Annotated in this window: 56 protein-coding genes, 1 tRNA gene and 1 riboswitch (2 of these 58 cut by a window edge); of the genes, 28 read left to right on the top strand and 29 right to left on the bottom strand. The window is 68.7% G+C overall.

Annotated elements, in window-relative coordinates:
- Nucleotides 1–1213, bottom strand: the 5' portion of a protein-coding gene (locus ACSQ2F_RS02655; RefSeq protein ID WP_436019492.1) for a S41 family peptidase. It extends 110 nt beyond the left edge of the window; only the first 1213 of its 1323 coding nucleotides appear in the window; the start codon lies at nt 1211–1213; its stop codon lies off the left edge, out of view.
- 107 nt (nt 1214–1320) lie between these two features.
- Between ACSQ2F_RS02655 and ACSQ2F_RS02650 the strand changes: the two genes are divergently transcribed.
- Complete coding sequence (locus tag ACSQ2F_RS02650; RefSeq protein WP_436019490.1) at nt 1321–4131, top strand: valine--tRNA ligase; 2811 nt, start codon at nt 1321–1323, stop codon at nt 4129–4131.
- Here the strand turns inward: ACSQ2F_RS02650 and ACSQ2F_RS02645 are convergent.
- Nucleotides 4073–5050: an NAD(P)-dependent oxidoreductase gene (locus tag ACSQ2F_RS02645; protein ID WP_436019488.1), complete on the bottom strand. Its 978-nt coding sequence runs from the start codon at nt 5048–5050 to the stop codon at nt 4073–4075. The two genes, ACSQ2F_RS02650 and ACSQ2F_RS02645, sit on opposite strands and share 59 nt — an antisense overlap.
- Nucleotides 5051–5221: 171 nt before the next feature.
- Here ACSQ2F_RS02645 and galU point away from each other — a divergent pair, with 171 nt between their 5' ends.
- Nucleotides 5222–6091 carry a UTP--glucose-1-phosphate uridylyltransferase GalU gene (galU, locus tag ACSQ2F_RS02640; protein ID WP_436019486.1) on the top strand — a complete coding sequence of 290 codons (870 nt, stop codon included), beginning with the start codon at nt 5222–5224 and terminating at the stop codon, nt 6089–6091.
- Nucleotides 6092–6118: 27 nt separating this feature from the next.
- On the opposite strand, the gene ACSQ2F_RS02635 is transcribed toward galU, so the two are convergent.
- The 4 genes from ACSQ2F_RS02635 to ACSQ2F_RS02620 all read right to left on the bottom strand — a co-directional run bounded on the left by ACSQ2F_RS02635 (nt 6119) and on the right by ACSQ2F_RS02620 (nt 9861).
- Complete coding sequence (locus tag ACSQ2F_RS02635; RefSeq protein ID WP_436019484.1) at nt 6119–6355, bottom strand: sulfurtransferase TusA family protein; 237 nt, start codon at nt 6353–6355, stop codon at nt 6119–6121.
- Between the two features lie 12 nt (nt 6356–6367).
- On the bottom strand, nt 6368–6931 hold the full coding sequence (locus ACSQ2F_RS02630) for an NUDIX domain-containing protein (RefSeq protein ID WP_436019482.1): 564 nt from the start codon (nt 6929–6931) through the stop codon (nt 6368–6370).
- 14 nt (nt 6932–6945) lie between these two features.
- On the bottom strand, nt 6946–7851 hold the full coding sequence (gene cysM, locus ACSQ2F_RS02625; protein ID WP_436019480.1) for a cysteine synthase CysM: 906 nt from the start codon (nt 7849–7851) through the stop codon (nt 6946–6948).
- A gap of 84 nt (nt 7852–7935) precedes the next feature.
- Nucleotides 7936–9861: a PAS domain-containing hybrid sensor histidine kinase/response regulator gene (locus ACSQ2F_RS02620; RefSeq protein ID WP_436019478.1), complete on the bottom strand. Its 1926-nt coding sequence runs from the start codon at nt 9859–9861 to the stop codon at nt 7936–7938.
- Between the two features lie 193 nt (nt 9862–10054).
- Between ACSQ2F_RS02620 and ACSQ2F_RS02615 the strand changes: the two genes are divergently transcribed.
- The 4 genes from ACSQ2F_RS02615 (at nt 10055) to ACSQ2F_RS02600 (ending at nt 11925) form a co-directional block, all read left to right on the top strand.
- Nucleotides 10055–10261 carry a hypothetical protein gene (locus ACSQ2F_RS02615; protein WP_436019476.1) on the top strand — a complete coding sequence of 69 codons (207 nt, stop codon included), beginning with the start codon at nt 10055–10057 and terminating at the stop codon, nt 10259–10261.
- Between the two features lie 212 nt (nt 10262–10473).
- Nucleotides 10474–10944 (top strand): ImmA/IrrE family metallo-endopeptidase, encoded by a 471-nt coding sequence (locus tag ACSQ2F_RS02610; RefSeq protein ID WP_436019474.1) that lies wholly within the window; start codon nt 10474–10476, stop codon nt 10942–10944.
- Nucleotides 10937–11368 carry a hypothetical protein gene (locus tag ACSQ2F_RS02605; RefSeq protein ID WP_436019472.1) on the top strand — a complete coding sequence of 144 codons (432 nt, stop codon included), beginning with the start codon at nt 10937–10939 and terminating at the stop codon, nt 11366–11368. The genes ACSQ2F_RS02610 and ACSQ2F_RS02605 overlap by 8 nt, the downstream gene beginning before the upstream one ends.
- 158 nt (nt 11369–11526) lie before the next feature.
- Nucleotides 11527–11925, top strand: coding sequence for a hypothetical protein (locus ACSQ2F_RS02600; RefSeq protein ID WP_436019470.1), 399 nt, complete (start codon nt 11527–11529; stop codon nt 11923–11925).
- A gap of 104 nt (nt 11926–12029) precedes the next feature.
- On the opposite strand, the gene ACSQ2F_RS02595 is transcribed toward ACSQ2F_RS02600, so the two are convergent.
- Nucleotides 12030–12114 (bottom strand) — tRNA-Leu (locus ACSQ2F_RS02595).
- A 141-nt stretch (nt 12115–12255) separates the two neighbouring features.
- Here ACSQ2F_RS02595 and ACSQ2F_RS02590 point away from each other — a divergent pair.
- Complete coding sequence (locus tag ACSQ2F_RS02590; protein WP_436019468.1) at nt 12256–12849, top strand: rhomboid family intramembrane serine protease; 594 nt, start codon at nt 12256–12258, stop codon at nt 12847–12849.
- Between the two features lie 16 nt (nt 12850–12865).
- On the opposite strand, the gene ACSQ2F_RS02585 is transcribed toward ACSQ2F_RS02590, so the two are convergent.
- Nucleotides 12866–13768 (bottom strand): SDR family oxidoreductase, encoded by a 903-nt coding sequence (locus ACSQ2F_RS02585; protein WP_436019466.1) that lies wholly within the window; start codon nt 13766–13768, stop codon nt 12866–12868.
- A 56-nt stretch (nt 13769–13824) separates the two neighbouring features.
- Here ACSQ2F_RS02585 and ACSQ2F_RS02580 point away from each other — a divergent pair, with 56 nt between their 5' ends.
- Nucleotides 13825–14856 (top strand): CDP-6-deoxy-delta-3,4-glucoseen reductase, encoded by a 1032-nt coding sequence (locus tag ACSQ2F_RS02580; RefSeq protein WP_436019464.1) that lies wholly within the window; start codon nt 13825–13827, stop codon nt 14854–14856.
- 545 nt (nt 14857–15401) lie between these two features.
- Here ACSQ2F_RS02580 and ACSQ2F_RS02575 read toward each other — a convergent pair.
- Genes ACSQ2F_RS02575 through ACSQ2F_RS02560 form a run of 4 tightly spaced genes read right to left on the bottom strand, consistent with a single transcriptional unit; the run spans nt 15402 to nt 18934 of the window.
- Nucleotides 15402–16115 (bottom strand): ABC transporter ATP-binding protein, encoded by a 714-nt coding sequence (locus tag ACSQ2F_RS02575; RefSeq protein ID WP_436019462.1) that lies wholly within the window; start codon nt 16113–16115, stop codon nt 15402–15404.
- Nucleotides 16112–16900 carry an ABC transporter ATP-binding protein gene (locus ACSQ2F_RS02570; protein ID WP_436019460.1) on the bottom strand — a complete coding sequence of 263 codons (789 nt, stop codon included), beginning with the start codon at nt 16898–16900 and terminating at the stop codon, nt 16112–16114. Before ACSQ2F_RS02570 ends, ACSQ2F_RS02575 begins: the two co-directional genes overlap by 4 nt.
- Nucleotides 16897–17991, bottom strand: coding sequence for a branched-chain amino acid ABC transporter permease (locus ACSQ2F_RS02565; RefSeq protein ID WP_436019458.1), 1095 nt, complete (start codon nt 17989–17991; stop codon nt 16897–16899). Before ACSQ2F_RS02565 ends, ACSQ2F_RS02570 begins: the two co-directional genes overlap by 4 nt.
- 19 nt (nt 17992–18010) lie before the next feature.
- Nucleotides 18011–18934 carry a branched-chain amino acid ABC transporter permease gene (locus ACSQ2F_RS02560; protein ID WP_436019456.1) on the bottom strand — a complete coding sequence of 308 codons (924 nt, stop codon included), beginning with the start codon at nt 18932–18934 and terminating at the stop codon, nt 18011–18013.
- 356 nt (nt 18935–19290) lie between these two features.
- Here ACSQ2F_RS02560 and ACSQ2F_RS02555 point away from each other — a divergent pair, with 356 nt between their 5' ends.
- From ACSQ2F_RS02555 to ACSQ2F_RS02530, 6 genes are read left to right on the top strand one after another with little or no spacing between them, the layout of a single operon-like run.
- A complete protein-coding gene (locus tag ACSQ2F_RS02555) occupies nt 19291–19896 on the top strand; it encodes a CDP-alcohol phosphatidyltransferase family protein (protein WP_436019454.1) in 606 nt (201 codons plus the stop codon).
- A complete protein-coding gene (locus ACSQ2F_RS02550; RefSeq protein WP_436019452.1) occupies nt 19893–21665 on the top strand; it encodes a bifunctional alpha/beta hydrolase/class I SAM-dependent methyltransferase in 1773 nt (590 codons plus the stop codon). Before ACSQ2F_RS02555 ends, ACSQ2F_RS02550 begins: the two co-directional genes overlap by 4 nt.
- 10 nt (nt 21666–21675) lie before the next feature.
- The gene (locus ACSQ2F_RS02545; protein ID WP_436019450.1) at nt 21676–22980 is read left to right on the top strand and encodes a phosphatase PAP2/dual specificity phosphatase family protein; all 1305 of its coding nucleotides are present in this window, start codon (nt 21676–21678) and stop codon (nt 22978–22980) included.
- Nucleotides 22977–23408: a hypothetical protein gene (locus ACSQ2F_RS02540; RefSeq protein WP_436019448.1), complete on the top strand. Its 432-nt coding sequence runs from the start codon at nt 22977–22979 to the stop codon at nt 23406–23408. The genes ACSQ2F_RS02545 and ACSQ2F_RS02540 overlap by 4 nt, the downstream gene beginning before the upstream one ends.
- Before the next feature lie 16 nt (nt 23409–23424).
- A complete protein-coding gene (locus ACSQ2F_RS02535; protein ID WP_436019446.1) occupies nt 23425–24078 on the top strand; it encodes a lysophospholipid acyltransferase family protein in 654 nt (217 codons plus the stop codon).
- The gene (locus ACSQ2F_RS02530) at nt 24075–25043 is read left to right on the top strand and encodes a phosphatidate cytidylyltransferase (protein ID WP_436019444.1); all 969 of its coding nucleotides are present in this window, start codon (nt 24075–24077) and stop codon (nt 25041–25043) included. Before ACSQ2F_RS02535 ends, ACSQ2F_RS02530 begins: the two co-directional genes overlap by 4 nt.
- 30 nt (nt 25044–25073) lie before the next feature.
- On the opposite strand, the gene ACSQ2F_RS02525 is transcribed toward ACSQ2F_RS02530, so the two are convergent.
- The 5 genes from ACSQ2F_RS02525 to ACSQ2F_RS02505 form a co-directional block, all read right to left on the bottom strand.
- Nucleotides 25074–25535 carry an N-acetyltransferase family protein gene (locus ACSQ2F_RS02525; RefSeq protein ID WP_436019442.1) on the bottom strand — a complete coding sequence of 154 codons (462 nt, stop codon included), beginning with the start codon at nt 25533–25535 and terminating at the stop codon, nt 25074–25076.
- Nucleotides 25536–25602: 67 nt separating this feature from the next.
- Entirely contained in the window at nt 25603–26913 is a 1311-nt protein-coding gene (locus ACSQ2F_RS02520; protein WP_436019440.1) for a replication-associated recombination protein A, read from the bottom strand.
- Nucleotides 26914–26920: 7 nt separating this feature from the next.
- Entirely contained in the window at nt 26921–27541 is a 621-nt protein-coding gene (lolA, locus tag ACSQ2F_RS02515) for an outer membrane lipoprotein chaperone LolA (protein ID WP_436019438.1), read from the bottom strand.
- A gap of 19 nt (nt 27542–27560) precedes the next feature.
- A complete protein-coding gene (locus ACSQ2F_RS02510; protein WP_436019436.1) occupies nt 27561–29951 on the bottom strand; it encodes a DNA translocase FtsK in 2391 nt (796 codons plus the stop codon).
- Between the two features lie 91 nt (nt 29952–30042).
- Nucleotides 30043–30708 (bottom strand): Crp/Fnr family transcriptional regulator, encoded by a 666-nt coding sequence (locus tag ACSQ2F_RS02505; protein ID WP_436019434.1) that lies wholly within the window; start codon nt 30706–30708, stop codon nt 30043–30045.
- 178 nt (nt 30709–30886) lie between these two features.
- On the opposite strand from ACSQ2F_RS02505, the gene trxB reads away from it, so the two are divergent.
- From trxB to ACSQ2F_RS02485, 4 genes are all read left to right on the top strand, one after another.
- Nucleotides 30887–31849, top strand: coding sequence for a thioredoxin-disulfide reductase (trxB, locus tag ACSQ2F_RS02500; protein WP_436019432.1), 963 nt, complete (start codon nt 30887–30889; stop codon nt 31847–31849).
- A gap of 234 nt (nt 31850–32083) precedes the next feature.
- Nucleotides 32084–32317, top strand: a complete 234-nt coding sequence (gene rpmB / locus ACSQ2F_RS02495; protein WP_436019430.1) for a 50S ribosomal protein L28 — start codon at nt 32084–32086, stop codon at nt 32315–32317.
- A gap of 14 nt (nt 32318–32331) precedes the next feature.
- Nucleotides 32332–32499 (top strand): 50S ribosomal protein L33, encoded by a 168-nt coding sequence (gene rpmG / locus ACSQ2F_RS02490; protein WP_056664409.1) that lies wholly within the window; start codon nt 32332–32334, stop codon nt 32497–32499.
- 228 nt (nt 32500–32727) lie between these two features.
- The gene (locus ACSQ2F_RS02485) at nt 32728–33810 is read left to right on the top strand and encodes an endonuclease/exonuclease/phosphatase family protein (RefSeq protein ID WP_436019428.1); all 1083 of its coding nucleotides are present in this window, start codon (nt 32728–32730) and stop codon (nt 33808–33810) included.
- 371 nt (nt 33811–34181) lie between these two features.
- On the opposite strand, the gene ACSQ2F_RS02480 is transcribed toward ACSQ2F_RS02485, so the two are convergent.
- Entirely contained in the window at nt 34182–35405 is a 1224-nt protein-coding gene (locus tag ACSQ2F_RS02480; RefSeq protein ID WP_436019426.1) for a DesA family fatty acid desaturase, read from the bottom strand.
- A 163-nt stretch (nt 35406–35568) separates the two neighbouring features.
- Nucleotides 35569–36828 (bottom strand): RsmB/NOP family class I SAM-dependent RNA methyltransferase, encoded by a 1260-nt coding sequence (locus ACSQ2F_RS02475; protein ID WP_436019424.1) that lies wholly within the window; start codon nt 36826–36828, stop codon nt 35569–35571.
- Nucleotides 36829–36850: 22 nt separating this feature from the next.
- Between ACSQ2F_RS02475 and ACSQ2F_RS02470 the strand changes: the two genes are divergently transcribed.
- Nucleotides 36851–37096 (top strand): DUF1653 domain-containing protein, encoded by a 246-nt coding sequence (locus ACSQ2F_RS02470; protein ID WP_436019422.1) that lies wholly within the window; start codon nt 36851–36853, stop codon nt 37094–37096.
- Nucleotides 37097–37107: 11 nt separating this feature from the next.
- On the opposite strand, the gene purN is transcribed toward ACSQ2F_RS02470, so the two are convergent.
- Nucleotides 37108–37740 carry a phosphoribosylglycinamide formyltransferase gene (gene purN / locus ACSQ2F_RS02465; RefSeq protein ID WP_436019420.1) on the bottom strand — a complete coding sequence of 211 codons (633 nt, stop codon included), beginning with the start codon at nt 37738–37740 and terminating at the stop codon, nt 37108–37110.
- Between the two features lie 91 nt (nt 37741–37831).
- Between purN and ACSQ2F_RS02460 the strand changes: the two genes are divergently transcribed.
- Genes ACSQ2F_RS02460 through ACSQ2F_RS02450 form a run of 3 tightly spaced genes read left to right on the top strand, consistent with a single transcriptional unit; the run spans nt 37832 to nt 40976 of the window.
- Complete coding sequence (locus ACSQ2F_RS02460; RefSeq protein ID WP_436019418.1) at nt 37832–39133, top strand: tryptophan--tRNA ligase; 1302 nt, start codon at nt 37832–37834, stop codon at nt 39131–39133.
- 17 nt (nt 39134–39150) lie between these two features.
- Nucleotides 39151–39591, top strand: a complete 441-nt coding sequence (locus ACSQ2F_RS02455) for a DUF3717 domain-containing protein (RefSeq protein WP_436019416.1) — start codon at nt 39151–39153, stop codon at nt 39589–39591.
- Entirely contained in the window at nt 39588–40976 is a 1389-nt protein-coding gene (locus ACSQ2F_RS02450) for an MATE family efflux transporter (protein ID WP_436019414.1), read from the top strand. Before ACSQ2F_RS02455 ends, ACSQ2F_RS02450 begins: the two co-directional genes overlap by 4 nt.
- 16 nt (nt 40977–40992) lie before the next feature.
- Here the strand turns inward: ACSQ2F_RS02450 and ACSQ2F_RS02445 are convergent, their stop codons facing one another.
- The 3 genes from ACSQ2F_RS02445 to ACSQ2F_RS02435 all read right to left on the bottom strand — a co-directional run bounded on the left by ACSQ2F_RS02445 (nt 40993) and on the right by ACSQ2F_RS02435 (nt 43723).
- Entirely contained in the window at nt 40993–42336 is a 1344-nt protein-coding gene (locus tag ACSQ2F_RS02445; RefSeq protein WP_436019412.1) for a HAMP domain-containing sensor histidine kinase, read from the bottom strand.
- A gap of 23 nt (nt 42337–42359) precedes the next feature.
- A complete protein-coding gene (locus ACSQ2F_RS02440; RefSeq protein WP_436019410.1) occupies nt 42360–43061 on the bottom strand; it encodes a winged helix-turn-helix domain-containing protein in 702 nt (233 codons plus the stop codon).
- A gap of 89 nt (nt 43062–43150) precedes the next feature.
- A complete protein-coding gene (locus tag ACSQ2F_RS02435) occupies nt 43151–43723 on the bottom strand; it encodes a Spy/CpxP family protein refolding chaperone (RefSeq protein ID WP_436019408.1) in 573 nt (190 codons plus the stop codon).
- Between the two features lie 194 nt (nt 43724–43917).
- Here ACSQ2F_RS02435 and ACSQ2F_RS02430 point away from each other — a divergent pair, with 194 nt between their 5' ends.
- The 6 genes from ACSQ2F_RS02430 (at nt 43918) to ACSQ2F_RS02405 (ending at nt 48893) form a co-directional block, all read left to right on the top strand.
- A complete protein-coding gene (locus tag ACSQ2F_RS02430; protein ID WP_436019407.1) occupies nt 43918–45222 on the top strand; it encodes an EAL domain-containing protein in 1305 nt (434 codons plus the stop codon).
- The gene (locus tag ACSQ2F_RS02425; protein ID WP_436019405.1) at nt 45219–46391 is read left to right on the top strand and encodes a GGDEF domain-containing protein; all 1173 of its coding nucleotides are present in this window, start codon (nt 45219–45221) and stop codon (nt 46389–46391) included. Before ACSQ2F_RS02430 ends, ACSQ2F_RS02425 begins: the two co-directional genes overlap by 4 nt.
- Nucleotides 46360–47502 (top strand): GGDEF domain-containing protein, encoded by a 1143-nt coding sequence (locus tag ACSQ2F_RS02420; RefSeq protein ID WP_436019403.1) that lies wholly within the window; start codon nt 46360–46362, stop codon nt 47500–47502. The genes ACSQ2F_RS02425 and ACSQ2F_RS02420 overlap by 32 nt, the downstream gene beginning before the upstream one ends.
- A 218-nt stretch (nt 47503–47720) precedes the next feature.
- The gene (locus ACSQ2F_RS02415; protein WP_436019401.1) at nt 47721–48158 is read left to right on the top strand and encodes an OsmC family protein; all 438 of its coding nucleotides are present in this window, start codon (nt 47721–47723) and stop codon (nt 48156–48158) included.
- Between the two features lie 40 nt (nt 48159–48198).
- A complete protein-coding gene (locus tag ACSQ2F_RS02410) occupies nt 48199–48372 on the top strand; it encodes a hypothetical protein (protein WP_436019399.1) in 174 nt (57 codons plus the stop codon).
- Nucleotides 48354–48893 (top strand): CBS domain-containing protein, encoded by a 540-nt coding sequence (locus ACSQ2F_RS02405; RefSeq protein WP_436019397.1) that lies wholly within the window; start codon nt 48354–48356, stop codon nt 48891–48893. Before ACSQ2F_RS02410 ends, ACSQ2F_RS02405 begins: the two co-directional genes overlap by 19 nt.
- 118 nt (nt 48894–49011) lie before the next feature.
- Here ACSQ2F_RS02405 and ACSQ2F_RS02400 read toward each other — a convergent pair whose 3' ends face one another.
- The 6 genes from ACSQ2F_RS02400 to ACSQ2F_RS02375 form a co-directional block, all read right to left on the bottom strand.
- A complete protein-coding gene (locus ACSQ2F_RS02400; protein WP_436019395.1) occupies nt 49012–49695 on the bottom strand; it encodes an ABC transporter ATP-binding protein in 684 nt (227 codons plus the stop codon).
- On the bottom strand, nt 49692–51344 hold the full coding sequence (locus ACSQ2F_RS02395) for an ABC transporter permease (RefSeq protein WP_436019393.1): 1653 nt from the start codon (nt 51342–51344) through the stop codon (nt 49692–49694). The genes ACSQ2F_RS02400 and ACSQ2F_RS02395 overlap by 4 nt, the downstream gene beginning before the upstream one ends.
- Nucleotides 51341–52384, bottom strand: coding sequence for a Fe(3+) ABC transporter substrate-binding protein (locus ACSQ2F_RS02390; protein ID WP_436019391.1), 1044 nt, complete (start codon nt 52382–52384; stop codon nt 51341–51343). The genes ACSQ2F_RS02395 and ACSQ2F_RS02390 overlap by 4 nt, the downstream gene beginning before the upstream one ends.
- Nucleotides 52385–52502: 118 nt before the next feature.
- The gene (locus ACSQ2F_RS02385) at nt 52503–53075 is read right to left on the bottom strand and encodes a TMEM165/GDT1 family protein (RefSeq protein ID WP_436019389.1); all 573 of its coding nucleotides are present in this window, start codon (nt 53073–53075) and stop codon (nt 52503–52505) included.
- A 4-nt stretch (nt 53076–53079) separates the two neighbouring features.
- A riboswitch (yybP-ykoY riboswitch) is annotated at nt 53080–53258 on the bottom strand.
- Between the two features lie 34 nt (nt 53259–53292).
- On the bottom strand, nt 53293–54009 hold the full coding sequence (locus ACSQ2F_RS02380) for an LrgB family protein (protein ID WP_436019387.1): 717 nt from the start codon (nt 54007–54009) through the stop codon (nt 53293–53295).
- Nucleotides 54002–54014 carry the 3' end of a CidA/LrgA family protein gene (locus ACSQ2F_RS02375; protein ID WP_436019385.1) on the bottom strand. 356 nt of this gene lie beyond the right edge of the window, so the window shows 13 of its 369 coding nt (coding positions 357–369); the start codon falls outside the window, past its right edge; its stop codon occupies nt 54002–54004. The genes ACSQ2F_RS02380 and ACSQ2F_RS02375 overlap by 8 nt, the downstream gene beginning before the upstream one ends.

The raw sequence follows: 54014 nt of genomic DNA, 5'->3' as shown, positions 1-54014 counted from the left end.
AGCCGGTCTGCAGGTAGCCGATCGCGGCGGCCGTCAGCTTCTCGGCCGGGTCGCCGAGCTCACGGTTGAAGTCGTCGGTGACCGGGCAGGTGAGCGGCAGCCCGTCGTAGTAGCGCCCTTGCCCGTTGGCGTTCAGGCTCTCGAAGTTGACGATGCTGTAGACGTTGTCGCACCAGTCCTGCGGCGTGAAGCCGACGGGCTTGCCGCAGCTCGTGCCACCGATGGTCACCACGTCGGCGTAGGGCTTGAGGCCGTTGACGACCATCTCGCTGGCCGAGCAGGTGCGCGAGCCGGTCAGGACCACCACCCGGGGAAAGGCCGGGCCGGGCCGGTTCTGCAGCCAGTAGTTGCTGTTGAGCGATTGACGGCGCGGGTTGAAGACCAGCTGGGTGAACAGCTTGCCCGCGTGCGTCGCGCCGGTCACCAGGGAGCCGAGCTGGGCCGCCGTGGAGACCCGGCCGCCACCGTTGTAGCGCAGGTCCAGAATGAGTTCGGTCGCGCCGGCCTGGCGGATCTGCGCGATGGACTCGGCCAGCGGTGTTTCGGCCTGGACGATGAAGTCCTTCAAGGACACGTACCCGGCCTTGCTGCCATTGGCCAGCGTGAAGACGGAGGTGGCCGTGACCGGCACCAGCGCATACGTGGCGGACGTCAAGGGCACCTTGCGGGCCACGCCACCGCTTTCCACCTCAAGGGTCAGCACGTCGTTCTCGCGCGAGGGCGACAACACGCTGAAGTCCTTGGATGCGACGAGCTGCGCGGCCGGCGTGCCGTTGGCGGCCACGACCGTGTCGCCGCGTCGCAGGCCGGCGGCGGCCGCCGGGCTGCCCGGGTCGACATAGCGGATCTTCAGCGGCAGCGTGGCTTCCACGCCGTTCACCGAGACGCCGTAGCCCACGGTGCGCCCCTCGACGAAGAACTGGTCGAAGGAGGCGCGGGTGTCGATGTAGCTGAAGCGGTCGGCCGGCTCGTCGGCATCGCCCTTGAAGCGCAGGGCATCGAGGTATGCGTCGACATCGGCGTAATCGTCCGGCGCGGCGACCGGCGAGCGGCCCGCCCAGAAATAGTTCTCGCTCATGTAGGCCTGAAGCCAGCGCTTGTCGTCGGTCGCGCTGCAGACAAAGGACCTGTCGTAGGGATCGTTGCTGCCGCCGCCACAGCTGGCCAGCAGCACCAGGGCGGCACAGGCCGCCGTTCGTAGCAGAAATCTCATGCCGGAATCCTCCAGAGGCCCGCCACGATAGCAGGCCGGGAGCGCCACCTACAATTCGTCCTTTCTCCGTTTCACCCGCCGACCCCACGCCCGGGGACGCGACCACCATGACCGAACTCGCCAAATCGTTTGAGCCCGCCGCCATCGAAGCCCGCTGGGCCCCGCTGTGGGAGCAGAGCGGCCTGTACGAACCCACGCTGGACCCGGCCAAGCCGTCGTTCTCCATCCAGCTGCCGCCGCCCAACGTCACCGGCACGCTGCACATGGGCCATGCGTTCAACCAGACGATCATGGACTCCCTCACGCGCTACCACCGCATGAAGGGTGACAACACGCTGTGGGTGCCGGGCACCGATCACGCGGGCATCGCGACGCAGATCGTGGTGGAGCGCCAGCTGCAGGAGCAGGGCCAGGATCGCCATGCCCTCGGCCGCAAGAACTTCGTCTCGCGCGTGTGGGAGTGGAAGGAACAAAGCGGCACCACCATCACCCGCCAGATGCGCCGCATGGGCGCGTCGGTCTCGTGGCAGCACGAGTACTTCACGATGGACCCGAAGATGTCGGCCGTCGTCACCGAGACCTTCGTCAAGCTCTTCGACGAAGGCCTCATCTACCGCGGCAAGCGCCTGGTCAACTGGGACCCGGTGCTGCGCTCGGCCGTGTCCGACCTGGAAGTGTCGAGCGAAGAGGAAGACGGCTCGCTCTGGCACATCCGCTATCCCCTGTCGGACGGCAGCGGTGACTTGGTGGTGGCCACCACGCGACCGGAGACCATGCTCGGCGACGTGGCCGTGATGGTGCACCCCGAGGACGAGCGCTACACCGCCCTGATCGGCCGTGAAGTCACCCTGCCCCTCGTCGGCCGCCGCATCCCGGTGATTGCCGACGACTACGTCGACCGCGAGTTCGGCACCGGCGTCGTGAAGGTCACCCCGGCGCACGACACCAACGACTACGCCGTCGGCCAGCGCCACGGCCTGCCGCTCATCGGCGTGCTCCACCTCGACGCCACGCTGAACGACAACGCGCCCGAGGCCTACCGTGGCCTGGACCGCTTCGTCGCCCGCAAGAAGATCGTCGCCGACCTGGAGGCCCAGGGCTTCCTGGTGGAGGTGAAGAAGCACAAGCTGATGGTGCCGCGTTGCGAGCGCACGGGCCAGGTGATCGAGCCGATGCTCACCGACCAGTGGTTCGTCGCCATGACGAAGCCGGGCGCCAACGGCAAGAGCATCGCCCAGGGCGCCATCGACGTCGTGCAGAGCGGCGAGGTCAAGTTCTTCCCCGAGCAGTGGGTCAACACCTACAACCAGTGGATGAACAACATCACCGACTGGTGCATCTCGCGCCAGCTCTGGTGGGGTCACCAGATCCCGGCCTGGTACGGCACGGGCGGTGAACTGTTCGTCGCCCGCGACGAGTCCGAGGCGCGCGCCAAGGCCACGGCGGCCGGCTACACCGGCGAGTTGCGCCGCGACGAGGACGTGCTCGACACCTGGTACTCCTCGGCCCTGGTGCCCTTCTCGTCGCTCGGCTGGCCCGAGAAGACGCGCGAGCTCGACCTCTTCCTGCCGTCGTCGGTGCTGGTGACCGGCTTCGACATCATCTTCTTCTGGGTCGCCCGGATGATCATGATGACCCGCCACTTCACCGGCCAGGTGCCGTTCCGCCACGTCTACATCCACGGCCTCGTGCGTGACAGCCAGGGCAAGAAGATGAGCAAGTCGGACGGCAACGTGCTGGACCCGGTCGACCTGATCGACGGCATCGCGCTGGGCCCCCTGCTCGACAAGCGGGTCGTCGGCCTGCGCCGCCCCGAGACGGCGCCGCGCGTGCGCAAGGAAACGGAGAAGGAGTTCCCGGAGGGCATTCCCGGCTTCGGCGCCGACGCGCTGCGCTTCACCTTCGCCTCGCTCGCCAGCCTCGGGCGCAACATCAACTTCGACAGCAAGCGCTGCGAGGGCTACCGCAACTTCTGCAACAAGCTCTGGAACGCCACCAAGTTCGTGCTGATGAACTGCGAGGGGCACGACTGCGGCACCGACGAATCGCTGCCACTCGAGCTGTCGCCGGCCGACCGCTGGATCCGCGGCGAGCTGCAGCGGGTGGAAGCCGCGGTGGCCAAGGGCTTCGCGGAGTACCGCCTGGACAACGTGGCCAACGCGCTCTACCAGTTCGTCTGGGACGAGTACTGCGACTGGTACATCGAGATCGCCAAGGTGCAGATCCAGACCGGTGGCAAGGCCGCCCAGCGCGCCACCCGCCGCACCTTGATCCGCGTGCTGGAGACCGTGCTGCGCCTGCTGCACCCGATCACGCCGTTCATCACCTCCGAGCTGTGGGAGAGCGTCGCCCCGATCGCCGGCATCAAGGCCGTTGGCGCCCCGGACAGCCTGGTCGTTGCGCGCTACCCCGAGGCAGATCCCTCGCGCATCGATGCCCAGGCCGATGCCTGGGTGGCCAAGCTGAAGGCGCTGGTCGGCGCGTGCCGCAACCTGCGCGGCGAGATGCAGCTTTCCCCTGCCCTGAGGGTGCCGCTCAACACCTTCGGCGACAGCGAGTTCCTCACCACCGCGGCGCCGGTGCTGAAGGCGCTCGCCAAGCTGTCGGAGGTGAACGTGGTCGCCGACGAAGCGGCCTTCATCGCCGCCACCAGTCTGTCACCGGTGACCAACGTGGGCGAAGCCCGCCTCGCGCTGCATGTGGAGATCGACGTGGCAGCCGAGCAGGCGCGCATCGCCAAGGAAGTGGCCCGGCTCGAAGGCGAGGTGGCGAAGGCCACGGCCAAGCTGTCGAACGAGAGCTTCGTGGCCCGTGCGCCCGCGTCGGTGGTGGATCAGGAAAAGGCGCGAATCGCCGACTTCAGCGCGACGCTGGTTCGGCTGCGAGATCAAGCGGCTCGCCTGGCACGGTCGGCCTGAACTCGGCGGCCCCGGAAGGGGTCGTCATGAGCAGCTCGTCGATGCGCCGGGCCACGGCCCAGGCGCTGCGCAGGCGGGATTCCCGCGTGGTGCTGCCCAGGCGCGGGGTGACCTGGAGGTTGCCGATGCCGTGCAGCGCATGCCCTTCGTCGAGGGCACCCGGTTCCAGGCTGTCGAGCCAGGCAGCCGCCATGCGCCCGCTGCGCAGCACGTCGGCCAAGGCCTGCTCGTCGAAGACGCCCGAATGGGACACGCTGACCATCACCTGGTTCGGCTTGCAATACGGCAGCAGGCGCTCGCCGATGAGGCCGTGGTAGCGGCTGAAGTAGTTGAGCTGGATGGCCAAGGCGTCGGAGGTCTCGATGAGCTCGCGCAGCGGCATGGGCGCCACCTTCCACCGGTTCCAGACGCCGTCGCTCGCATGCAGGGACGGTTCGTAACCCACCACGCGGCAACCGAAGCCTGACAGCATGGCCGCCATGGCACGGGCGGCCGGCGGCATGCCGATGAGGCCGACGGTGCACGCGCCCAGTTCGCGCCCGACCAACATGCCGTCCGCGCCCGCGATGGGCACGCGCCTCAGCATCGACAGCAGCGCGCCGATCATGAATTCCGCCTCGGCCTGGGCTGTGGCAGTGGCACTGCGCACCACTTCCACCCCGGCCCGCAGGCACGCCTCGGCATCGATGTTCTCGGCGCCGGCGTTGATGCGGCCCACCGCCCGCATCATGGGTGCGTACTGCAGGGTCCGGGCGCTGAACGCCACCGACGCGGGCAGGATCAGCGCGCGCACGTTGTACAGCGCCTGGCGGAACTCGCGCGGATCGTCGGCCAGTTCGGGTGCGACCCGGACCGAATGCCGGGATTCCAGCCAGTGGATGACCTCTTGGTCCAGGGCGTCGACGATCAGCAGGTCCATGGGTACTTCGGGCACTTCGGCGAACGGTTGTCGGCTGCAGGCGCCACCGGGGTCCGGGCGCCTGCGTGAGTATTCAGCATCGCGTTGAGCCTGCGCGGTCGAGGGGACATGCCAGGCCGACACGCCGTGACACAATCTTTTCGCACATCACCACCCGCAGTTGCTCGCACCATGTCAGCAGTCACCAAGGCGATTTTTCCCGTGGCCGGTCTCGGGACCCGTTTCCTTCCGGCCACCAAGGCGCAGCCCAAGGAGATGCTGCCGGTCGTCGACAAGCCGCTGATCCAGTACGCGGTGGAGGAGGCCTACGCCGCCGGCGTGAGGGAGATGATCTTCGTCACCGGCCGGCACAAGCGCCCCATCGAAGACCACTTTGACATGACTTTCGAGCTGGAGGTAGCCCTCGAACAGGCGGGTAAGCAGGAATTGCTCGACGTGGTGCGCAGCGTGAAGCCGGACGACATGCAGTGCATCTACGTGCGCCAGCCCCAGGCGCTCGGCCTCGGCCATGCCGTGCTGTGCGCCCAGCGCCTGGTCGGCAACGAGCCGTTCGCCGTGCTGCTGGCCGACGACCTGATGGTGGGGGAAACCCCCGTCATGCAGCAGATGGTGGCCCAGTACGACGAATGGCGCGTCTCCATCCTCGCCGTGCAGGAGGTGCCGGAGGCGCACACCCGCCGCTACGGCATCGTGGCGGGACAGCCGGTAAATGATCGCCTGCTCGACGTGCAGCGCATCGTCGAGAAGCCGGAGCCCGCAGACGCCCCCTCCCGGCTCGCCGTGGCCGGCCGCTACATCCTCACGCCCGGCGTCTTCCGCGAGATTGCCGCCCAGCCACGCGGCGTGGGCGGCGAGATCCAGCTGACCGACGGCATTGCCGGCCTCTTGCGCCGCGAGAAGGTGTTCGCCTATCGCTACGAGGGCAAACGGTACGACTGCGGCAGCAAGGAAGGCTTCCTGCAGGCCAACGTGGAGCTGGCGCTGCGGCACCCCGACCTCGGGCCGGGCTTCAGGGAGTACCTGCGCGGGCTGGAGATCTGATCGGGCCGGCGCATTCGGCTTGTCGGGTCAGCGGCGCCGCAGGTAGTGGATGAACTCCGGCGGCTCGCCGCCAGCGGCCACCTGCTCGACCAACTCGTTGCCGGTCTGGCGGGCGAAGGCCTGGAAGTCGCGGTTGGAGCCCGGGTCGGTCGCCACGACCTTCAGCACCTCGCCGCTGTGCATGTCGGCCAGGGCCTTCTTGGCCTTGAGGATGGGCAGCGGGCAGTTCATGCCGCGCGTGTCGATTTCCTTGTTGATGTTCACGGCGTCGTCCTCTCAGTCGGCCACGGCATCGGTGGGCCGCTTGCCCGTCGGCCAGTCCATCCACTGCGGCTCGATGCCGCGGGTGCGCAGCCAGTCGGCCACGGCCTGGCCGGTGCCGGCCGGCCAGCACTTCACCTCGGCGGGCGGCACGAGCTTGTAGTCGACCAGTTCGGGCGAGAGCTTGATCTCGCCGCGCGCGACAACGTGGTACGCGATGATCACCTGGTTCATGCGCTGGAAGTCGTAGACGCCGATCAGGTGGGCCGACTCCGCCACGAGCGACGTTTCCTCCAGCACCTCGCGGGTGATGCCCTCCTGGGGCGTTTCGCCCGCCTCCATGAAGCCCGTGATCAGGCCGAAGAACTTCTGCGGCCAAGCGGCGTTGCGGGCCAGCAGCAGCCGGCCTTCGTGCTCCGGCAGTTCCACCACCGCCGCGAGCACCGGCGTCGGGTTGTTCCAGTGCGTCCACCCGCAGGACGGGCAACGCGTGCGCTCCTTGGCGCCACCGTCTTCCATCTCGGTCAGGCGCTGCAGGGCGGTCGCGCAGTTGGGGCAGTAGTTGAAGGCGTGGGCCATGGTCGGGGAGCCTTTCAGGCGGGGAAGACGCCGGTGGACAGATAGCGGTCGCCGCGGTCGCAGACGACGAAGACGATGGTGGCGTTCTCCACATGGCGTGCCACCTCGAGGGCGGCCCAGCAGGCGCCGGCCGCCGAGATGCCGGCGAACAAGCCCTCCTCGCGGGCCAGGCGACGCGCCATCTCCTCGGCGTCGTCCTGGCTCACCTCGATCGTCTGGTCGACGTGGCTGGCGTCGTAGATCTTCGGCATGTAAGCCTCGGGCCACTTGCGGATGCCGGGAATGCGCGAACCTTCGCTGGGCTGCGCGCCGACGATGCGCACGGCGGGGTTGCGCTCCTTCAGGAAGCGCGAGGTCCCGGTGATGGTGCCGGTGGTGCCCATGGCGCTCACGAAGTGGGTGATGCGGCCTTCGGTGTCATCCCAGATCTCCGGGCCGGTGCTCTCGTAGTGCGCCCGCGGGTTGTCGGCGTTGGCGAACTGGTCGAGCACCCGGCCCTTGCCGTCGCGCTGCATCTGCTCGGCCAGGTCGCGTGCGTATTCCATGCCGCCGCTGCGGGGGGTCAGCAGCAGTTCGGCGCCGAAGGCCTTCATGGTCTGGGCCCGCTCGATGCTGAGGTCCTCCGGCATGATGAGCAGCATGCGGTAGCCGCGGATGGCCGCCGCCATGGCCAGGGCAATGCCGGTGTTGCCCGACGTGGCCTCGATGAGGGTGTCGCCCGGGCGGATGTCGCCGCGCTCCTCGGCCCGCCGGATCATGCTGATGGCCGCACGGTCCTTCACCGAGCCGGCCGGGTTGTTGCCCTCGAGCTTGCCGAGGATGATGTTGCCCCGGCGCTCGTTCGCTTCGCCAGGCACTCGCGTGAGCCGCACCAAGGGCGTGTGGCCGATCGCGTCTTCGAGGGTCTTGTAGGTCTTCATTCGCGCTCCTGCGGAGATTGTCGCAGGCCTCGGACCGGCCCGCCGGGCTGCGGGCTCCTGCCCTGCCGGACCGCCATCTCCGATTCAACCGGCGCCGTCGGCAGGCGGCGACAGCAGGCGCTGGAGCTGGTCCATCTCGACCGGCTTGGTGAGGTGCGCATCGAACCCCGCCTCCAGGGTGCTCCGCCGTTCGCCCTGGCGGCCGTACCCCGTCATGGCGATGATGCGAACTTCCGCGCCGAAGCGGCGGCGCAAGGCCTGCATCACCGCCACGCCGTCCAGGTCGGGCATGTTGAGGTCAAGCAGCACGACGTGGGGACGGAAGACCTCCGCGGCGGTCAGGCCTTCGCCCCCACTGCAGGCACCATGCGCGACATGCCCCAGCAGCCCCAGGAGGGTCACCATCGAATCGGTGGAGTCGGCGTTGTCATCGATGACCAGGACGCGCTCCTGAGCCGCCGCGACGGCGTGCGCTTCGTCGGTCCCAAGGACCGCCGGCGCGGCCGCCACGCCCGCCGGAATCAGCAGAGTGAAGGTGCTGCCGAGACCCGGGCCCGGACTGCGGGCGGTCAGCCGCCCGCCGTGCAACTCGGCGACGCGGCGGGCCAGGCTGAGCCCGATGCCCAGTCCGCTGTCGGACGGGTCACGTGCCACGCGCTCCTGGGAGAACAGATTGAAGATGCGCTGCTCGGCGCCCGGGGACAGGCCGATGCCGGTGTCCGACACTTCGATCACCATGGCACCCAGCCGGCGGGCGACCAGCACGCGGACCTCGCCCCCGGCCGGGGTGTAGCGCACCGCGTTGCTCAGCAGGTTCTGCAACGCCTGCATCAGGCGGCTGGCATCGCCGATCACTTCGAGCGGCGTGCTCGGCACGTCGTGCTGCAAGCGCAGGCCCTTGTCCACCGCCTGCGGCCTGATCGCTTCCAGGCTGGCGGAAACCACCTCGCGAAGGTCCAGGCGGCTCTTCAGCAGCGCGATCTTTCCGGTGGTGATCCGGGCGACATCAAGCAGATCGTCGACCAGCCGGGTGAGCTGGGCCGTCTGCCGGTCCATCAGCGCGGTGACGCGGTCCATGTAGGGTGGCAGTCCGCCCCTGAGCTTCATCACCTGCACGGCGTTGCGCAGGGGCGCCAGCGGGTTGCGCAACTCGTGCGCCAGCATGGCGAGGAACTCCTCCATGCGACGGCTCGACTGTTCGAGTTCCATCATGCGGCGCTGTTCCGACAGGTCGCGCGTCACCTTGGCAAAACCCCTCAGCTTGCCGTCCGGGCCCAGCACCGGCGTGATCACGGCATTGGCCCAGAAGGCCTCGCCGCCCTTGCGGACCCGCCAGCCTTCGGCTTCGGCCCGTCCGCTGCGCCGGGCCACCTCGAGCTCGTGGGCGGGAATCCCGGCGGACACCGCCTCGCTCGTGAAGAACATCGAGAAGTGACGCCCCACCACCTCGGGGGCGGCATAGCCCGTGATGCGCTCGGCGCCTGCGTTCCAGGTGAGCACCTCGCCCTGCGGGCTGAGCATGAAGAGGGCGTAGTCCTGCACGGCACCCACGAGCAGGCGAAGCTGCTCCTCGCTCTGCACCAGGGCCTCCTCGTGGGCACGGCGCTCGGTCAGGTCGCGCGTGACCTTGGCGTGGCCGAGCAGCCGCCCGGCCGGGTCCCGCAGGGCGGTGATGACGACACTCGCCCAGAAGCGCGAGCCATCGCGCCGGATTCGCCAGCCCTCGTCCTCCACCCGCCCGTCGGCGGCCGACAGGCGAAGCTCCTCGCGCGGCCAGCCGTCGGCGACGGCCTGGGCGGGGTAGAACACCTCGAAGCTCTGGCCGATGATCTCGTCGGCGGCGTAGCCCTTCAGGCGCTGCGCCCCGGCATTCCAGCTGAGCACGATGCCGTTCGGATCGACCATGAAGATGGCGTAGTCCTGGACGCTGTCGACCAACAGGTGAAAGCGGTTCTCGGCGGCCAGCAGGCCTTCCGCGGCAGGCAGATCATCTGGCAGTCCGACTTCCATCGACGTTTGCGCCCAGGCTCCCGAGTGAAACGAACCGCGGCCGACTCGGGCACGCGACATGCCACGAGGGCTGAACTTGCGGACCCTCGTGGGGTCCACAGTTTATGCCGGCGCGCGGGAAACGACCTGCGGGCGGGCGGTGACACGAGCGTCCGGGCCGAACGCCCCTACAGCGCCCTCACAGGAGAACCTCATGCACGAAGTGCCGTACGACCTGACCGACGCCGACTGGGTGGAACAGGTCAGCCTTGAAATGCTGCAGGCCGACCGCAGCTTGAGCGGCTCAGAGGTCCATGCCATTGCGCAGGAACTGGCCGGACGCCCTCGTTGGCGCGCACTGTCACCGAGGGCGGCATCGCGCAAAGCGATCGAGGAGCCTGAAGCCGTCGAAGGCGTCTGAGCCGTCGCCGCCGGCTCGGCGCGTTCAGCCCGGCGCCTGTCGATCGCCACGGCCGGAGACCGGCCGCCGCTGCCACGCTGTCCCGGCCGACGGGCCGGCCTGCGGCACAGGCCCTGCTGCAAATGCTGCAGAATGGCGGTCGCGCCGCCAGGCGTCCGGCCGCATGCCGCGACACCTGTCCCGGCGCATGCCGCTGCGACGAAGGTCTGACCATGTCGAGTCCGAAAGAAGTATTGAGCCAGTACTGGGATGGAACCCTGCCCGTCGATCCGGGCCGGATCGCGCGTGCCATGGGCATTCCCGTGCAGGCGACCGCGCTCAACGTGAGCGGCGTGATCGAGCTCGAACAGGGGCGCCCCGCCATCTCGTACAACGAGGCCGACGTGCCGGTTCGCCAGCGCTTCACCATCGCGCACGAGATCGGCCACTACGTCCTCGGCCACCTCAACGCAGGCAACCCTCGTTTCCGTGATCCCGTCACCAACTTCTCGTCGGCCGCAGACAGCAACGACGAACGACAGGCCAACCGCTTCGCGGCCGACCTGCTGATGCCGGCCGAGACCGTGCAGTACGCCATCACCAAGCGCGAGTACCGGGGCATCGCCAAGCTGGCTGCGCTGTTCGGCGTCTCACAGGTCGCGATGAAGTACCGCCTGGTGCAGCTGGGAATCGTCGGTGGCTGAGGCAGGCATCGCGGTCGCCGACATCCAATCCGCCTGGGAGGCCACCGACCTGTCCGCCGGCACGCCACCGGTTCTGGAACAAGCCAAGGTGAACCTCGGGCTCGAAGAGCTCTACCACCGGCGCTCCCAGCAACTCACCCTGCTGAGGACCGCACTCAGCCTCGTGGCACTGCTCTTCCTCGCCGCCGTCATCTTCGGCGGCGTGCTGATCCATGCCGTGCTGAGCGACCCCCGCAAGGACCTGCATTGGCACGCCTCCATCCTGGTCGCCGCCTTCGTCGTGCCGCCCACGGTCATCCTCATCGCCCTGCTGCGCGGCGCCTATGCGCGCGGCAGCAAGGACCCCGACGAAACGCTGTTGCCCATGATGACCCTGGTGAGGGAAACGGCGGGCACGATCGCGGACATCGTCAAGAAGGCGTAGCGCCCGAAGCCGCGCGCGCCGCCCGCTCGGCGGATCCCTCGTCCTGGTAAGGAGACGCCGCACGACTGCACGCGGCGTCATGTCCTGCGGGGGGAGGCGGCGTTGCGACGTGCACCCTTGAAGTCAAGCGCCTAGACTCCGGAGTGGAGGGACACCCCATGACTTGCACCATTGCCTGGCAGGGCCGGCGCGCGGTCAAGACGTTCACTGGTTTCGTCAGCGCCGTCGAGTTCATCCGAAGTGCGGAAAGCATTTCGGCTGACGCCCGGTTTGATGATCTCCAGGTCGTCTTCAACGACTTTCTGCGCGTCACCGCTCACGGCGTCGATGTCGACGCCTATGCCCGGGTAGCGATATGCCGGCTCGGAGCCATGGGCACGAACCCGAACTATCGAGTGGCGTTCCTCGCGCTCGGGCAGATCGCGAAAGACCTGGAAGCGGCAATCGAACCGTCCATGCATTGGACGCCGTTCTTTCCCGTCGTGTGTGGCTCGATGGCTGCGGCCGAAGGGTGGTATGCCCGGCAAGAGCGACTCAACGCGCCACGCCTGAGGTGAGATCAGGGGCAGATTCGGTCGGTCTGGGAGTAAGCGAGTGAGGCGAAACGACTCCCCGGCACTCTGAGGCTGCGGCTCGCAACGAGCGCTGCCACGTCAACCAATGGTGCCTCGGGTCGGAATCGAACCGACACTCCTTGCGGAACGGGATTTTGAGTCCCGCGCGTCTACCGATTTCGCCACCGAGGCCGGTGTTCATCGAGCCCGCCATTTTGCCATGATTCGCGGCGAGTGCCGAGCGGAATCCCGCAGAAGGTTCTGACGGACGCCCGGTGGAACAAAGCGGGTACGCTTCGGGTCTGGTTGTCTCCACTTGTTCCGGACTTGCGCATGCCTCCGATGCCTCCTGTTACCCAAGCCCTGCTGCTGATCAACGTCGGGGTGTTCTGCGCGCAGTTCCTGCTGCCGTTCCTGCCCGCCTTGTTTGCCCTCTGGCCCTGGGGACACGGATTCCTGCCCTGGCAGGTCGTGACCTACGGCTTCCTGCACGACCCGTCCAACTTCTTCCACCTGTTCTTCAACATGCTGGGCCTGTGGATGTTCGGGTCGGAACTGGAGCGGGTCTGGGGCACGAAGCGCTACCTGCAGTTCTATTTCGCCAGCATCGTCACGGCCGGCTTCACGCAATTGGCGCTCGCGGCGCTCATCGGGTCCGGCAATCCCACGGTGGGTGCTTCCGGCGGGCTCTTCGGCTTGCTGCTCGCCTTCGGCATGATGTTCCCCAACCGGACGATCATGCCGCTCTTCCCGCCGATTCCGATGAAGGCCAAGGTGTTCGTGGCCGTGTTCGGCGGCCTCGAGCTGCTGCTCGGCGTCATGGACCCGCGCAGCGGCGTGGCCCACTTCGCTCACCTGGGCGGCATGGTGGGCGGCTTCCTGATGATTCAGTACTGGCGGGGCCGCGTGCCGTTCGGCCGGCGCTGACGGACGCCGCGCGGTCTCAGGCCAGCAGGCCTTCCCGCACCGTGGGGTAGCGCAGTACCAGGCGCAGCTCGCGGACGAGCCGGCGGTTGTCGAGGCGGCGCGATTCTCCCCAGAACGACAGCTGCAGGGGCGACATCGTGCGCTCGGCCTCGCTGCGCGGAATGCGCGGCGGGCGCGGCAGCCCGCACAGGTCGGCGGCGAGGTCGAAGTATTCGCCCATCTTCATCTCGGTGTGGTCGCTCGCATGGATGACGCGCTGGGGCGGCCCGCGGTGCAGTGCCGCCACGCAGGCGCGGGCGAGGTCGTCGGCATGGATGTGGTTGGTGTAGACGTCGTCGGCGTCCACGAGGACCGGCGTTCGACGGGCGAGGCGCTCGCGCGGATGGCCTCCCTCGCGGTCGCCTGCATAGATGCCGGGGATGCGCAGGATGGTGGTGCGCACGCCGAACAGGCGGCCGAACCAGCGCACCCGCGCTTCGGCGTCCACCCGCCGTCGCGCGCGGTCCGTCGCCGGGTTGGGTGCGCGGGTCTCGTCGAAGTGAGCACCGCCCGCATCGCCGTAGACACCGGTCGTGCTGCCGTACACCAGCCGACGAACCCGCCCGGTGCGTGCAAGGGCCCGCAGGAGGTGGCGGGTGCGCTCGTCCGTCGCGCCGTCACGCGCCGGCGGAGCCAGGTGAAGCACGGCGTCGGCCACGCCCGCCAGCCGCCCGAGCGTGGCGGGCTCATCGAGGTTGCCGAGCAGCGGCACCGCGCCTGCCGCTCGCAACAGCGGCGCGCGCTCGGCCGTGGACGTCAAGGCGAGCACCCGCCAGCGCGCCGACACGAGCCGGGCCACGCGAAGCCCCACGTCGCCGCACCCCACGATCAGCAGGACGGGCCGGTGGAAGCGGGTGGGACGAGCAACAAGGGAGGGCATGGGATCGCGGGCAAAATCGGGGGGTGCCAATGCAGTTTGCCGCGAGAGATTACCCCATGACCTTCAACGTCACCGTGCAGCCCAGTGGAGTCAGTTTCGAGGTCGACCGGGACCAACCCATCCTGGCGGCCGCCATCGCCAAGGGCGTGGGCCTGCCCTATGGCTGCAAGGACGGGGCGTGCGGCTCCTGCAAGTGCCAGCTGGTGGAAGGCCGCGTCATCCATGGGGCCCACCAGGCCAAGGCACTGAGCGACGAGGAGGAAGCCGCGGGCATGATCCTCACCTGCGTGGCCGCGCCGCAGACCGACATCGTGCTCGAGGCCCGCACCGTCCCCGGGGCTGGCGAGTTCCCCGTCCGCAAGATGCCGACGCGCGTCACTCGCATCGAGAAGCCCGCACCCGACGTGGCGATCCTCTCGCTGCAGCTGCCCGCCAACGACAAGCTGCGCTACCACGCCGGCCAGTACATCGAGTTCATCCTGCGCGACGGCAGCCGTCGCAGCTACAGCATGGCCAACGCGCCGCACACGCAGGACGCGTCACCCGGCATCGAGCTGCACATCCGCCACATGCCGGGCGGCAAGTTCACCGACCATGTCTTCCACGGCATGAAGGAAAAGGAAATCCTGCGCCTCGAAGGCCCGTTCGGCAGCTTCTTCCTGCGCGAGGACAACCCGCTGCCCATCGTGCTGCTGGCCAGCGGCACGGGCTTCGCTCCCATCAAGGCCATCGTCGAGCACATGCGCCACACGGGTGACATCCGCCCGGTGCACCTCTACTGGGGTTGCCGCAGCCTCGTCGATCTCTACGCGCACGAATGGCTCGTCGAGACCGCTCGGACCATGCCCCAGTTGCGCTACGTTCCCGTGCTGAGCGAACCGCGGCCGAGCGACGGCTGGACCGGCCGCACCGGCCTCGTCCACCTGGCCGTCATGGCCGACCTGCCCGACCTGGCGCGACATCAGGTCTACGCCTGCGGCGCGCCCATCATGGTCGAGACCGCCCAGCGCGAATTCACCGAACGCTGCGGCCTCCCGGCCGACGCCTTCTTCGCGGATTCCTTCACCAGCGAGAAGGACAAGCATTGAGGGTTCGCCGCGCCGGCACAGCCGATCGCACGGCGCCCCGGAGAGGCGCCCCCGTCGATGAAGAAGCCCTGCGCTGGGTAGCAGGCGGTGATCACGCAGCGTCTCGGCGGCACGGCCGCGCCGGGTCTCGGCCCGGCAGCCGAAGCACTTTCTTGTCGCGACAAGAAAGTGCTCAAAGAAGCGCCTGAACACCAGCTTCGCCTTATTCGTATCGTTGGTAATGTGAAGGTCTTACGCTCGGTGAACGCCGAGGACCGGACCACGCCAGGACGTCTCTCCACGTCTGCTTGATCAGAAGCTCTTGTGTTCGAGCGCTCACGCGCCAACACCACTCCGCGCCGCGCAAGCCGGCCATCATGCCAAGGCCGTGCCCCTAAGCCCAGCAAGCGCAGCGAAGCGCCCCTCAAGCCACCCGCGAGCCCGGGTCTCCCGGGCGACCCGGGGCGCCCCTCGGGGGCAGGAGCGCCAGCGACTGGGGGGCCAACATTCCAGCCGGGCGACCCGGGGCGCCCCTCGGGGGCAGGAGCGCAGCGACTGGGGGGCCCTCACTCCCCGAGGTAAGCCGCCCTCACCTTCGGATCGACGAGGAGTGCCTTCGCATCGCCCTGCATGGTGATCTCGCCCGATTCGAGCACGTAGGCCCGGTCGGCGAGTTGCAGGGCGCGGCTGGCGTTCTGCTCGACGAGCAGCACGGTCACACCCTGCCGGGCGATGGCCTCGACCACCTCGAAGATCTTGTCGACCATGATGGGGGCGAGGCCCATCGACGGTTCGTCGAGCAGCAGGAGCTTCGGACGAGCCATCAGCGCACGGCCCATGGCGAGCATCTGCTGCTCGCCGCCGGACAGCGTACCGGCCAGCTGCTTGCGGCGTTCCTTGAGGCGCGGGAACAGGGCGAAGACCTTGTCCACGTCGGCCTCGACGTCCGCATCCTTGCGGATGAACGCGCCCATGAGCAGGTTCTCGTCGATGCTCATGCGGGTGAAGGTGCCGCGGCCCTCGGGCACCATCACGAGGCCCTGCGGGACGAGGTTCCAGGCGCCCTGCCCCGTGACGGAGCGGCCGAGGTAGTCGACGCTGCCGGCCCGGATGGGCTGCAGCGCGGTGACGGCCTTGAGCGTGGTGCTCTTGCCGGCGCCGTTGGCACCGATCAGGCTCACCACCTCGCCTTCATTGACCTCGAAGGAGATGCCCTTGACGGCCTGGATGCCGCCATAGGCGACGTGCAGGTCGGTGACTTTCAGCAGGGGCGCGCTCATGGGGCCACCGCCTTCTGGCCGTGGCCGGAGCCCAGGTAGGCTTCGATCACCGCCTCGTTCGACTGCACCTGCGCGGGCGTGCCTTCGGCGATCTGCTTGCCGTGGTCCAGCACGGTGACACCGTCGCACAAGCCCATCACCAGCTTGACGTCGTGCTCGATCAGCAGCACCGAGCGACCATCATTGCGGATGCGGTCGATGAGGCCGCGCAGCACCACCTTCTCGGTGGCGTTCATGCCGGCGGCCGGCTCGTCCAGCGCGAGCAGCAGCGGGTCGGTGGCCAGGGCACGGGCGATTTCGAGTCGGCGCTGGTCGCCGTAACTCAACGTCCGCGCCTTGAAGTCGGCCAGCGGCGCGATGCCGACGTAGTCGAGCAGCTCACGCGCCCGTTGCGCGATGGCGGCTTCCTCGTCCTTGAAGGCCTTGGTGCGGAAGACCGCACCGACGAGGCCCGAGCGGGTGCGCACATGGCGCCCCACCATCACGTTTTCGAGAGCGGTCATGTCGGCGAAGAGGCGGATGTTCTGGAAGGTTCTGGCAATGCCGGCCTTGGCCACCTCGTGCACTGCGGTGGGCTGGTACGGTGCACCGCCCAGCAGGAAGTTGCCGCTGTCGGGGGTGTAGAGACCCGTGATGACGTTGAAGAAGGTGGTCTTGCCGGCGCCGTTGGGGCCGATCAGGCCGTAGACCTGGCCCGGGGCGATGCGGATGCTGACGTCCGACAGGGCCTGCAGGCCGCCGAACCGCTTGGACACGCCGGAGACTTCGAGGACGGCCGCGCTCATGCCTGGCCTCCCTTCGGTGCATCCTTGCGCCCGTGTTCAGGCGCGGGCCACAGGCCCTTGGGGCGGGCGAGCATGATGCCGATCATGGCGACGGAGATGAGCAGTTGGCGGAGGATGGAGGCATCGAGACGGCCGCCGCTCATTTCCTGCAGCGGGCCGGCCACGTAGCGCAGCGTCTCGGGCAGGGCCGCGAGCAGCAGCGCGCCGATGATGACGCCCGGAATGTGGCCCATGCCGCCGAGCACCACCATGGCGACGATCATGATCGACTCGTTCAGCGCGAACGATTCGGGCGAGACGAAGCGCTGGAAGGTGGCGAACATGACCCCGGACACGCCCCCGAAGGTGGCGCCCATGCCGAAGGCCAGCAGCTTCATGTTGCGGGTGTTGATGCCCATCGCCTTGGCTGCGACCTCGTCCTCGCGAATGGCCATCCAGGCGCGGCCGATGCGGGAGCGCTCGAGCCGGTAGCAGATGAACACGCTGACGATCACCAGCACCAGGAACATGTAGTAGTACTGGGTGACGCCGGGGAGCTCGATCCCGAAGATCTCCTTCGTGCGATTGAGGTCGGAACCGAACAGGCGGGCCGAATCGATGTTGGACAGGCCCTGTGCGCCGTTGGTGAAGTTGATCGGCTTGTTCAGGTTGGTGACGAGTTCACGGATGATCTCGCCGAAGCCGAGCGTCACGATGGCCAGGTAGTCACCGCGCAGCTTGAGTGTCGGCGCCCCCAGCAGCACGCCGAGCACGCCGGCCACGAGGGCACCGAGCGGCACCACCAGCCAGAGCGACGTGTGCAGGCCGTCCGGGAAGTGGGCCTGCAACGCCGGGAAGGTCGTGAGCAGGTGCGGCGAAGCGAGCAGCGCGAAAAGATAGGCGCCCACCGCATAGAAGGCCACGTAGCCAAGGTCGAGCAGGCCGGCGTAGCCGACCACGATGTTCAGGCCGAGGGCGAGCAGCACGTACAGCAGCGCGGCATCGATGATGCGCACCCAGCCCGGGCCGAAGGGCTGCACGATGAGCGGCAGGATGAGCAGCGCCACGGCTGCCAGGCCGTAGGTCAGCAAGGAGTGTTTTCTGAATTGCATGAAAGTGATTCGCTCTCGGTCAGGCTCGATCGGCCACACGCTCGCCGAGCAGGCCCTGCGGCCTCAGGGTGAGCACCAGGATGAGCACGATGAAGGCGGTGACGTCCTTGTAGTCGCTGCCGATCACACCGCCGGTCAGGATGCCGCTGTAGCCGGCGGCCAGCGCCTCGATGACGCCGAGCAGCACCCCGCCGACCATGGCGCCGGCCAGGTTGCCGATGCCGCCGAACACGGCGGCGGTGAAGGCCTTCAGGCCGGGCAGGAAGCCCATGGTGTGCTGCACGGTGCCGAGGTTGGCGGCGTACATGACGCCGGCGAGGGCCGCCAGCACCGCGCCCACCACGAAGGTGAACGAGATGACGGTGTCGGGGTTCACGCCCATCAGGGCCGCGGCCTTCGGGTTCTCGGCCGTGGCCCGCATGGCGCGCCCAATGCGGGTCTTGTTGACGAGGAACATGAGGCCGCCCAGGGTCACCACGGTGAGCACCAGGATGAGGATCTGCACGGTGTTGATGACGGCGCCACCGATGTGGTACAGCTGCGCGTCGAGCAGGATCGGGAACGGCTTGGGGCTCGGCTTCCAGACGATCATCGCGAGCGTCTGGAGAAGCAGCGAAACACCCATGGCCGTGATGAGCGGCGCGAGGCGCGGTGCATTGCGAAGCGGCCGGTAGGCGAGTTTCTCGACGGCGAAGTTGAGGATGGCGCAGACGAGCATCGCGGCAAGGAGCGCGATGAGCATGAGCAGCCAGCCGGGCCAACCCGTGCCGGAGAGGGCCGTGACGACGGTCCAGGCGGTCATCGCGCCGACCATCAGCACCTCGCCGTGAGCGAAGTTGATGAGGTTGATCACGCCATAGACCATTGTGTAGCCTAGGGCGATCAGGGCGTAGACGCTGCCTAGCACCAGCCCGTTGATCATCTGCTGAATGAAGGTGTCCATCGGTTGTGTTTTTTCCTGCAGATCAAGTTGGGGTCCCTGGGACCCGGGGACGCTCGGTTTCTTGTAGCAAAAACACGGCCATGGCTTCGTGCCCAGGCTTCGTGAGTCGCCTGCGAACGTTCACTTGGGGGCGCATTCTAGTGGTCTCGGGATCGATCTTCCTTGCGCTGCCCGTGCATGAGGGCACGTTGAGCCCCAAGCGCACGACCGCCCCCCGGGTTGAAGGGGGTCGCCCATGCTCCCCTCTTAGGAAGGACCTGTCCACCGCGACAACCCGGGTATTCTCCCGCCACCACATTGCCAGGGGAGATACGGCCCCGGCGCAGTCCGATACGGTTCGGGCGCCGGCCGATACGATGGTGCCTTCGATCTACCAGCTCAAGCCGGCCTTCCAGCGCCTGCTGCGTCCGACCGCCGGCGCCCTCTTCCGGCTCGGCGTCACCGCCAACCAGGTCACGCTTCTCGCCTGTGCCCTTTCGGTGGCCCTCGGCGTCTGCCTCTACCTTGCACCGGTGCCGGGCGCCTTCGCCCTGCTGCCGGCGTGGCTGTCCGTGCGCATGGCCCTCAATGCCTTGGACGGCATGCTGGCCCGCGAGTACGGGCAGCGCTCGAACCTGGGCGCCTACCTCAACGAACTCACCGACGTGGTCTCCGACGCCGCCCTGTACCTGCCCTTCGCAGCGCTGCTGCCGTTCGACCCGCTCTGGGTCGGCGCCCTCATCCTGGCCGCCGCCCTGTCCGAGATGGCCGGCGTGCTGGGGCAGACGGTCGGAGCCTCGCGCCGCTACGACGGCCCGCTCGGCAAGAGCGACCGGGCCGTGCTCGTCGGCGCGCTCGGCCTGGCGGTGGCGCTCTGGCACCCCTTGCCTGGCTGGGTTGCCGGCGTCCTTCCCCTGGCGGTCGCCTTGACCGCCCTCACTGTCGTGCGCCGCGTGCGCATGGGCCTGCAGGAACTTCGATGACCGACTCCGCGCTGACGCGCCGCCCCCTGAACGAACACCGCTTCCGCACCCACGATGGCGTGGAACTCTTCTACCGCCACTGGCCCGCCCAGGGCGGCCAGCGCCGCGGCAGCATCGTGCTCTTTCACCGTGGCCACGAACACTCGGGTCGGATGGCCCATCTGGTGGACGAGCTCGACCTGCCCGGCTTCGACGTGTTCGCCTGGGATGCGCGCGGCCACGGCCGGTCGCCCGGCGAGCGCGGCTTCAGCCCGAGCTTCGGCACGTCGGTGCGCGACATCCAGACCTTCATGGCGCACCTGGCAGCCGACCACCTGGTGCGACCGGAAGAGACGTTCGTCATCGCCCAGAGCGTGGGCGCCGTGCTCGCGTCGACCTGGGTGCACGACTACGCGCCGCGCCTGCGCGGCATGACGCTCGCGTCGCCGGCCTTCAAGGTCAAGCTGTACGTGCCGTTCGCGCGCACCGGCATCCGCCTGATGAAGGCGCTGCGGGGCAACTTCTTCGTCAACAGCTACGTGAAGGCGAAGTTCCTCACCCACGACCCTGCCCGCATCGCGAGCTACGAGACGGACCCGCTCATCTCGAGACCGATCTCCGCCAACATCCTGCTCGGGCTCTACGAAGCGGCCGAACGGGTGGTGGCCGATGCGGCCGCCATCACGGTGCCCACCCAGCTGCTGGTCTCGGGTGCCGACTGGGTGGTGCATGCCAAGCCCCAGCACCAGTTCTTCGAGCGCCTCGGGAGCGCGATCAAGGAACAGCACGTGCTGCCGGGCTTCTTCCACGACACGCTGGGCGAGCGGGATCGGGCGCCGGCCGTGGCCATGATCCGCGGCTTCATCGAGCGCCTCTTCTCGGCACCTTTCCAGGCGGCCGACGTGCAAGATGCGCACGAGCGCGGATTCACCTTCGAGGAAGCGCAGGTGCTGTCGGCCCCGCTGCACCCGTTGAGCCCGCGCGGGATCTACTGGGCGTCCACCCGGGCCAGCCTGCGCTGGGCTGCACCCCTTGCCCGCGGACTGCAGATCGGCCGCGACACCGGCTTCGATTCCGGCAGCACGCTCGACTACGTCTACCGCGACACTCCGCAGGGTGCGGGCCCGCTGGGCCGGTTCGTCGACCGCACCTACCTCGACGCCATCGGCTGGCGCGGCATCCGGCAACGCAAGCTGCACGTCGAGGAACTGCTGCAGCTGGCCATGCAGACCACCCGCGACAACGGCCTGCCGCTCAACCTGCTGGACATCGCCGCCGGCCATGGCCGTTACGTGCTCGACGCCGTCGCGCAGAGCCCGTTGCGGCCCGACTCGGTGCGCCTGCGTGACTACAGCGACATCAACGTGCGCGACGGTCGCAAGCTCATCGCCAGCCGCGGCCTGCCTGACATCGCCCGCTTCGACCAGGGGGACGCCTTCGACCGCGACAGCCTGGCGCGGGCCGAGCCGGTGCCGACGGTCGGGGTGGTCTCGGGGCTCTACGAACTGTTCCCGGACAACGCCATGGTGGCGCGGTCGCTGGCCGGCCTGGCCGATGCCATGCCAGCGGGCGCCTGCCTCGTCTACACCGGCCAACCCTGGCATCCGCAGCTCGAACTGATTGCCCGGGCCCTGACCAGCCACCGCGATGGCGCGGCCTGGGTCATGCGGCGGCGCACGCAGCAGGAGATGGACCAGCTCGTCGAGGCCGCCGGCTTCCGCAAGGTGACGCAGCGCGTCGACGAGTGGGGCATCTTCACCGTGTCGATGGCCGTGCGCCTGCCCCACTGAGCCGAACCCGATGAAGTTGCCACCGCTCTGGAAACAGGGACTCGCATGGCTTGCCGTGCTGGCCCCCCTGTTCTTCCTGTCGTACGGCCTGGCCAACCAGATGGCGGCAGCGCGCCCGGCCGTGCCCAGCATCGTGTTCGAGTGGGAGCAGCACATCCCGCTGTGGCCATGGACCATCCTGCCCTACTGGTCGATCGACCTGTTCTACGGCCTGTCGCTGCTGGTGTGCCGCACGCCGCTCGAACTGAAGCGGCATGGCCTGCGGCTGCTCACGGCGCAGGTCATCAGCGTCGCCTGCTTCCTGCTGTTCCCTCTCAAGTTCTCGGTGCCTCGGCCTGCGGTGGAGGGCTGGGCGGGCGCACTGTTCGATGCGCTCGCCGGGTTCGATCTGCCCTACAACCAGGCGCCATCGCTGCACATCGTGCTGCTGCTCATCCTCTGGGACTTCTACCGCCAGCGCCTGCATGGCGCCTGGAAGGGCGTGCTCCACGGCTGGAGCGCGCTCATCGCAGTCTCGGTGCTGACGACCTGGCAGCACCACTTCATCGACGTGCCCACCGGGCTGCTCGCCGGGGCGCTGTGCCTGTGGCTGTGGCCACTGGAAGGCGAGCGCCCTCGCTGGCAATGGAGCGATTCGCCGGACCGGCAGCGACTGGCTCTGTACTACGGGCTCGGTGCCCTGGCCTGCGCGCTGCTCGCCGGCCTGGGCCGGCCGTGGTGGTGGTTCTACTGGCCGGCGGCATCGCTCGCACTCGTGGCCATGTGCTATGCGGCGCTGGGCGAGCGCGGGTTCCAGAAGCGCATGAACGGGCGGCACAGCATCGCGGTGCGCCTGCTCTTCCTCCCTTACCGAGTGTGCGCCTGGGTCAACGCGCGGGCGTGGACACTCGGCCTGCCCGGCAGCGCACAAGTGGGCGACCAGGCGGTGTGGCTGGGCCGACTGCCGTTGCCCTGGGATGAGGACCATCGGCGCTTCGGCCGCGTCATCGACGTCACGGCCGAACTCGGCTGTCACCACAAGGGCGCACGCTCGCACGGCTGGCTGGACCTCACCGAGCCGAGCCCCCAGCAGTTGCTCGACGCGGCCCGCGCGGTCGATGAAGCCGCGCGCGAGGGACCGGTGCTCGTGAGTTGCGCGCTCGGGTTCTCACGCAGTTCGGCCGTCGTGGCGACGTGGCTTTGCGTGTTCGGGCATTGCCGCAGCGTGGACGAGGCGGTGGCGGTGTTGCGCCAGGTGAGGCCCCAGGTGGTGATCAAGCCGGGCCTGCTCGCGATCATCGAGCGCACGGTGCACCAGGCGCGGGAGCACGCATGATGGCCGACGAGGCCGATGCGCCGCCCCTCGGGTCGGCGGACCGCGCCGCATGTGCGGTGTGCGCCGACTGGTTGGCGACCGCCACCGTCAGTGCCGTGGCAGCAGGTGCAAGTGCCGCCGCCGCCCTGGCCGGCGTTGCGACCGGCGGGGCGCCGCACCCCCTCCTCCTGCTGCTGCCCTTGTTGCTGGCCGAGCGCTACCTCGCCCTTCGCCTGGCATTGGATGCACGGCTTTTCGCCCGCCTTGCCGACGGAACGCTGCCCGGCCTCGGTGCGCTCGACGCCGGTCTGATGCGCGCACTCGATGTCGACGTCGCCAAGGCCGGCCGACCGCTGGCCGCCCGCATCGCCGGCGCGCGTCGCCTGCATCGATGGCACATGGCCGTGGCGCTGCTCTGCGCCCTGGCGGCGGCCCTCACCTGGATCTGAACGGAATCCCCGGCCCATGACGTCATTGCTCAAACGCGTGCCCGGCCGCATCACCGGCGAGCTCATCATGTTCTGCGCCCGCGCCCTGACGGGGGTGCGGCCCATCTGGCGCGGCAGCCTGCCCACGCCAGCGCGGCGCGTGTACTTCGCGAACCACGGCAGTCACGGCGACTTCGTCCTCATCTGGACCACCCTGCCCGCACCACTGCGGCACGCGACCCGCCCCGTCGCGGGGCAGGACTACTGGCTTGCCTCTGCCCTGCGCCGCTTCATCGGGCGAGATGTGTTCAACGCGCTGCTGATCGATCGCCAGCCGCAGCCCGGGGCGCCCTCCCCGGTGGACCTGATGGCCGATGCGCTGTCGCGCGGTGAATCCCTCATCCTCTTCCCCGAGGGCACCCGCAACACCGGCGAGACGCCGCTGCTGCCCTTCAAGAGCGGGCTCTTCCACCTGGCCCGCCGCTGCCCCGACGTGGAACTCGTGCCGGTGTGGATCGACAACATCCGCCGCGTCATCCCGAAAGGCCAGTGGCTGCCCGTGCCGATGGTGTGCAGCGTGAGCTTCGGCACGCCGGTGGCCCTCGCCGCCGACGAGGACAAGGCCGCCTTCCTGCAACGCGCCGAAGCCGCCGTGCTGGCCCTGCGTCCCCAAGAGAGCATCGCCCCATGAGCTACACGCCTTCCGCCGACGCGCCCTTCCACCAGCAGACGCAGTGGCTCTTCCTTGCCGTGCTCGGCGTGCTTGTCGTGGCGTCCGTCATCGGCGCCATGCTGAAGTGGAAGGTTGCGCGCGGCGAACCGCATGGGGTGATCGACAACCTCAACAGCCGCATCAAGGCGTGGTGGGTGATGGTGCTGCTGGTGAGCCTGTCGTTCGTGTTCGGCAAGAACGGGGTGATCGTGCTGTTCACCTTCATGTCGTTCGCCGCGCTGCGCGAGTACATCACCCTCACCTACACCCGATCCGGCGACCACCTGGCGCTCGCCCTGATGTTCTACGTGGCGTTGCCACTGCAGTACTACCTGATCTGGATCGAGTGGTACGGCCTGTATTCGATCTTCATCCCGGTGCACGTGTTCCTCGTGCTGCCCATCCTCGCCAGCCTCAGCGGCGACACCAACCGCTTCCTCGAACGCACCGCGAAGATGCAGTGGGGCCTGATGATCTGCGTCTTCTGCCTGTCGCACCTGCCGGCCCTTCTCACCCTCGACATTCCCGGCTACGAGGGCCGCAACCTGCTGCTCATCGCCTACCTCATCATGGTGGTGCAGGGCAGCGATGTGCTGCAGTACGTGTGGGGCAAGCTCGTCGGCAAGCGCAAGGTCGCGCCGCAGCTGTCCCCTTCGAAGACGCTGGAGGGCCTGGTGGGCGGCATTGCCTCCGCCACGCTGCTCGGGGCCGGGCTCTACTGGATCACGCCGTTCTCGCCCTGGCAGTCGGCGCTCGTGTCCCTCGCCATTTGCCTGATGGGCTTCCTCGGCGGGCTCGTGATGTCGGCCATCAAGCGGGACCGCGGGGTGAAGGACTGGGGCGCGATGATCGAAGGCCACGGCGGCATGCTGGACCGCCTGGACTCCGTCGTGTTCGCCGCCCCCATGTTCTTTCACGTGGTGCGGTTCTGGTGGGTCCCCTGACGCACCGGGTGCCTTGCCGCGGCCCGGCCATCACGCGCCCGCCACCCCGTCCAGCAGACGGTGGTACGTGAGGAAGACGGCGTCGCGCTCGTAGCCGAGCGACTCGTACAGGCGCTGCGCGATGCGGTTCGTGCCGGCCGTTTCCAGGGTGAGGCGATGGGCCCCTTCGCTCGCGACATGCCGCGTGATGTACGCCATCAGGTGACGCCCATGACCCCGCCCGCGAGCCGCTGTGGACACATACAGGTCCGAGAGGTGGTAGTACGGACGCATCGCCACCGAGCAGGTGGCGGGGTACAGCTGCGCGAAGGCGACCGCGCGGTCAGCATCGTCGCGCAGCAGCAGGATCCGCGACCGCTTGGACACCAGGTTGCCCCTGAGGAAATCGCGGCAGGCCGCCAGGTCGCTCGGCTGTTCGTAGAACACGCGGTAGTCGTTGAACAGCTCGGCGACCCCATCCAGGTGTTCTTCCGTGCAGTGGATGACTTGCATCGCCTCGTCCTTCTCTCGGTCCAGGAAGGCGCCGCATGGCGCCGGGGGCCGGAGGATACCGCTGCGTTCAGCCGCCGTCGCGGGCCTTGTCGTCGAGCGCGCGCAGGTGGGCGAGCTTGTCGGCGATCTTCACCTCGAGCCCGCGCGGCACCGGCTGGTACCAATCGGGCTCGCGCATGCCGTCCGGCAGGTAGGTCTCGCCCGCCGCATAGGCTTCGGGTTCGTCATGGGCATAGCGGTACGCCTTGCCGTGGCCGAGCTCCTTCATCAGCTTGGTCGGTGCATTGCGCAGGTGCACCGGCACCTCGCGGGACTTGTCCTGCTTGATGAAGGCCCGCGCCTTGTTGTAGGCCATATAGCCGGCGTTGCTCTTGGGGGCGATGGCCAGGTAGATCACCGCCTGGGCCAGCGCCAGTTCGCCTTCGGGCGAACCGAGCCGCTCGAAGGTCGAGGCGGCGTCGTTGGCGATCTGCATGGCGCGCGGGTCGGCCAGGCCGATGTCCTCCCAGGCCATGCGCACGATGCGGCGCGACAGGTACTTGGCATCGGCGCCGCCATCGAGCATGCGGGTCAGCCAGTAGAGCGCGGCATCAGGGTGCGAGCCACGCACCGACTTGTGCAGCGCCGAGATCTGGTCGTAGAAGTTGTCGCCGCCCTTGTCGAAACGCCGGGCGTTCAGGGTGAGCGCGTTCTGCAGGAACGGCCCGTCGATCCGCTCGATGCCGGCGGCACGCGCGGCGGTCGCGCTTTGCTCCAGCAGGTTCAGCAGGCGGCGAGCGTCGCCGTCGGCATAGCCGACCAGGGTATCGACCGCGGCGTCGTCGAAGCTGAGGTGCGTGAACACCTTGTCGTGCGCGCGCTGCACCAGCTGGCGCAGTTCGTCGTCCGACAGGCCCTGCAGCACGTAGACCTGGGCCCGCGACAACAGTGCCGAGTTGACCTCGAAGGACGGGTTCTCGGTGGTCGCGCCCACGAAGGTCACGAGGCCGGACTCGACGAACGGCAGCAGGCCGTCCTGCTGGCTCTTGTTGAAGCGGTGGATCTCGTCGACGAACAGGATGGTCTTCTTGCCGAGCGCGAGGTTGTGCTCTGCCCGTTCCATCGAGGCGCGGATGTCCTTCACGCCCGAGAACACGGCCGAGAGCGCGATGAACTCGTAGCCGAAGGCGCTCGCGGTGAGGCGCGCGAGCGTGGTCTTGCCCACGCCCGGCGGGCCCCAGAGGATCATCGAATGCGGCTTGCCGGATTCGAACGCCAGCCGCAGCGGACGGCCCGGGCCGATCAGGTGCGTCTGGCCGATGACCTCGTCCAGGCTGGTCGGGCGCAGCGCCTCGGCCAGCGGCGCCGCCGGCGCGGTCTCGAAGAGGTCGGCGGCCATGCCGGCGTCACTGCTCCAGGATGTCGGCCCCGGGCGGGGGCGTGAAGCGGAAGCGCTCCGGGTCGACCGGCACGTTGGTCTGCAGGTCGGAGAAGACGAGCGCCGATCGCTGACCGAAGCTGTCGACGATCTCGACCGCGGTCAGTTGCTTGCCCTTGAAGCCGATCTCGATCGACTGGAACTGACCGTCCTTGCTCTTGGGCAGCGCCTGCACCCAGGACAGGCCGTCGCGATCAGGCCGTGCCTTGAGGTCGAAGTCGCGCTCGAGGCTGCCGCCCGCAAGCAGGGCCGCCGGCGTGGCGCCGATGGCGTCCGACATCTTGCGCGAGCTCGCCTGGTTCAGGTCGTTGTCGTAGATCCAGACCTTCTGTCCGTCGGCCACGATGGCTTGCTCGAACGGCTTGGTGTACGCGAAGCGGAAACGGTTGGGGCGCTGGAATTCGAACTGGCCGCTCGAGTTCTTCTTCTTGGCACCATCGGGCGAGGTGACCGTCTGCGAGAAGGCGGCACGACCGGACTTCGCGTCGCGCACGAACTCGCGCAGGGTGTCGACCGCGTCGGCGTGGGCGAGCGACGCCACCAGCAGCAGGCTGGCGGCACCGAAGGTCTTGAGGGGCATCAGGGTCATGTGGGAGGGCGGGCGGCGTTCATTCGTCCCGCTTGGGGACGATGAGGTCGCGGTTGCCGTTGGTGGCCATGCTGGTTACGAGCCCGGATTTCTCCATTTGTTCCAGCAAGCGGGCGGCACGGTTGTAGCCGATGCGCAGGTGGCGCTGGACCAGCGAGATGGACGCGCGGCGGTGCTGCAGCACGACGGCCACGGCCTGGTCGTACATGGCGTCGCCTTCGCCGCCCCCCTCGCCCACCGGCATGTCACCATCAGGGCCGGCGCCGTCGAGCACCCCGCCCTCGAGGATGCCCTCGATGTAGTTGGGCTCGCCCTGCAGCTTGAGGTAGTCGACCACGCGGTGCACTTCCTCGTCGCTGACGAAGGCGCCGTGCACCCGGATGGGCAGGCCGGTGCCGGAGGGCATGTAGAGCATGTCACCCATGCCGAGCAGCGCCTCGGCGCCCATCTGGTCGAGGATGGTCCGGCTGTCGATCTTGCTGCTCACCTGGAAGCTCAGGCGGGTCGGGATGTTGGCCTTGATGAGGCCGGTGATGACGTCCACGCTCGGGCGCTGGGTGGCGAGGATGAGGTGGATGCCGGCCGCGCGGGCCTTCTGGGCCAGGCGGGCGATCAGTTCCTCGATCTTCTTGCCGACGACCATCATCAGGTCGGCCAGCTCGTCGATCACGACCACGATGAACGGCAGTCGGTCGAGCGGTTCGGGCTCCTCGGGCGTGAGGCTGAACGGGTTGGGAATGAGCTCGCCGCGCTCGGTGGCCTCGGCGATCTTCTTGTTGTAGCCCGCGAGGTTGCGCACGCCCATCTTGCTCATGAGCTTGTAGCGCCGCTCCATCTCGCCGACGCACCAGTTGAGCGCGTTGGAGGCCTGCTTCATGTCGGTCACGACCGGAGCCAGCAGGTGAGGGATGCCTTCATAGACGCTCATCTCGAGCATCTTCGGGTCGATCAGGATGAGGCGGACGTCGCGCGCTTCGGCCTTGTACAGCAGGCTCAGGATCATCGCGTTGATGCCGACCGACTTGCCCGAGCCGGTGGTGCCGGCGACCAGGCAGTGCGGCATCTTGGCCAGGTCGGCCACGATGGGGGCGCCCACGATGTCCTTGCCGAGGCCCATGGTGAGCTGGGACGACGCGTCGTTGTAGACCTGCGAACCGAGGATCTCCGACAGCCGGATCATCTGGCGGCGAGCGTTGGGCAGCTCGAGCGCCATGTAGTTCTTGCCCGGGATCACCTCGACCACGCGGATGCTGATGAGGCTGAGCGAACGCGCCAGGTCCTTGGCCAGGCCGACGATCTGCGAACCCTTCACGCCGGTGGCAGGCTCGATCTCGTAGCGGGTGATGACCGGGCCGGGCGAGGCAGCCACCACGCGCACCTCGACGCCGAAGTCCTTGAGCTTCTTCTCGATGAGGCGCGAGGTCATCTCGAGCGTCTCGGGGGTGACGGTCTCGACGCGACCCGGGGCGGCGTCGAGCAGGTCGACCTGGGGGAGCTTGGTGTCGGTGAGCTCGGTGAAGAGGGGCTTTTGGCGCTCCTTCACGACGCGCTCGGACTTGGGCACCTCGATGACCGGGGCCTCGATGACGATCGGGGCGTGCTCCTCGTGGAGCTGGTGCTCGACCTCCACGACGAGTTCACGCTCGCGCAGCGCCTGCTCGCCCAGGCGATGGTCCTCGGCGCGCTCGATGCGCTCGACGCGCTTCTCGCGCAGCGACTCGACCCACACGCCGATGTTCTCGGCCACGTGCAGCCAGGAGAAGCGGAAGGCGAGTGCCACGCCGGCCACGAGGGCGGAAATCCAGAGCACACCCGAGCCCGCGAAACCGAAGAGCTGCATGCTGAGCGGCCCGAGCAGATAGCCCAGCACGCCGCCGGCATGGCCGCCGGGCAGCCGCGACTCCCACTGGTACAGGCGGGTCCACTCGAGCGCGGTGCTGGCGCACAGCAGCAGCGCGACACCCGCCCAGAACCACCAGCGCGGATGGACGGGAGGCGCCTGGTCGGCATGATCGGCGCCGCGCAGCATGCGGGCCAGGGCCCCGAGCCAGGCGCGCAACGCGATCAGCAAGGTCCACCAGACGGAGTAGCCGAGCAGGACGAAGGTGAGGTCGGCGAACCAGGCCCCGAGGGTCCCGACCTTGTTCAGGGGATACGTGTTGCTGCCGGAGGTGGAAAAGGCGGCGTCGCCCGCGTTGTGCGTGGCCAGCGCCAGCAGGGCCAGCAGCCACAGCACGCCGCCGACGATCACGACGAACTGGGTGCGCAATGATGCGACCGTCGCCACGGCGGTGGCGGCGGCCGGTGCGGCCTTGGCCGCCTTGCGCGCCGCACCCTTGGACCCCGAAGCCTTCGACGACGGGGCCGGGTTGCCCCCTTCAGCCTGCAACGAACCGAGCGGAAATGTCATCCGGGGATTGTCGCGTATCTCGGCCGGACCACCTGCAAGCAACTGCAGCCGTCGGCCAGGGGCCTTGGCGCGCAGGCGATCCTTCGAGCCGTCAGCCCGTCAGGCGTTCCTTGATGATGACGGAGCCGTTCTCCTGCGTCTCGACCATGCCCCGGTCTTCCAGGTCCTTCATGACGCGGCTGACCATCTCGCGGGAGGCCCCGACGATCTTGGCCAGGTCCTGGCGAGACACCTTGTTGCGGATGATCTTGTATTCGCCTTCGTCCTCGGCCATGTCGAGGAGCGAGCGGGCGACGCGGCCGTAGACGTCGAGGAGCGCCAGCGACTCGATCTGCCGGTCAGCGCTGCGCAGGCGCTGCACCAGCCCGCGCATGATCGCGTACGAGAGGCTGGAGTTCTCCGGCAGGCAGCGGGCGAACTCCGCGCGCCCGAGGATCAGCATGTCGGTCTGGACCTCGGCCCGCACGGTGGCCGAGTGCGGCTCGTTGTCGATCAGGCTCATCTCGCCCACGTAGTGACCTGGCTGCAGCACGGCGAGGATGACCTCGCGGCCCCGGGAGTCCGAGGTGAGCACCCGGGCCCGGCCGGTCAGCAGGATGAACAGGGCGTTCGACTTCTTGCCATGCTCGACGATGATTTCGCCGCGGCGGAAGCGACGCTTCACCACGCTGTCCGCGATGGCGGAGGCCTGCTCGGTCGTCAGCAGGGAAAACAGCGGCACGCGCCGGATCAGGTCCAGGTTGGACAACATCGCCATCGAGGTCACTCCTTTTTTTGTCTGCTTATCGATCAGGTTATCGGACACAAGCGTGAAAACTTAACGCTCGATTGAATTTTGCTTATTGTCACCATTACTGGAATTGACGCCAGCGGGTTCGGCCCCCATGTCAAACTCCCGCCCGGATTGATTCTGACCCCATCTTCGAAGCACCGCCATGAGCACCACCACGAAGCACGCCCAAGTCCTGATCCTCGGATCAGGCCCCGCCGGGTACACGGCCGCGATCTACGCCGCCCGCGCCAACCTCAAGCCCATGCTCGTGACCGGCATCGCCCAGGGCGGCCAGCTCATGACGACCACCGAGGTGGACAACTGGCCGGCTGACGTCATGGGCGTTCAGGGCCCCGAACTCATGCAGCGCTTCCTGCAGCACGCCGAGCGCTTCAACACCGAGATCGTGTTCGACCACATCAACCAGGTCGACTTCGCCAAGCGTCCGTTCACGCTCAAGGGCGACTCGGGCACCTACACCTGCGACACCCTGATCATCGCCACCGGCGCGAGCGCCAAGTACATCGGCCTGCCGTCCGAAGAGGCCTTCATGGGCCGCGGCGTGAGCGGCTGCGCGACCTGCGACGGCTTCTTCTACCGCGAGCAGGAAGTGTGCGTCGTGGGCGGCGGCAACACGGCCGTCGAAGAAGCGCTGTACCTCTCGAACATCGCCTCCAAGGTGCACCTGATCCACCGGCGCGACAAGTTCCGCGCCGAGGCCATCCTCGTGGACAAGCTCAACGACAAGGTGGCCGCCGGCAAGATGGAACTGCACCTGTGGCAGACGCTCGACGAGGTGCTGGGCGATGCCTCCGGCGTGACCGGCGTGCGCCTGAAGAGCACGCAGGACGGCAACACCCGCGACCTGTCCGTGAAGGGCTGCTTCATCGCCATCGGGCACCAGCCCAACACGGACATCTTCAAGGGCCAGATCGAGATGAAGGACGGCTACATCGTCACGCGCACCGGTCTCGACGGCTTTGCCACCATGACGAGCGTGCCGGGCGTCTTCGCGGCCGGCGACGTCCAGGACCACATCTACCGCCAAGCCATCACCAGCGCCGGCACGGGCTGCATGGCCGCGCTCGACGCCCAGCGATTCCTCGAGCAGGCCGGCACGGTTTGAACGATTGTGCAAGCGGGCTTGGCTCGGCCTTGAAAAGCAGTCTATAATCAGCGTCTTTGCCGAAAACGGTTCGGATGTTGCGGCTCAGCCAAGGGTGTCAAATCCCCGGGCCGAGCCGATCGGCCCGACCTTCGAAGGGCGCCCACCAAGTGATCGACGCGCGGTTCAGCACCGCGGCATCAGCCACTTGCTCTAGGCGCTACGCCTGAAACGAGATACACACGGAGAAGCGTCATGGCACGCGTCTGTCAAGTCACGGGTAAGCGCCCGATGGTGGGAAACAACGTTTCCCACGCCAACAACAAGACCAAGCGTCGTTTCCTGCCGAACCTGCACTACCGCCGGTTCTGGCTCGAGACCGAGAACCGTTGGGTGCGCCTGCGTATTTCCAACGCAGCGCTGCGCCTGATCGACAAGGTGGGCATCGACCAGGTCGTCGCCGACCTGCGTGCTCGCGGCGAACTCTGAACTAGGAGCTGATCATGGCAAAAGGTGGACGCGAAAAAATCAAGCTCGAGTCGTCGGCAGGCACGGGTCACTTCTACACGACCGACAAGAACAAGAAGACGACGCCCGAGAAGATCGAGATCATGAAGTTCGATCCGAAGGCTCGCAAGCACGTGATGTACAAGGAAACGAAGCTGCGCTAATCCGCGGTCTCATGATTCCGAAAAGCCCGCCCGGCGCAAGCCCGGCGGGTTTTTTGTTGTCTGGCTTGGTTGCCCGCATGGGGAGTGCGCCGTCGTCAGCCGGGCGGCCGGCTGCCACATGCACGCGCCGGGCGTCGAGTGCCCGCGCAAACACCGTGAAACAGCCGGGCACGCCGGCATCGCGTATCGTCTCTCCTCCGCACACCAACGATAGAGGGGAGGCCGAGCTTGACTGAACAGACGCTGACGCTCCTCGGGGCCGTGCTGGTCGCCGGCACCTGGATTCCGGTGATGCGCGTCAAGCGCTGGTGGGTTCGGATCTTCGATTTTCCGCGGCTGCAGATTGCCGCCGGCCTGGCCCTGCTCCTGCTCGCCCATGCGGCATGGGTGCCAGCGGGCCCCGGCGGCTGGCTGCTGCGCGGGATGATGGTGCTGAGCCTGGCCGTGCAAGTGCGGCGCATGCTGCCCTACACGCGGCTCGCGCCGCTACAGGTCCAACTCAGCGAGCGCCCCACCGAGGGCAACACCGTGCGCCTGCTCTTCGCCAACGTGCTGCAGACGAACCGCCATGCCGACGGCCTGCTGGCCCTGGTGCGCGAGGCGGACCCGGATGTGGTGCTGGCCCTCGAGACCGACGCCTGGTGGGACGGCGCGCTCAAGCCGCTGGCCAAGACGCACCCGCACTGCGTGTTGCAGCCGCAGGAGAACACCTACGGCATGCTGCTCTACTCACGCTTGCCGCTCATCGAGCCGCAGCTGTCCTTCCTCGTGGAGGACGACGTGCCGTCCATCCACACCCGCCTGCGCCTCCCGTCCGGGTTGGAGGTGCGCCTGCATTGCCTGCACCCTCGCCCGCCCGCCCCGGCCGAGTCCGACAGTTCGGGGCCGCGCGACGCCGAGCTGGTGGTCGTCGGCAAGACCATCAAGGCCGAACCCGGGCCCTCCATCGTCATGGGCGACATGAACGACGTGGCGTGGTCGCACACCAGTGACCTGTTCCGGGACATCAGCGGGCTGCTCGATCCGCGCATGGGCCGCGGCTTCTTCAACACCTTCAACGCCAAGCACTGGATGGTGCGGTTCCCCCTCGACCACTTCTTTCACTCCAACGACTTCCGCCTGCTGGACTTCAGGCGCCTGGACGCCTTCGGCTCGGACCACTTCCCCGTCTTCATCGCATTGAGCCACGAGCCCGAAGCGGCGGCGGAGCAGGAGGAGCCGCAGGCCACCGGCGACGAACAGCAGGAAGCGCGTGAAAGCGTGGCCGAGCAGCCGGGTGCGACGGAAGGGGATCCCGCCGCAAGGGCCTAAGCGCAGGGGCGGACCTGATAGGCCGCGCGGAAGCCGACTTCGCGCCGTCGGATCAACGAAGAACCATCTCGCGGCCCCGCGCGCGGTCACGCAGATCAGACCGCTGCGGCTGGGTGGCCGGAGACCGCGGACCCCGCGGGTTCTTGACGGGCTGCACGAACGACGACGCTTCACGCGCGCTCCACGCTCCCGTCCGCCGAACAGCGATTTCCAGCGAGGCGACATGCCGCAGACGGGGCCAAGCCAGGACGAACGAGACGGCCACGTTAATCCGCGGCGCCCGGCAGACACCCGTTCCGGCAAAGCGCGCGGCGTCACCCCCATGAAAAACGCCCGCGCGGGGCGGGCGTTCAACAAGGGGCCGAGGCCTCTCAGGCGTGGACCGCCTTCAGCTTGAGCGAAAACTCCTGCAGGGCGGCGATGCCGCTCTCCTCGGCCTTGCGGCACCAGGCTTGCAGGTCGACCACGAGCTGCTCGGCGGACACGTTGGTACGGGTCCAGAGCTGGCGCAGTTCCTCGCGCATGGTGACCAGCTTCTCGAGCGCCGGGTTCTGTGCGATGGCGCTGGCCACGTGGGCCTTGAGGTGCGCGGGGATGCGCTCCTCGTCGCGGTGCAGCCAGCGCTTGGCCATCTCCATGTTGGCCAGGGCCGACGCGCTGGCGGAGCCTTCGGACTTCAGGCGCTTGATCTCCGCGGCGCAGGCCGAACGCAGGTTGCCCGCGTACTTGGCCATGACCTCGTAGCGGTTGGCGATGATGGCCTCGAGCGTCTGGGAATCGGCCACGGGCTTGATGGCACCGGTGCGCAGCACGGGCGCCGTCTTGCGCACCTTGGCCAGGCCCACCATCTCCATGGCCCGGATGTAGCCCCAGGCGAGGTCGAACTCGTAGGGCTTGATCGAGAACTTGGCCGACGTCGGGTAGGTGTGGTGATTGTTGTGCAGTTCTTCGCCACCGATGATCACGCCCCAGGGCGAGATGTTGGTGCTGCCGTCCGGCGCCTCGAAGTTGCGGTAGCCCCACCAGTGCGCAAGACCGTTGATGATGCCGGCAGCGGTGACGGGAATCCACGCCATCTGGACGGCCCAGACGGTCAGGCCCAGGGCGCCGAAGAGGGCCACGTCGATGATGAGCATCAGGCCGACGCCCTGCCAGGTGAAGCGGCTGTAGACGTTGCGCTCCATCCAGTCGTCGGGCGTGCCGAGGCCGTACTTGTCCTTCGTAGCCTGCACCTTGGCTTCGGCCCGGTAGAGCTCGGCGCCCTGCAGCAGCACGGTCTTGATGCCGTGGGCGTGGGGGCTGTGCGGGTCTTCCGCGGTTTCGCACTTGGCGTGGTGCTTGCGGTGGATGGAGACCCATTCCTTGGTCACCTGGCCCGTGGCCAGCCACAGCCAGAAGCGGAAGAAATGCGCCGGGATCGGGTGCAGGTCGAGCGACCGGTGCGCCTGCGAGCGGTGCAGGAAGATCGTGACGGACGCGATGGTGATGTGGGTGAGCACGAGCGTGATCAGCACGACCTGCCACCATGTGGTCTGGATCAGGCCATGGGCCAGCCAGTCCACCATTGCGTCCTTCAGGGTCAACAATTCATTCATCAAAAAGCCTTCAAACCGCCCAACCAGGGAGGGGTGGGTCATTGTAAGTGACCGGAAGCAGCCGGATCGGCGGAAAAACAATGGGTTTCCACCGGCCCGGCGCCCAGGCCGCTCACGATTGGAGCGCTTCTCGTGCGGTTGGTTCGACCCTTTTCACGGCTTTTCAGCGCCGTTGCCAGACGGCGGCGAAGAAGGCGTCGGTGCCGTGCTGGTGCGGCCACAGGCGCAGGTACGGGCCACGGACCAGCGACTCCGGGCTGCCCACGTGCGCCTTTTCCAGCGCCTCGGCCACCGGGATCGGGGTGAAGGTCTGCGGGTTGGCGGCGGTGAATGCGTCCGCGATGCCCTCGTTCTCCGCTTCCAGCAGGCTGCAGGTGGCATAGACCAGGCGCCCGCCCGGCTTGAGCAGGCGGGCGGCGCTCGCCAGGATGGCGGCCTGCTTGACCTTCAGTTCCTCGACCGACTGCGGCGACTGCCGCCACTTCATGTCGGGGTTGCGGCGCAACGTCCCGAGGCCCGAACACGGGGCGTCGACCAGCACGCGGTCGATCTTGCCGGTGAGCCGCTTGATGCGTTCATCCCGCTCGTGCGCGATCTGGATGGGGTACACGTTCGACAGGCCGCTCCGCGCAAGCCGCGGCTTCAGGGCCGCCAGCCGGTGGCCCGAGGTGTCGAAGGCGTAGAGACGGCCGGTATTGCGCATGGCTGCCCCGAGCGCGAGGGTCTTGCCACCGGCGCCGGCGCAGAAGTCGACCACCATCTCGCCGCGCTTGGCGTCGGTGAGGAGGGCCAGCAGCTGGCTGCCTTCGTCCTGCACCTCCACTTCACCGCGGGTGAAGGCGTCGACCTTGTTCAGGGCCGGCTTGCCCTGCACGCGCAGGCCCCAGGGGGAGTAAGGCGTGATCGCGGCGTCGATGCCACCGGCGGCCAGGGCCGCCTGAACATCCTCCCGCCGGGCCTTGAAGGTGTTCACCCGAAGGTCCAGGGGCGCCGGGCGGTTCATCGCCTCCACGAGGGGCCAGAACGACTCGCCCAGGGCGGCCTCCAGCGGCTCGGCAAGCCACTCCGGCAGGTTGTGCCGCAACTTGGCCGGGAGCGCCGAGCGGTCGACCGCCTTCACCTGCTCGAGCCAGTGCTGCTCGGCCTCGGTCAGGGCGGCGCGCAGGAAGCCCTCGTTGCCGTTCCAGGCCAGCAGCACGAGGCGGCGCTCCATCTCACCCTTGCCCGACTGGGCCAGGTGCTGATAGAGAAGCCGCTGGCGCAGCACGTCGTACGTGGTCTCGGCAAGCGTGTGGCGCTCACGGGAGCCCAGGGCGCGGTGGGTACGGAAGAAGTCGGAGACCACGCGGTCGGCGGGGGCCTGGAACTGGAGCACCTGGTGCAGCAGATCGGTGGCGAGTTCGAGCAAGGCGTTCGGGTGCATGGGCCCGATTATCCTTGCACCCATGAAAGACAAAGAATCGAAGGCCCCTCCCGCCACGCCGACCGGCCGCTACCGACACTACAAGGGCGGCGAATACGAGGTGTTCGGGGTGGCTCGCCACAGCGAGACCGAAGAGCCGCTGGTGATCTACCGGCCTCTCTACGACGAGAGCGGCTGGTGGGTTCGGCCCCACGGCATGTTCTTCGAGGACGTGCTGGTCGACGGCGTGCTGCGCCCGCGCTTCGAGCGGATCGCCGCACCGGGCTGAGCCCGGACCAGTCAGCCGGCGAACAGCTGCGAGGCGCCCCCACGGTGGGTGACCACGCCGGTGGCGTCGACCTCGAGCGCGTCCTCGACCAGCCAGCGCACCGCCTGGGGATACATCTGGTGCTCGCGTGCCAGCACGCGCGCCGACAGTGTGGCCTCGCTGTCACCTTGAAGCACCGGCACGATGGCCTGGGCGATGATGGGCCCATGGTCGAGTTCGGCCGTGACGAAGTGCACCGTGGCGCCCGCCACCTTGCAGCCGGCCTCGATGGCCCGGCGATGCGTGTGCAGCCCGGTGAAGGCCGGCAGCAGCGAGGGGTGCACGTTCACCAGGCGGCCGGCGAATCGCCGCACGAATCCGGGGGTCAGGATGCGCATGAAGCCGGCCAGCACCACCACGTCGGGGGCATGGGCGTCGATGGCCTGCGCCAGGGCCGCGTCGAACGCATCGCGGTCGGTGAACCCCTTGTGGTCGATCACGTCGGTCGCGATGCCGCGTGCAGCCGCGTAGGCCAGCCCTGCCGCATCCGGCCGATTGCTCAGCACGGCCGCCACCCGGGCGGGCCACCCTTCGGCGACGCAGGCCTGCACGATGGCCTCCATGTTGGAGCCACGGCCGGAAATCAGGATCACGATGCGTTTCATCGGCCGGCAGTGTAGCGGGCCGGTCCGTACAATCCGTCCTCCGCCCGCCCACCCTGCCCTCCGTCCTGCGATTGCTGATCGCCCCAAGGCCATGACTGAACGCGTTCTCACCGGCATCACCACGACCGGCACCCCGCACCTCGGCAACTACGTCGGCGCCATCCGCCCGGCCATCGCCGCCAGCCGGGCACCCGGTGTCGACAGCTTCTTCTTCATGGCGGACTACCACGCGCTGATCAAGTGCGACGACCCCGACCGCGTCGCCCGCTCGACGCTCGAGATCGCGGCAACCTTCCTGGCCGCGGGCCTGGACACCCAGCGCGTGACGTTCTTCCGCCAGAGCGACATTCCGGAGACGCCCGAGCTCACCTGGTTGCTGACCTGCGTCACCGCCAAGGGCCAGATGAACCGGGCCCACGCCTACAAGGCCGCCACAGATGCCAACCTGGCCGCCGGCGAGGACATCGACGCCAACATCACGATGGGCCTGTACAGCTACCCCATCCTGATGGCCGCCGACATCCTGCTGTTCAACGCCCATCGCGTGCCGGTCGGCAAGGACCAGGTGCAGCACATCGAGATGGCGCGCGACGTGGCGCAACGCTTCAATCACCTCTATGGCCGGGGCCGCGACCTGTTCGTGCTGCCGCAGGCGGAGGTGGAGGAAGACGTCGCCACGCTGCCCGGGCTCGATGGCCGCAAGATGTCGAAGAGCTATGACAACACGGTGCCGCTGTTCGAGGGCGGACCGAAGGCCCTGCGCGACGCGATCGCCCGCATCGTGACCGACTCGCGCCTGCCCGGTGAGCCGAAGGACCCGGACAGCACCAGCCTCGTGACCATCCACGACGCCTTCGCCACGCCCGCGCAACGAGAGGCGTTCCGCCAGGCGCTGGTGCAGGGGCTCGGCTGGGGTGAGGCCAAGCAGCGCACGGTGGACTTGATCGAATCCCACATCGGTCCGATGCGCGCGGCCTACGACGAGCTGATTGCGCATCCGGAACGAGTGGAGGCAGCGCTTCAGGAGGGTGCCCGCAAGGCCCGGACAATCGCGCGTCCGCTGCTGGATGAACTGCGCCATGCAGTGGGGTTGCGGCCCATGGTGGCGGCCGCACGGCCGGCCGACAAGGCGGTGCGCACTGCGGCCGCTCGCCTGCCCGAGTTCAAGCAGTACCGCGAGACCGACGGCCGCTTCTTCTTCAAGCTGACCGATGCGGACGGTGCCGAACTGCTGCTGAGCGAAGGCCTGGCGGAGGGACGTGCCGCGGGTGCCTGGGTGAAGCGCCTCAAGACCGAAGGCGCCGCCGCGCTGGCCGACGCGCCCGTGCGCTTGCTGGCCGACCGCGCGGCGGTGGAGTCGGCGCTCGCCGCGCTGGTATCCGCCGAGGCGTGAGACCTGTGGAGGTGCGCGTGGCCGGCATCCACATCACCGACATCGAAGCCGCCATCAACTGGTGGCGCGCCCGCTCGCCGTCGGACGATGGCGTCATCGCCTGCCCCGAGGTGCTGGCCCTGGCGGAGGTCTACGCGCTTCTCGTGTACCGGCACGAGGCCGAGTGCGACGAAGACACCCTCCCCGACCGCGCGCGCGACGCCTGGCTCGCGTGGTACGCCAGCACCCCGGACGCGCCGTGCATCGCCATCTGCTCGACGAGCCAGGGCGACGACATCTGCAAGGGCTGTGGCCGCACCTTCGACGAGGTGCAGCACTGGACGGTCATGACGCCCGCCGAGAAGCGGGCCACCTGGCGGCGCATCACCTTCGAGGGCACGGCCTGGCGCTTCAACCGCTACGCCGAACGCGCACTCGAAGACAGCCCACCGCCCGGCGCGCGAGAGCAAGCCGCGTGACGGTTTCCTTGCGCGACAGCGCGGCCCGCATCCTGCCGCTGGCCTGGCCCGTGCTGGTGGGCCAACTGGCGGTGCTCGCCTTCGGCACGGTCGACACCGTGCTCGTGGCGCGCGCGTCCGCCCTTGACCTGGCGGCCCTCGCCATCGGCGCGGCCGCCTACGTCTCGGTCTTCATCGGCCTGATGGGCGTGGTGCTGGCCATCGGCCCCATCGCAGGCCAGCTCTTCGGCGCCCGCCAGCTGCATGACGCGGGCCTGCAGCTTCGGCAGGCGTGCTGGCTGGCGCTTGCCCTGTCAGTGGCCGGGTGCGCGCTGCTCCTTTTTCCGGAACCCTTCCTCGCACTCTCGCAGGCCTCGCCCGAAGTGAGCGACAAGGTGCGCGGCTATCTCGCGGCGCTCGCGTTCGCGCTGCCCCCGGCGTTGCTGTTCACCGCCTTCCGTGGCTTCAACACCTCGGTGTCGCGGCCCAAGATCGTGATGACCGTGCAGTTGCTCGGCCTGGCGTTGAAGGTGCCGTTGAGCGCGGCGCTCGTCTTCGGCGTCTCCGCCGGTGGCCTCGAGCTGCCGGCACTGGGGGCGCTGGGCTGCGGCATCGCGACAGCGGTGGTGATGTGGGGCCAGCTGGCGGTGGCGCTGTGGATCGTCCGGCGTGATGCATTCTACGCGCCCTTCGGCCTGCATGCGGGCGGTCTCGGCCGGCCCGACGCGCCGAGCCTGCGGGCCTTGCTTCGCCTTGGCGTGCCGATGGGCGCCTCCGTGCTGATCGAGGTGACCGGCTTCACCTTCATGGCCTTCTTCGTCGCACGCATGGGCGCCACGCCGGTGGCAGGTCACCAGCTCGCCGCCAACCTGACGGCCATGCTGTTCATGGTGCCGCTCTCGCTCGGCAATGCGACCGCCACGCTGGTGGCGCAACGCATCGGGGCGGCCGACCGGCCGGACGCCCGCCGGCTCGGCTGGCACGGCCTGCAGATCGCGCTGCTCATCGGCACGCTGCTCGGCAGCGCGGTCTACCTGGGCCGTGAAGGCGTGCTCGGCCTCTACACCAGCGACCCGGCGATCATCGCGGCGGCCATGCCGCTGCTGGCCTGGGTGGCGTTCTTCCACATTGCCGACGCGGGCCAGGCGGTCACCTCGTTCGTGCTGCGCGCGCACCGCATCACGACCGTGCCTCTGCTCATCTTCGCCTTCGCCATCTGGGGCGTCGGGCTGGGCGGCGGCTACGTGGTGGCCTTCGACACACTCGGGTGGAGCCCGCCGGCGCTGGTCGGTGCACGCGGCTTCTGGGCGGCGGCGACCGTGGGCCTCGCCATCGCCGCGCTCGGCCTGGCGGCCTTCCTCCAGTGGGTGCAGCGGCAGCAGCGAGCCGACGAGGCTGCCCGCTGATCCAGCCGGCTCACGGTCAGCCCGCTGAGGGCAGCGAGATCTCGAAGCAGCAGCCGCCCCCCTCGCGCGGCAGGCACCGGACCACACCGCCGTGCCCGGTGGCGATCTGCTTGACCAGGCTCAGCCCCAGGCCCACGCCCCCGGCCTGCTCGGCATGGCCGGGCAAGCGATAGAAGGGCTCGAAGATGCGGCTGCGCTGGTCGGGTGGCACACCGGGGCCGCGGTCGCAGACCTGCACCACGGCCCGGCCGTCGCGCCCGTGCACCGAGACGCTGATGTCGTCGCCGCCGTAGCGGCGGGCGTTCTCAAGGAGATTGCGCAAGGCCCGACGCAGCAGGCGCTCGTCGCCGAGCACCGTGACGGGCTCCCCGGCCGCAGCGGCCTCGACCCGGGCCGCCTCTTCCGCGGCCAGCGCCAGCAGGTCCACCGGCTCGCGCTGGCCCATCTCCGGCGCGGCGTCGAGCCGGCTCGCCAGCAGCACTTCTTCCACCAGGCTGTCGAGCTCGGCCACGTTGGTGCCGATCTCGCGCTTGAGCTGTTCACGTCGGGCAGGCGGAGCGTCGTCCAGCATGGACACGGCCATCTTCATGCGCGCCAGCGGCGACCGCAGTTCATGACTGGCATTGGCCAGCAGGGACCGATGGGATGCCACCAGCGCCTCGATGCGCCCCGCGGCCTGGTTGAAACTGGCCGCCACGGCCGCCACCTCGTCGCGGCCCGACACCTCCACGCGGTGATGCAGGTCGCCGGCGCCGAAGCGTTCCACGCCCTGCTGCAGGGCCTTCAGCCGACGGGTGAGCCGGCGCACCGCCGGCCAGGCGCCCGCCGCCACGGCCACGAAGAGCAGCACCAGCACGACCACGAGGCCACCCACGCGACGGCCGAGCGCCTCCTCGGCCCAGGGCCAGGGTCCGGGCGGAGACATCGGTCCGGCACCGTCGCGCTCGAAGCGCGGCCCGGGCGGAGGGCGATTGCGCAAGGCAGGCCGCAGCACCCACAACGTGCGGCCGTCCTCGAGCCGGATGGCCAGGCGGTGGTCCGGGCGGTGGTCGTTCTGCCGGCGCTCGAAGGACTCGGAGGTCGCGATGCGCCTGCCGTCGGCATGGTCCAGGGCGAGCGGCACGCGCAGGCGGTGCGACCAGGCGCGCAACGCCGCCGCCTGCACTTCGTCGGGTTCGTCGTTGCCCGGCAGGGAGCGCTGAAGCAGGTCGGCCCAGGCCTCCATCCGCTCGGACATCAGCTTGCCGGCCTGGACGCGCTCCTCTTCGATGTGCCGCTGGAACAGCCACGCCGAACCGAAGGCGAACAGCAGCAACATCGCGACGACGGTGAGATAGATGCGCAGCGTCAGGGTGTTCATGGAAGAGTCAGCCGCCCACACGCCTAGGCGTCCTGCTTCTTGGCGAAGACATAGCCGGCCCCGCGAACCGTCAGCACGCGGCGGGGGTTCTTGGGATCGTCCTCGATGAGCGCGCGGATGCGCGAGATGTGCACGTCGATGGAGCGATCGAAGGCGTCCATGGGTTGGCCCTTGAGCGAGTCCATGATCTGGTCCCTCGACAGCACGCGGCCGGGGCTCTGGGCCATCACCACGAGCAGGTCGAACTGGTGGCTGGTGAGGTCGCACGGCTTGCCATCGACGCGGGCCGTGCGGGCGCCGAGATCGATCTCCAGTCGACCGAAGCGCAGCACCTCGTCGTCCGTGGGCGCAGGCGAGGCGCGCCGCAGCAGGGCTTTCACGCGGGCCAGCAGTTCCCTTGGCTCGAACGGTTTGGGCAGGTAGTCGTCGGCGCCCATCTCGAGCCCGACGATGCGGTCCATCGGTTCGCCGCGCGCCGTCAGCATGAGCAGCGGCAGGTGGCGGGTGCGGGGCGCGCTGCGCAGCTCGCGGCAGAGGTCGAGGCCGTCCCCGTCCGGCAGCATGAGGTCGAGCACGAGCGCATCGAAGCTGCCGTCGGCGACCTGCTGCCGGCCGGCCGCAAGCGAGCCCGCCACGACCACCTCGTGCCCGGCCCCGCGCAGGTAGTCGGCCACCATGCCGGAGAGGCGCGCGTCATCGTCGATCAGGAGCAGTCGGGTCGTCATGGGTAGGACGTGAAAAAGCCCCGCAGCGGATGGGCTGCAGGGCGGTTGGACCGTGGGAAAGGGTCAATCAGAACACATCCCGGCCGCCGTCAATCGACGGCCGAAGCGCCGGGGAGCGCACGCTGTCCGCGCTCACCACCATGGCCGCCCCGCATGTGGTCACGCATGTGGCCGCGGCGCTTCTCGAAACGCTCGGCCAGCTTCTTGCGCTGCTCGGGCGTGAGCACCTTGGCGGCCTCGACCATGGCCTGGGACATGCGCTTGCTGACGGCGTCGTGGTGCGCGGACATCTGCTGGCGCAGTGACTCCACGGCCGCTTCATCGACGGTGGGCGCGGTGAACAGCGCACGGGCCTTCTCATGCAGCGTGCGGCCCGCTTCGGCCTGGCTGCGCACATCGCGCGCGGCCGCCTGGGCGATCTGCCGGATCTGCGTGCGCTGCGCCTCGGTCGCGTCCAGCCCCTTGAGCATCCGATCGACCATGCGGTCGATGCGTTCAGGCTGCGCGCCCATGAACATACCGGGGCCGCCACCCATCGGGCCCCCATGGTCGCCATGGCGGCCGCCGTGGGCCCAGCCCACTGCCGCTGTCGTGGCCAGCGCCACGGCCAGCAGGCCGCCGGCCCAGCGCTTCATCGTCCTCGATTTGCTTGTCGATTCCATCTTCGTCTCCTTGAACGTGGGCCGATCGCCCATGGACTCATGCTCGGGCCGCGAGGTGAACCCGCTGTGCCCGCACCGTAAAGATCTGTGAACCGGATCACGGGTTCCATGACTCAAGTTCCGAGGCCCGTGGCCGATAAAGATCGAACAACGGAATCGCGCCTTTGCCGGACGCGAGGAACACTGGGGCCGACATGCTTTCCGAGACCCGCCGTCTCCCGCACCTGCTCACGCACCTGATCGACTCGGACGGGCACACCACCGCCCAGCTCGATGGCTCGACGCTGTCCAGCCATTTCCAGCCCATCTACAGCCTGTCGCATGCACGGGTCGTCGGCCACGAGGCATTGCTCCGGGCGTCCGACTCCCTCGGCCGCCCCATGGCGCCACCCGATGTGTTCGCCGCCTGCCGCAATGCCGCGGACCTAGCGCTGCTCGACAGCCTGAGCCGGGTGGTGCACATGCGCAACTTCGTCCGCCAGCAGCCGCATGCGCAGTGGCTGTTCCTCAACATCCATCCGGCCGTGTTCCAGCGCCTGGCCATGCGCCCGGATGGCGGCGCCCAGTACCTGCGCGAGGTTTCCGCCGCACTCGGACTGCCGGGCGAAGGCATGGTGCTCGAAGTGCTGGAGACCGATGCGTCGGACTTGCATGCGATGGAGGCGGCGATGGCGACCGCGCGTCGCCACGGTTGCCTGATCGCGATCGACGACTTCGGCGCCGGCCACTCCAATTTCGACCGCGTCTGGCGGCTGCAGCCCGACATTGTCAAGCTGGACCGCAGCCTCGTCGCACGCGCCGCCCGGGACCGTCGCACCCAGCGCGTGGTCTCGCAGATGGTGTCGCTGCTGCACGAATGTGGCGCGATGGTGTTGATGGAAGGCGTCGAAACGCGCGACGAGGCGCTGGTGGCGATGGAGGCCGACGCCGACATGGTCCAGGGCTACCACTTCGGTCGGCCACAGCCCGCGCTCGTGCCGGACGGCCACTCGCCCGAGACCATCACCAGCCTCTACGAGGGCCTCGGCCAAAGGCGCAACACGCGCCGCGAGGCATACCGCAACCTGATGGCGCCCTACCAGCAGGCCGTGGCTCACGCCGCATCCCAGCTGCGACAGGGTGCGGCCCTCGATGTGGCCTGCAGCAGCTTCCTGGCACTGCCGGGCGTGGAAACGGCCTACCTCCTCGACGGGGAGGGGTACCAGATCGGCGAGGAAGTGTGGCCCGCCGTGACGAGCGCGGTGGCGCGCCCGGGGTACGAACCCTTGAGTCTCGGGGAAGGCGCCTGCTGGGCGCGTCGCCCGTACTTCCGTCGGGCCACCGAAGCGCTGGATACGGTGCAGACCACGCGGCCCTATCGCACGCTCCATGGCAACCACAGCTGCGTGACGGTGTCCTGCGCCTTCATGCAGGACGCCGGGCAAGGCCCGCAGTTGCGGGTGGTCTGCGGCGACATCGTCTGGGACGAGACCGCGGTGAGCCAGGGCCGCATCGCATGACGAACGCCCACACGCCCTGGACGTCCGCGGCCGCCGCTGCGCCACGCGGCGCGCCCGCTCCCGCGGTCGCCGAGGACGACGCGGCGCGGCACAGGGCCGATCTGGCTGCCCAGCGTCGGTCGCAGTGGCTGCGCGACACCCGGGTGGTCGCCGTCAGCTACGGCCTGAACGGGCTGTGCCTGGCCCTGTTCGCGGCGATCGGCACGGTGCACTGGTCGGCTCCGTTGCTCTACACCGTGCCCGGCTGGCTGGTCTGCCTGCTGGCAACGCGACTGATCGCACGGGGCCGGAGCATCTGGCGCGACCCGAGCCTGTCGATGCTGCACTCCGTGGCCGGCATGGTGATCTGCCTGATGGGCATGGGCCTGTACCCCGAGGTGGGCTTCTTCCACGTGCTGGTGCTGTTCACGATCTTCGTGGGCGCGACATACCGCATGCCGCGCGACAAGACGAACCTTGCCTGGCTGGTGGTCAGCGCCGGCATCGCCGTCGCGATGCTGAGCGGGGATCGCCGCCTGCAGGTGCCCCATGCCACTGCCCTGGAACAGGCACTGGCCGGCCTGTGCTTCGCCGCGACGCTGGCCCGCTGCCTGCTGCTGAGCGTGTTGAACCTGCGCAACAACCTGCTGCTGCGCGAGCGCGGCGAGCAGATGGCCGAGGCCCTCGCCGAGATCGAGCGGCTGGCCAACGGTGACGAGCTCACCGGCCTGCCGAACCGGCGGAGCATGCTCTGCAGCCTGGACGACGAGATGGCTCGGGCCGCACGCGAACACACGCCGGTCTGCATCGCCCTGCTCGACATCGACCACTTCAAGCGGATCAACGACGTGCACGGGCACGCCGTGGGCGACGACGCACTGCGCCGCTTCGCGCAAGTCGTGCAGGGGCACCTGCGCGCGACCGACCGATTCGGCCGGCATGGCGGCGAGGAGTTCCTGTGGCTCATGCCGCACACCGCCCCTGCGGAAGCGGAACTGGCCGTGGCCCGACTTCGAGAGGGCGTGGCTGCGGCGGACTGGGACGCCGTGGCGGCCGGCCTGCGCCTGAGCTTCTCGGCGGGCATCGCCGACCTTCGCCCCGACGAGGGGCCCGAACAACTGCTGAGCCGCGCCGACCGCGCACTCTATGGAGCCAAGGATGCCGGGCGCGACTGCCACCATCTCGGTTGACCCGGCGGGTACCGCCGCGCCGGCGTCGACGCCGGCACAACGCCAGGCGACCCTCATCCGCCATGCGTTGAACAACGTGCGCATCATCTCGGCCTGCTACCTCATCAATGGGGCCCTGCTGATGGCCTTCGTGGCGGCCGGCACGGTGCACTGGGTGCCGGTGGCCGCGTTCACCGCCATGGGCCTGCTCGTCGGAGCATTCTGGACGCTCGTGTTCCAGCGGGGCTGGAGCCTTGCGTTCGACGACCCGCACCTGCCGATGTCCATGTCGTTCAGCCATCAGGTGCTGCAGCTCGTGGGCATGCTGTTGATGCCGAAGCTCAGCTTCGTCTTCCTGCTGTTGCTGTTCCTCGTGTTCATCTCGCTCGCCATGCGGGTGAGCCGGCGGCAGGCCACCACCGCTTTCGTGGTGATCTGCGTCGGTGGCGCCCTGGCGTTGTCGCTCACTGGCGAGCCGGTGCGCGTCCCGGACCGCACGCCGATGGAGCAATGGCTCGCATGGGGATTCGTCTCCCTGACCCTGTGGCAGTGCATCTGGCTGGGCAGCTACAACAGTGCGATGACGGCCCGCCTGAAACAGCGACGGCGGGAGCTGGCGGGGCTGACGCGGCGGGTGCACCACCTTGCGCATCACGATGAACTCACCGGGCTGCTCAACCGGCGCAGCGTGCTGTCCATCGTCGCGGACGAGCAGCGACGCAGCGATCGCACGGGCGCGCCACTCACCGTCGCCCTCCTCGACCTCGATCACTTCAAGTCCATCAACGACTCGCTGGGCCATGCCGCGGGCGACCGCACCCTGCGCGTCTTCGCCTCGACGGTGCAGCAACTCGTGCGCGCGACGGACCGGTTCGGGCGCTATGGGGGCGAGGAGTTCCTGGCCATCCTGACCGGCACGCACGCCGAGTCCGCGCGCATTCCGATCGAGCGCTTCCGTGAGGTCCTCAAGGCGCGCGGCTGGGACGACGTCGCGATTGACCTCGACGTCACCTTCTCCTGTGGGCTCGCGGAGTACCGCGCCGGTGAGAGCACGGAAGACCTGATCAAGCGGGCCGACGGCGCCCTGTACCAGGCGAAGGCCGCCGGCCGCAACTGCACCCGCGTGGCCTGACCGTCGCGCGAGACCTTCGTTTCCCCGCGGGCCAACCCTTGCCCGAAGTTCCCGTGCTGTAGGACGGCGCCCGTCGCCCATTGCGCGCACGTCCGATGGGACGGCGATGCGTCGCTGCCGATACTGCAGCGAGACCGGCGCGCGGACGTGGTCCGCGGCCTCCGGGCCCGGGATCGCGGCTTGCCGGCCTGCCAGCAACCGTGACGGAAGGAAGCGCGATGACCGAGAAGACCGCCAGTGTCCATTGGGAGGGCCCCGGCAAGACCGGGCAAGGACAGATCAGCACCGAGACCGACGCCCTGAAGGCCTACCCCTACGGCTTCGGCAGCCGCTTCGAGGACGACCGCCGCGGCAGCAACCCGGAAGAACTGCTGGGCGCGGCCCACGCGGCCTGCTTCACCATGGCGTTCTCATTCGCCTGCGACAAGGCCGGCTTCGCCACCGCATCCGTCGATACGCAAGCCAAGGTGCGCCTCGCCCAGCAAGGCGAGGGCTTCGTCATCGACCGCATCGCCCTGACGCTGTCCGCCCGCGTGCCGGGCCTCGATGAGGCCCGCTTCCAGCAGATCGCCGAAGGTGCGAAGCAGAACTGTCCGTTGTCCAAGGCACTCGCGAGCGTGCCCAGCATCACGCTGTCGGCCACGCTGCTCGACTGAGCCCGGCACCCACTCACCGCCATTTAACCAGGAGACCGCGATGAACGAAACCGACCACGCCCAGGAAATCGAAGACATCTACCGCCAGCTCGAGAAGGGCCTCGGCCACGAACTCGTCAACGACGACAACGTGCATGCGCTGATCCGCCGTGCGGAGCAGGATGGCCACACCGTTCTGGCACAGGAGCTCCGCGAATGGCAAGCTCCCTGCTGACGCGCGGCGTCGATGTGACGACCACGGTGGCCGACGTGATGACACGCGGCGTGCGCACCATGGCACCTGACGACTCGATGGCCCTGGCCGCCCAGGCGATGGAGGAGCTGAACATCGGCTCCTTGCCCGTCATGGAGGACGGCGAGGTGATCGGCATCGTGACCGACCGCGACCTCGTCGTGAGGGGCATCGCCCAAGGCCTCCCGGCCGATCGCACGCCCTTGCGTGACTTGATGACCGAGGCGGTCCAGGTCTGCTACGAGGACGAGACGGTCGACGAGGTGCTGGAGCAGATGCAGGCGACGCAGATCCGGCGGCTGCCGGTACTCGACCGTGACATGCAGGTGGTGGGCATCCTGTCGCTCGGCGACGTGGCCGCCAAGGCCGACGAGGTGGACGTGGGCGAAGCGCTTGCGGACATCTCGGAGCCTGCGGAACCGGATCGTTCCAGCCAGTCGGCCGCCAGCGGCGCGGCCGGGGGCGGCGCAGGCGGCCCGCGCCGGAATCCGCTGGACGCCTAGGCCAGCAAAGGGCCACGAGGGCTGACGGCGCGAAGCGCGCGGGCCGAGCCCTTCTCTCTTCCCGTCCACGCGTGCAGGCGCGCGAAGGCGTGAACGGGCGTTGCCGTCGGTCGAAGGGTCAGCCCTCGGCCGCGCCCCAGCGCACCAGCCGTCCGTTGTGCATGACGCCGATGTCGTCGGCCATCGCGCGGGCCTCGGCCTGGTTGTGCGTCACGAGGATGGCCGTCTGGCCGGTGCGGCGAAGGATGTCGCGCACTTCGAGGGTGAGTCGCTCCCGGGTGGCCGCGTCCAGGTTGGAGAACGGCTCGTCGAGCAGCATGAGCGCGGGCTGGGGCGCCAATGCGCGCGCCAGGGCGATGCGCTGCTGCTGCCCGCCTGACAGTTCGTGCGGATAGCGGTCGGCCGCCTCCGCGAGGTCGACCAGCTTCAGCAGTTCCTCCACCCGCGCGCGTCGCGCCGAAGCCGTCAGGCGGCGCAGGCCGAAGGCCACGTTCTCGCCGGCGCTCAGGTGCGGAAAGAGCGCGTACTCCTGGAACATGAGCCCGACACGGCGGCGTTCGGGCTGCAGGTGCACCGTGGACGACGACAGCACGGTCTCGCCCAGCCGCACGGTGCCCGAGCGCAAGGGCTCGAAGCCGGCGATGGCTCGCAGCACGGTGGTCTTGCCGCAACCCGAGGGCCCGAGCAGGCAGCCGATGCGGCCTGCCGCCAGCGTGAGGCTGAAGTCTTCGACGGCGCTGTGGCCGCCTCGTGCGCCTTCGTAGACGACGCACACCTTGTCGAGTTCGAGCCGCTCGCTCATACGGATTCCTCGTTGCCGTGCGCACCCAGCGGATTGCGCGCCAGCATCAGCACGGGCGCCAGGCCCGCCACCACGATGGCGAGCGCCGCGATGGCGCCTTCCTCGTAGGTACCGCGGGCCGCTTCGGCGTACAGCCAGGTGGCCAGCGTATCGAAATTGGACGGACGCAGGAGCAGCGTGGCGGGCAGCTCCTTCATGGCGTCCACGAAAACCAGGAGCGCCCCCGCGGCAAGGGCCGGCCGCAGCAAGGGCAGGTGCACACGGCGCAGGGTGCCGTTGGCCGTTTCGCCGAGCAGGCGCGACGCCTGTTCGAGCGCCGGCGGGATGCGCGCCAGGCCGGCTTCGATGCTCCCGACCGGCATCGCCAGGAAGCGGATCGCGCACGCGACGACCAGCACCACGCCGGCTCCCATGAGCGGCAGGCCGTCGAGGCCGAACACCGTGCCGAGCGCGGCATCGAAGGCGAGCGCCGGTGTCAGCAGCCCGAGGGCCAGGACCGTACCGGGCAGCGCGTAGCCGAGGCTGGCGACGCGCGACTGCCAGCGCGCGCGGTTGCGGCGCGAGCCGGCGCTGCGCGCTGTCCAGGCCACCACCAGCGCAGCCAGCACGGCGGTCACCGTCACGCCGGTTGCGAGGGTGAGCGAATTGACGAGGCTGGTGACGAGCCCTTCGGAGATGCCACCGCCCAGTCGCAGGCGCTTGGTGGTCTCCCACAGCAGGTAGCCAGCGGGGGCGACGAAGCCGATCAGCACGGGCACGGTGGCCGCCACCGTGGCCCAGGCCGCCGTCATGCCGTGAAGGCGATGCGGCTGCATCGGATGCATGCGTTGCGCCGACGCAAAGCGCCGCCGCTGACGGCCACGGCGCTCGATCATCACCAGCGCCACCACGACCAGCAACATCGTGCAGGCGATCTGCGCCGCTCCTGCGAGGTCGGAGCGCACCACCCAGGTGGTGTAGATCGCCACGGTGAGGGTCTGGATGCCGAGGAACTCGGAGGCGCCGATGTCGTTCAGCGTCTCCAGCAGCGCGAGACTCAGACCGACCATCAGCGCCGGCCGGGCGAGCGGGAGGCCCACGCGCACGAAGGCGCCCCACCGAGTCTCACCCAGGGATCGTGCAGCGTCGAGCAGGTTGGCCGGCTGGGTCAGGAACATGGCCCGCGCCGTCAGGTAGACATACGGGTACAGCACGAAGCCGAGCACGAAGATGGCGCCGGGCATCGAACGCAGGTCGGGGAGTCGGAAGTCCCGAGGGCTGTCGAAGCCCAGCATCCACCGGATGGCACCCTGGACCGGCCCGATCGGGTGCAGCAGGTCGAGGTACACGAAGGCCACGATGTAGGCCGGCATGGCCAGCGGCAGGAGCAGAGCCCAGCTGAGCATGCGGCGGCCGGGGAAATCGAAGGCGGTGACCAGCCAGGCGCATCCGGTGCCCACCACGAGCACGATGACGCCCACGCCCAACAGGAGCTGGGCGGTGTTCAACGCGGCGCGCGGCAGCACGTGTTCGGCCAGGTGCCACCAATGCGCGCCGTCCGACCCGGTGGCCAGCGACAACAAGGTCAGCACGGGCGCGAGCACCCCCAGCGCGATCGCGAACGAGGCGATGCGCCAGCCGGGGCCCGCAGCCCGCAGACCCGGTCTCACTGGTCGAAGCCAACCTTGTCGACGAGGGCGCTTGCCTGCTTGCGGAACTTGGCGATCTCGGCCACCGGCAGCGGATCGACCTTCAGTTCACCAATGCTGGCTGAGACGATGGGGTCCAGCGCCACGCCCTTGCGAACCGGGTACTCGTAGTTCGCCTGGGCGTAGAGCGCCTGTGCGCCTTCGGAGACCAGGAACTCGAGCAGCTTCACGGCGTTGGCCCGCTGGGGCGCGTTCTTCGCGACCGCTGCACCGCTGATGTTCACGTGCGTGCCGCCGCTCTTCTTGCTGGCGAAGGTCGGACGCACGACCTTGATCGCATCGCCCCACTTGCGGGCGTCCGTGCCTTCCTTGGACGCCTTCATCTGGCCGACGTAGTAGGAGTTGGCCAAGCCGATGTCGCAGATGCCGCCGAGGATGTCGCGGGCGACATCGCGGTCGCCGCCGGCGGCCTTGCGGGCCAGGTTGGCCTTCACGCCGCGCAGCCACTGCTCGGCGCGTGCCTCGCCCTCGTGGGCAATGTAGGCGGCCACGAGCGCGGTGTTGTACGGGTGCTGGCCCGAGCGGATGCAGACCTTGCCCTTGTACTTCGGGTCGGCCAGGTCATCGTAGTGGAAGCTGGTGAGGGGCAGGGACTTGTCGGCATACAGCACACGCGCTCGCATCGAGAGCGCGTACCACTGGCCATCGGTGCCGCGGAGGTTGGCCGGGACGGCCGACTCGAGCGCCTGCGACTTGGCCGGCTGCGTCACGCCGCCGTCCACCAGGTCCATCAGGTTGCCCACGTCAACCGTCATCAGCAGGTCGGCCGGGGAGCGGGTGCCTTCGGCGCGCACGCGTTCGAGCAGACCGTCCTTGACGAACACGGTGTTGACCTCGATGCCACTCTGTTTCGAGAAAGCGGACAGGAGCGGCTGGATGAGCGCCGGCTCCCGCGTGGTGTAGAGCGTCACCGATTCGGCGGCCTGGGCGCCGGCGACGGCACCGGCCGCGGCGGCCAGGAGCGTGATCGTGCGCAGCGGCGCAATGAAACGTTCGTACATGGAGGTCTCCGGATGAGTGGGCAATGGAAAAATCGATGAGAACGATTATCACTTGCCCGAAGCGCCTCCTGCCCGGGTTGCGTCAACGTTCGACGACATCGCGACGCGCCGCGGCAGTTCAGAACAGCCGACCCACGTTCAGCAGGGTGAGGACGCCGAGCACGGCGAAGATCGCGGCAGCAATCCCGTGCACCAGGCGCATCGAAACCTTGCGGGCCATCTTGTCGCCGACGAACACCGCCGGCACGTCCGCGATCAGCATGCCGCAGGTCGTGCCGGCCACCACCGCCACGAGATCGGTGTAGCGGGCCGCCAGGGCGACGGTCGCGATCTGGGTCTTGTCGCCCATCTCGGCCAGAAAGAAGGCGATGACCGTGGTGACGAACACCCCGAACCGGGGTGGGCCCGCGGCCTCGTCGCCGTCGAGCTTGTCGGGAATGAGCATCCAGCCCGCCATGGCGATGAAGGACACGCCGATCACCCAGCGCAGCGCCTCGGGGCCGAGCGCCGAGGCCACCCAGCCGCCGACAGCGCCAGCGGCGGCGTGGTTGGCCAGGGTGGCGGTGAGGATGCCGAGGACGATGGGCAGCGGCCGCTTGAACTTGACGGCCAGCAGCATGGCGAGCAGCTGCGTCTTGTCGCCCATTTCACCGAGGGCGACGACACCCGTGGATATCAGGAAGGCTTCCATGTGAAAACGTGAACTCCAGGGGCCGGACCAGCAGAGACCACACCACCCCCCGGCCCTTGATCCGGAGGCAGTGCAGTCAAAGGTCTTGCCAGGCTGGACGCTGCTCGCGCCATGGCCGTGAGGGCCAAGTGTGTTGACGCGAGCCCCTGCGGCGCAGGGCGGCTACTCCCCGATGACGGGAGCCGGGATTATAGGGTCCGGTATGCGGCGCACGGCCTCAGCCCCACCAGTGATACGCGAGGGGGATGAGCAACGACGCCAGCAGGACCTGCAGGCCGAGCGCGATGCCGGCGTAGGCACCGGCATCCGGATGAACCTGCAGCGCGCGGGCCGCGCCGATGCCATGCGACGCGGTACCGATGGCAAAGCCCCGCACCGCCCAGGAGGAGATGCCGAGCCCATCGAAGACGTACTTGGCCGAGAGAGCCCCGACCAGCCCCGTGACCACGGCGAACACAGCCGCCAGCGCCGGCACGCCGCCCACCCGCTCGGCGATGCCCATGGCGACCGGCGCCGTCACCGACTTGGCGGCCAGCGAGCGGACCACCTCGTCCGGCAGCCCGAAGGCCCACGCGAGGGCCACCGCGCTGCCCGCCGCGGCAATGCCTCCCGCGAATGCAGCCGCCGTCAGCATGACGCCGCGGCGGCGCATCTCCCGGCGACGCTCCCACAGTGGCCAGGCGAGCGCAACCACCGCCGGGCCGAGCAGCACATGGATGAATTGCGCGCCTGCGAAGTACGTCGGGTAGGAGGTGCCGGTGACGAGCAGCAGGCCACCCAGGGCCACCACCGACCACAGCACCGGGTTCGCCCAGGGCGCGCGCTCCAGGCGCTCGTAGACGGCCGAGGCCACGACGTAGACGACCAGCGTTGCGGTCAGCCCGAACAGGGGCGTCGATGCCAGGTAGACCCAGAGTTGAACGAAGTCAGTCATCGGCC

The sequence above is a fragment of the Rhizobacter sp. LjRoot28 genome, assembly GCF_964253025.1.
GTDB lineage: Bacteria > Pseudomonadota > Gammaproteobacteria > Burkholderiales > Burkholderiaceae_C > Rhizobacter.
This window is presented reverse-complemented; position numbering and strand designations above follow the sequence as displayed.

Coding starts and splice junctions, on each gene's coding strand:
- ACSQ2F_RS02650 (WP_436019490.1), top strand. CDS start 1,321: ATGACCGAACTCGCCAAATCGTTTGAGCCCGCCGCCATCGAAGCCCGC.
- ACSQ2F_RS02645 (WP_436019488.1), bottom strand. CDS start 5,050: ATGGACCTGCTGATCGTCGACGCCCTGGACCAAGAGGTCATCCACTGG.
- galU (WP_436019486.1), top strand. CDS start 5,222: ATGTCAGCAGTCACCAAGGCGATTTTTCCCGTGGCCGGTCTCGGGACC.
- ACSQ2F_RS02630 (WP_436019482.1), bottom strand. CDS start 6,931: ATGGCCCACGCCTTCAACTACTGCCCCAACTGCGCGACCGCCCTGCAG.
- cysM (WP_436019480.1), bottom strand. CDS start 7,851: ATGAAGACCTACAAGACCCTCGAAGACGCGATCGGCCACACGCCCTTG.
- ACSQ2F_RS02620 (WP_436019478.1), bottom strand. CDS start 9,861: ATGGAAGTCGGACTGCCAGATGATCTGCCTGCCGCGGAAGGCCTGCTG.
- ACSQ2F_RS02615 (WP_436019476.1), top strand. CDS start 10,055: ATGCACGAAGTGCCGTACGACCTGACCGACGCCGACTGGGTGGAACAG.
- ACSQ2F_RS02610 (WP_436019474.1), top strand. CDS start 10,474: ATGTCGAGTCCGAAAGAAGTATTGAGCCAGTACTGGGATGGAACCCTG.
- ACSQ2F_RS02600 (WP_436019470.1), top strand. CDS start 11,527: ATGACTTGCACCATTGCCTGGCAGGGCCGGCGCGCGGTCAAGACGTTC.
- ACSQ2F_RS02590 (WP_436019468.1), top strand. CDS start 12,256: ATGCCTCCGATGCCTCCTGTTACCCAAGCCCTGCTGCTGATCAACGTC.
- ACSQ2F_RS02585 (WP_436019466.1), bottom strand. CDS start 13,768: ATGCCCTCCCTTGTTGCTCGTCCCACCCGCTTCCACCGGCCCGTCCTG.
- ACSQ2F_RS02580 (WP_436019464.1), top strand. CDS start 13,825: ATGACCTTCAACGTCACCGTGCAGCCCAGTGGAGTCAGTTTCGAGGTC.
- ACSQ2F_RS02575 (WP_436019462.1), bottom strand. CDS start 16,115: ATGAGCGCGCCCCTGCTGAAAGTCACCGACCTGCACGTCGCCTATGGC.
- ACSQ2F_RS02570 (WP_436019460.1), bottom strand. CDS start 16,900: ATGAGCGCGGCCGTCCTCGAAGTCTCCGGCGTGTCCAAGCGGTTCGGC.
- ACSQ2F_RS02565 (WP_436019458.1), bottom strand. CDS start 17,991: ATGCAATTCAGAAAACACTCCTTGCTGACCTACGGCCTGGCAGCCGTG.
- ACSQ2F_RS02560 (WP_436019456.1), bottom strand. CDS start 18,934: ATGGACACCTTCATTCAGCAGATGATCAACGGGCTGGTGCTAGGCAGC.
- ACSQ2F_RS02555 (WP_436019454.1), top strand. CDS start 19,291: ATGGTGCCTTCGATCTACCAGCTCAAGCCGGCCTTCCAGCGCCTGCTG.
- ACSQ2F_RS02550 (WP_436019452.1), top strand. CDS start 19,893: ATGACCGACTCCGCGCTGACGCGCCGCCCCCTGAACGAACACCGCTTC.
- ACSQ2F_RS02545 (WP_436019450.1), top strand. CDS start 21,676: ATGAAGTTGCCACCGCTCTGGAAACAGGGACTCGCATGGCTTGCCGTG.
- ACSQ2F_RS02540 (WP_436019448.1), top strand. CDS start 22,977: ATGATGGCCGACGAGGCCGATGCGCCGCCCCTCGGGTCGGCGGACCGC.
- ACSQ2F_RS02535 (WP_436019446.1), top strand. CDS start 23,425: ATGACGTCATTGCTCAAACGCGTGCCCGGCCGCATCACCGGCGAGCTC.
- ACSQ2F_RS02530 (WP_436019444.1), top strand. CDS start 24,075: ATGAGCTACACGCCTTCCGCCGACGCGCCCTTCCACCAGCAGACGCAG.
- ACSQ2F_RS02525 (WP_436019442.1), bottom strand. CDS start 25,535: ATGCAAGTCATCCACTGCACGGAAGAACACCTGGATGGGGTCGCCGAG.
- ACSQ2F_RS02520 (WP_436019440.1), bottom strand. CDS start 26,913: ATGGCCGCCGACCTCTTCGAGACCGCGCCGGCGGCGCCGCTGGCCGAG.
- lolA (WP_436019438.1), bottom strand. CDS start 27,541: ATGACCCTGATGCCCCTCAAGACCTTCGGTGCCGCCAGCCTGCTGCTG.
- ACSQ2F_RS02510 (WP_436019436.1), bottom strand. CDS start 29,951: ATGACATTTCCGCTCGGTTCGTTGCAGGCTGAAGGGGGCAACCCGGCC.
- ACSQ2F_RS02505 (WP_436019434.1), bottom strand. CDS start 30,708: ATGGCGATGTTGTCCAACCTGGACCTGATCCGGCGCGTGCCGCTGTTT.
- trxB (WP_436019432.1), top strand. CDS start 30,887: ATGAGCACCACCACGAAGCACGCCCAAGTCCTGATCCTCGGATCAGGC.
- rpmB (WP_436019430.1), top strand. CDS start 32,084: ATGGCACGCGTCTGTCAAGTCACGGGTAAGCGCCCGATGGTGGGAAAC.
- rpmG (WP_056664409.1), top strand. CDS start 32,332: ATGGCAAAAGGTGGACGCGAAAAAATCAAGCTCGAGTCGTCGGCAGGC.
- ACSQ2F_RS02480 (WP_436019426.1), bottom strand. CDS start 35,405: ATGAATGAATTGTTGACCCTGAAGGACGCAATGGTGGACTGGCTGGCC.
- ACSQ2F_RS02475 (WP_436019424.1), bottom strand. CDS start 36,828: ATGCACCCGAACGCCTTGCTCGAACTCGCCACCGATCTGCTGCACCAG.
- ACSQ2F_RS02470 (WP_436019422.1), top strand. CDS start 36,851: ATGAAAGACAAAGAATCGAAGGCCCCTCCCGCCACGCCGACCGGCCGC.
- purN (WP_436019420.1), bottom strand. CDS start 37,740: ATGAAACGCATCGTGATCCTGATTTCCGGCCGTGGCTCCAACATGGAG.
- ACSQ2F_RS02460 (WP_436019418.1), top strand. CDS start 37,832: ATGACTGAACGCGTTCTCACCGGCATCACCACGACCGGCACCCCGCAC.
- ACSQ2F_RS02445 (WP_436019412.1), bottom strand. CDS start 42,336: ATGAACACCCTGACGCTGCGCATCTATCTCACCGTCGTCGCGATGTTG.
- ACSQ2F_RS02440 (WP_436019410.1), bottom strand. CDS start 43,061: ATGACGACCCGACTGCTCCTGATCGACGATGACGCGCGCCTCTCCGGC.
- ACSQ2F_RS02435 (WP_436019408.1), bottom strand. CDS start 43,723: ATGGAATCGACAAGCAAATCGAGGACGATGAAGCGCTGGGCCGGCGGC.
- ACSQ2F_RS02430 (WP_436019407.1), top strand. CDS start 43,918: ATGCTTTCCGAGACCCGCCGTCTCCCGCACCTGCTCACGCACCTGATC.
- ACSQ2F_RS02425 (WP_436019405.1), top strand. CDS start 45,219: ATGACGAACGCCCACACGCCCTGGACGTCCGCGGCCGCCGCTGCGCCA.
- ACSQ2F_RS02420 (WP_436019403.1), top strand. CDS start 46,360: ATGCCGGGCGCGACTGCCACCATCTCGGTTGACCCGGCGGGTACCGCC.
- ACSQ2F_RS02415 (WP_436019401.1), top strand. CDS start 47,721: ATGACCGAGAAGACCGCCAGTGTCCATTGGGAGGGCCCCGGCAAGACC.
- ACSQ2F_RS02410 (WP_436019399.1), top strand. CDS start 48,199: ATGAACGAAACCGACCACGCCCAGGAAATCGAAGACATCTACCGCCAG.
- ACSQ2F_RS02405 (WP_436019397.1), top strand. CDS start 48,354: ATGGCAAGCTCCCTGCTGACGCGCGGCGTCGATGTGACGACCACGGTG.
- ACSQ2F_RS02400 (WP_436019395.1), bottom strand. CDS start 49,695: ATGAGCGAGCGGCTCGAACTCGACAAGGTGTGCGTCGTCTACGAAGGC.
- ACSQ2F_RS02390 (WP_436019391.1), bottom strand. CDS start 52,384: ATGTACGAACGTTTCATTGCGCCGCTGCGCACGATCACGCTCCTGGCC.
- ACSQ2F_RS02385 (WP_436019389.1), bottom strand. CDS start 53,075: ATGGAAGCCTTCCTGATATCCACGGGTGTCGTCGCCCTCGGTGAAATG.
- ACSQ2F_RS02380 (WP_436019387.1), bottom strand. CDS start 54,009: ATGACTGACTTCGTTCAACTCTGGGTCTACCTGGCATCGACGCCCCTG.